Annotated in this window: 48 protein-coding genes and 5 pseudogenes (1 of these 53 running past the window's edge); 19 read left to right on the top strand and 34 right to left on the bottom strand. The window is 44.6% G+C overall.

Going from position 1 to position 57,671, the window contains the following annotated elements; genetic code table 11:
* Positions 1 to 565: pseudogene (locus M1L23_RS05700) on the bottom strand (transposase); the annotation flags it as partial.
* Positions 566 to 1,143: 578 nt separating this feature from the next.
* On the opposite strand from M1L23_RS05700, the gene M1L23_RS05705 reads away from it, so the two are divergent.
* Positions 1,144 to 2,241 (top strand): DNA methyltransferase, encoded by a 1,098-nt coding sequence (locus M1L23_RS05705; protein ID WP_252626205.1) that lies wholly within the window; start codon positions 1,144 to 1,146, stop codon positions 2,239 to 2,241.
* Positions 2,242 to 2,254: 13 nt separating this feature from the next.
* Positions 2,255 to 3,076 (top strand): DNA-methyltransferase, encoded by an 822-nt coding sequence (locus M1L23_RS05710; RefSeq protein WP_252626207.1) that lies wholly within the window; start codon positions 2,255 to 2,257, stop codon positions 3,074 to 3,076.
* Between the two features lie 37 nt (positions 3,077 to 3,113).
* Here M1L23_RS05710 and M1L23_RS05715 read toward each other — a convergent pair whose 3' ends face one another.
* The 7 genes and pseudogenes from M1L23_RS05715 to M1L23_RS05745 all read right to left on the bottom strand — a co-directional run bounded on the left by M1L23_RS05715 (position 3,114) and on the right by M1L23_RS05745 (position 9,674).
* Positions 3,114 to 3,755 (bottom strand): hypothetical protein, encoded by a 642-nt coding sequence (locus M1L23_RS05715; RefSeq protein WP_252626208.1) that lies wholly within the window; start codon positions 3,753 to 3,755, stop codon positions 3,114 to 3,116.
* Entirely contained in the window at positions 3,752 to 5,440 is a 1,689-nt protein-coding gene (locus M1L23_RS05720) for a hypothetical protein (protein WP_252626210.1), read from the bottom strand. The genes M1L23_RS05715 and M1L23_RS05720 overlap by 4 nt, the downstream gene beginning before the upstream one ends.
* 137 nt (positions 5,441 to 5,577) lie before the next feature.
* Positions 5,578 to 6,518: pseudogene (locus M1L23_RS05725) on the bottom strand (IS3 family transposase); the annotation flags it as partial.
* A 142-nt stretch (positions 6,519 to 6,660) separates the two neighbouring features.
* Positions 6,661 to 7,518: pseudogene (locus M1L23_RS05730) on the bottom strand (DUF927 domain-containing protein); the annotation flags it as partial.
* The gene (locus M1L23_RS05735) at positions 7,505 to 7,762 is read right to left on the bottom strand and encodes a helix-turn-helix transcriptional regulator (protein ID WP_252626213.1); all 258 of its coding nucleotides are present in this window, start codon (positions 7,760 to 7,762) and stop codon (positions 7,505 to 7,507) included. The pseudogene M1L23_RS05730 and the gene M1L23_RS05735, both read right to left, overlap by 14 nt.
* Positions 7,763 to 8,121: 359 nt before the next feature.
* Entirely contained in the window at positions 8,122 to 9,372 is a 1,251-nt protein-coding gene (locus tag M1L23_RS05740; RefSeq protein WP_252626215.1) for a type II toxin-antitoxin system HipA family toxin, read from the bottom strand.
* Positions 9,369 to 9,674: a helix-turn-helix domain-containing protein gene (locus M1L23_RS05745; protein WP_039422731.1), complete on the bottom strand. Its 306-nt coding sequence runs from the start codon at positions 9,672 to 9,674 to the stop codon at positions 9,369 to 9,371. Before M1L23_RS05745 ends, M1L23_RS05740 begins: the two co-directional genes overlap by 4 nt.
* 318 nt (positions 9,675 to 9,992) lie before the next feature.
* Here M1L23_RS05745 and M1L23_RS05750 point away from each other — a divergent pair, with 318 nt between their 5' ends.
* Complete coding sequence (locus M1L23_RS05750; protein WP_252626217.1) at positions 9,993 to 11,306, top strand: ATP-binding protein; 1,314 nt, start codon at positions 9,993 to 9,995, stop codon at positions 11,304 to 11,306.
* Positions 11,307 to 11,449: 143 nt separating this feature from the next.
* Here M1L23_RS05750 and M1L23_RS05755 read toward each other — a convergent pair whose 3' ends face one another.
* The 11 genes and pseudogenes from M1L23_RS05755 to M1L23_RS05805 all read right to left on the bottom strand — a co-directional run bounded on the left by M1L23_RS05755 (position 11,450) and on the right by M1L23_RS05805 (position 25,427).
* Positions 11,450 to 12,568: a hypothetical protein gene (locus M1L23_RS05755; protein ID WP_252626219.1), complete on the bottom strand. Its 1,119-nt coding sequence runs from the start codon at positions 12,566 to 12,568 to the stop codon at positions 11,450 to 11,452.
* Between the two features lie 10 nt (positions 12,569 to 12,578).
* Positions 12,579 to 13,583 carry a YecA family protein gene (locus M1L23_RS05760; protein ID WP_252626220.1) on the bottom strand — a complete coding sequence of 335 codons (1,005 nt, stop codon included), beginning with the start codon at positions 13,581 to 13,583 and terminating at the stop codon, positions 12,579 to 12,581.
* A 12-nt stretch (positions 13,584 to 13,595) separates the two neighbouring features.
* Entirely contained in the window at positions 13,596 to 14,951 is a 1,356-nt protein-coding gene (locus M1L23_RS05765) for a type II toxin-antitoxin system HipA family toxin (RefSeq protein WP_252626222.1), read from the bottom strand.
* The gene (locus M1L23_RS05770; RefSeq protein WP_000673265.1) at positions 14,941 to 15,231 is read right to left on the bottom strand and encodes a helix-turn-helix domain-containing protein; all 291 of its coding nucleotides are present in this window, start codon (positions 15,229 to 15,231) and stop codon (positions 14,941 to 14,943) included. The genes M1L23_RS05765 and M1L23_RS05770 overlap by 11 nt, the downstream gene beginning before the upstream one ends.
* 294 nt (positions 15,232 to 15,525) lie before the next feature.
* Complete coding sequence (locus tag M1L23_RS05775) at positions 15,526 to 15,984, bottom strand: YgjP-like metallopeptidase domain-containing protein (protein WP_252626223.1); 459 nt, start codon at positions 15,982 to 15,984, stop codon at positions 15,526 to 15,528.
* 88 nt (positions 15,985 to 16,072) lie between these two features.
* Positions 16,073 to 16,255, bottom strand: coding sequence for a hypothetical protein (locus M1L23_RS05780; protein ID WP_252626225.1), 183 nt, complete (start codon positions 16,253 to 16,255; stop codon positions 16,073 to 16,075).
* A 45-nt stretch (positions 16,256 to 16,300) separates the two neighbouring features.
* Positions 16,301 to 19,117 (bottom strand): annotated as a pseudogene (locus M1L23_RS05785) (type I restriction endonuclease subunit R).
* A gap of 52 nt (positions 19,118 to 19,169) precedes the next feature.
* Positions 19,170 to 20,084, bottom strand: coding sequence for a nucleotidyl transferase AbiEii/AbiGii toxin family protein (locus M1L23_RS05790; protein ID WP_252626227.1), 915 nt, complete (start codon positions 20,082 to 20,084; stop codon positions 19,170 to 19,172).
* Positions 20,077 to 20,835 carry a type IV toxin-antitoxin system AbiEi family antitoxin domain-containing protein gene (locus M1L23_RS05795; protein WP_252626229.1) on the bottom strand — a complete coding sequence of 253 codons (759 nt, stop codon included), beginning with the start codon at positions 20,833 to 20,835 and terminating at the stop codon, positions 20,077 to 20,079. The genes M1L23_RS05790 and M1L23_RS05795 overlap by 8 nt, the downstream gene beginning before the upstream one ends.
* A gap of 472 nt (positions 20,836 to 21,307) precedes the next feature.
* Complete coding sequence (locus M1L23_RS05800; RefSeq protein ID WP_252626230.1) at positions 21,308 to 21,952, bottom strand: restriction endonuclease subunit S; 645 nt, start codon at positions 21,950 to 21,952, stop codon at positions 21,308 to 21,310.
* A gap of 37 nt (positions 21,953 to 21,989) precedes the next feature.
* Entirely contained in the window at positions 21,990 to 25,427 is a 3,438-nt protein-coding gene (locus M1L23_RS05805; RefSeq protein ID WP_252626231.1) for a DEAD/DEAH box helicase, read from the bottom strand.
* Between the two features lie 293 nt (positions 25,428 to 25,720).
* Between M1L23_RS05805 and M1L23_RS05810 the strand changes: the two genes are divergently transcribed.
* Positions 25,721 to 26,554, top strand: a complete 834-nt coding sequence (locus tag M1L23_RS05810; RefSeq protein WP_252626232.1) for a Fic family protein — start codon at positions 25,721 to 25,723, stop codon at positions 26,552 to 26,554.
* On the opposite strand, the gene M1L23_RS05815 is transcribed toward M1L23_RS05810, so the two are convergent.
* Positions 26,551 to 26,829: a peptidylprolyl isomerase gene (locus M1L23_RS05815; protein WP_274707209.1), complete on the bottom strand. Its 279-nt coding sequence runs from the start codon at positions 26,827 to 26,829 to the stop codon at positions 26,551 to 26,553. The genes M1L23_RS05810 and M1L23_RS05815 overlap by 4 nt on opposite strands.
* Positions 26,830 to 26,988: 159 nt before the next feature.
* Here M1L23_RS05815 and M1L23_RS05820 point away from each other — a divergent pair, with 159 nt between their 5' ends.
* Both M1L23_RS05820 and M1L23_RS05825 read left to right on the top strand, forming a co-directional pair.
* Positions 26,989 to 28,029 carry a GGDEF domain-containing protein gene (locus tag M1L23_RS05820; RefSeq protein WP_252626234.1) on the top strand — a complete coding sequence of 347 codons (1,041 nt, stop codon included), beginning with the start codon at positions 26,989 to 26,991 and terminating at the stop codon, positions 28,027 to 28,029.
* Between the two features lie 61 nt (positions 28,030 to 28,090).
* Positions 28,091 to 29,758 (top strand): DUF885 domain-containing protein, encoded by a 1,668-nt coding sequence (locus tag M1L23_RS05825; RefSeq protein ID WP_420840630.1) that lies wholly within the window; start codon positions 28,091 to 28,093, stop codon positions 29,756 to 29,758.
* Positions 29,759 to 29,838: 80 nt separating this feature from the next.
* On the opposite strand, the gene M1L23_RS05830 is transcribed toward M1L23_RS05825, so the two are convergent.
* A complete protein-coding gene (locus tag M1L23_RS05830; protein WP_252626235.1) occupies positions 29,839 to 30,804 on the bottom strand; it encodes an arsenic resistance protein in 966 nt (321 codons plus the stop codon).
* Between the two features lie 96 nt (positions 30,805 to 30,900).
* On the opposite strand from M1L23_RS05830, the gene M1L23_RS05835 reads away from it, so the two are divergent.
* From M1L23_RS05835 to M1L23_RS05850, 4 genes are all read left to right on the top strand, one after another.
* A complete protein-coding gene (locus M1L23_RS05835; RefSeq protein WP_252626237.1) occupies positions 30,901 to 34,083 on the top strand; it encodes a DUF3427 domain-containing protein in 3,183 nt (1,060 codons plus the stop codon).
* A 92-nt stretch (positions 34,084 to 34,175) separates the two neighbouring features.
* On the top strand, positions 34,176 to 34,598 hold the full coding sequence (locus M1L23_RS05840) for a hypothetical protein (RefSeq protein ID WP_252626240.1): 423 nt from the start codon (positions 34,176 to 34,178) through the stop codon (positions 34,596 to 34,598).
* Positions 34,599 to 34,612: 14 nt separating this feature from the next.
* Entirely contained in the window at positions 34,613 to 35,197 is a 585-nt protein-coding gene (locus M1L23_RS05845; RefSeq protein ID WP_252626242.1) for a type II toxin-antitoxin system MqsA family antitoxin, read from the top strand.
* On the top strand, positions 35,191 to 35,667 hold the full coding sequence (locus M1L23_RS05850; protein ID WP_252626243.1) for a hypothetical protein: 477 nt from the start codon (positions 35,191 to 35,193) through the stop codon (positions 35,665 to 35,667). Before M1L23_RS05845 ends, M1L23_RS05850 begins: the two co-directional genes overlap by 7 nt.
* 109 nt (positions 35,668 to 35,776) lie before the next feature.
* On the opposite strand, the gene M1L23_RS05855 is transcribed toward M1L23_RS05850, so the two are convergent.
* Positions 35,777 to 36,268 carry a magnetosome magnetite crystal formation protein family gene (locus M1L23_RS05855; RefSeq protein WP_252626245.1) on the bottom strand — a complete coding sequence of 164 codons (492 nt, stop codon included), beginning with the start codon at positions 36,266 to 36,268 and terminating at the stop codon, positions 35,777 to 35,779.
* A gap of 94 nt (positions 36,269 to 36,362) precedes the next feature.
* Between M1L23_RS05855 and M1L23_RS05860 the strand changes: the two genes are divergently transcribed.
* Positions 36,363 to 37,871 carry a glycerol-3-phosphate dehydrogenase/oxidase gene (locus tag M1L23_RS05860; protein ID WP_252626246.1) on the top strand — a complete coding sequence of 503 codons (1,509 nt, stop codon included), beginning with the start codon at positions 36,363 to 36,365 and terminating at the stop codon, positions 37,869 to 37,871.
* Here M1L23_RS05860 and M1L23_RS05865 read toward each other — a convergent pair.
* Together M1L23_RS05865 and M1L23_RS05870 are read right to left on the bottom strand one after the other, a co-directional pair.
* A complete protein-coding gene (locus M1L23_RS05865; protein ID WP_252626248.1) occupies positions 37,861 to 38,061 on the bottom strand; it encodes a hypothetical protein in 201 nt (66 codons plus the stop codon). The two genes, M1L23_RS05860 and M1L23_RS05865, sit on opposite strands and share 11 nt — an antisense overlap.
* Positions 38,048 to 38,242 (bottom strand): hypothetical protein, encoded by a 195-nt coding sequence (locus M1L23_RS05870; RefSeq protein ID WP_252626249.1) that lies wholly within the window; start codon positions 38,240 to 38,242, stop codon positions 38,048 to 38,050. Before M1L23_RS05870 ends, M1L23_RS05865 begins: the two co-directional genes overlap by 14 nt.
* Positions 38,243 to 38,367: 125 nt before the next feature.
* Between M1L23_RS05870 and M1L23_RS14990 the strand changes: the two are divergent.
* A pseudogene (locus M1L23_RS14990) lies at positions 38,368 to 39,233 on the top strand (DUF4143 domain-containing protein).
* A gap of 1 nt (position 39,234) precedes the next feature.
* On the opposite strand, the gene M1L23_RS05880 reads toward M1L23_RS14990, so the two are convergent.
* From M1L23_RS05880 to M1L23_RS05890, 3 genes are all read right to left on the bottom strand, one after another.
* On the bottom strand, positions 39,235 to 40,290 hold the full coding sequence (locus tag M1L23_RS05880) for a c-type cytochrome (protein ID WP_252626253.1): 1,056 nt from the start codon (positions 40,288 to 40,290) through the stop codon (positions 39,235 to 39,237).
* A 13-nt stretch (positions 40,291 to 40,303) separates the two neighbouring features.
* Entirely contained in the window at positions 40,304 to 40,969 is a 666-nt protein-coding gene (locus M1L23_RS05885; protein ID WP_252626254.1) for a c-type cytochrome, read from the bottom strand.
* 209 nt (positions 40,970 to 41,178) lie between these two features.
* Complete coding sequence (locus M1L23_RS05890) at positions 41,179 to 42,783, bottom strand: cryptochrome/photolyase family protein (protein ID WP_252626255.1); 1,605 nt, start codon at positions 42,781 to 42,783, stop codon at positions 41,179 to 41,181.
* 110 nt (positions 42,784 to 42,893) lie between these two features.
* On the opposite strand from M1L23_RS05890, the gene M1L23_RS05895 reads away from it, so the two are divergent.
* From M1L23_RS05895 to M1L23_RS05910, 4 genes are all read left to right on the top strand, one after another.
* On the top strand, positions 42,894 to 43,610 hold the full coding sequence (locus M1L23_RS05895) for an SDR family NAD(P)-dependent oxidoreductase (RefSeq protein WP_252626256.1): 717 nt from the start codon (positions 42,894 to 42,896) through the stop codon (positions 43,608 to 43,610).
* A 248-nt stretch (positions 43,611 to 43,858) separates the two neighbouring features.
* Positions 43,859 to 45,499, top strand: a complete 1,641-nt coding sequence (locus tag M1L23_RS05900; RefSeq protein WP_252626257.1) for a hypothetical protein — start codon at positions 43,859 to 43,861, stop codon at positions 45,497 to 45,499.
* Between the two features lie 5 nt (positions 45,500 to 45,504).
* Positions 45,505 to 46,626 carry an ATP-binding protein gene (locus M1L23_RS05905; protein ID WP_252626259.1) on the top strand — a complete coding sequence of 374 codons (1,122 nt, stop codon included), beginning with the start codon at positions 45,505 to 45,507 and terminating at the stop codon, positions 46,624 to 46,626.
* Between the two features lie 9 nt (positions 46,627 to 46,635).
* Positions 46,636 to 47,790: a vWA domain-containing protein gene (locus M1L23_RS05910; RefSeq protein WP_252626260.1), complete on the top strand. Its 1,155-nt coding sequence runs from the start codon at positions 46,636 to 46,638 to the stop codon at positions 47,788 to 47,790.
* Here the strand turns inward: M1L23_RS05910 and M1L23_RS05915 are convergent.
* From M1L23_RS05915 to M1L23_RS05925, 3 genes are read right to left on the bottom strand one after another with little or no spacing between them, the layout of a single operon-like run.
* Positions 47,744 to 49,009 (bottom strand): amidohydrolase family protein, encoded by a 1,266-nt coding sequence (locus M1L23_RS05915; RefSeq protein ID WP_252626262.1) that lies wholly within the window; start codon positions 49,007 to 49,009, stop codon positions 47,744 to 47,746. The two genes, M1L23_RS05910 and M1L23_RS05915, sit on opposite strands and share 47 nt — an antisense overlap.
* Before the next feature lie 30 nt (positions 49,010 to 49,039).
* A complete protein-coding gene (locus M1L23_RS05920) occupies positions 49,040 to 49,777 on the bottom strand; it encodes an ABC transporter permease (protein ID WP_252626264.1) in 738 nt (245 codons plus the stop codon).
* Entirely contained in the window at positions 49,770 to 50,534 is a 765-nt protein-coding gene (locus M1L23_RS05925; protein WP_252626265.1) for an ABC transporter ATP-binding protein, read from the bottom strand. The genes M1L23_RS05920 and M1L23_RS05925 overlap by 8 nt, the downstream gene beginning before the upstream one ends.
* Positions 50,535 to 50,695: 161 nt before the next feature.
* Here M1L23_RS05925 and M1L23_RS05930 point away from each other — a divergent pair, with 161 nt between their 5' ends.
* From M1L23_RS05930 to M1L23_RS05940, 3 genes are all read left to right on the top strand, one after another.
* Complete coding sequence (locus tag M1L23_RS05930; protein WP_252626267.1) at positions 50,696 to 51,781, top strand: sensor histidine kinase; 1,086 nt, start codon at positions 50,696 to 50,698, stop codon at positions 51,779 to 51,781.
* On the top strand, positions 51,778 to 52,374 hold the full coding sequence (locus tag M1L23_RS05935; RefSeq protein ID WP_252626268.1) for a response regulator transcription factor: 597 nt from the start codon (positions 51,778 to 51,780) through the stop codon (positions 52,372 to 52,374). Before M1L23_RS05930 ends, M1L23_RS05935 begins: the two co-directional genes overlap by 4 nt.
* Positions 52,375 to 52,473: 99 nt before the next feature.
* Positions 52,474 to 54,018 carry an acetyl-CoA hydrolase/transferase family protein gene (locus M1L23_RS05940; protein WP_252626269.1) on the top strand — a complete coding sequence of 515 codons (1,545 nt, stop codon included), beginning with the start codon at positions 52,474 to 52,476 and terminating at the stop codon, positions 54,016 to 54,018.
* 2 nt (positions 54,019 to 54,020) lie between these two features.
* Here the strand turns inward: M1L23_RS05940 and M1L23_RS05945 are convergent, their stop codons facing one another.
* The 4 genes from M1L23_RS05945 to M1L23_RS05960 all read right to left on the bottom strand — a co-directional run.
* Entirely contained in the window at positions 54,021 to 54,365 is a 345-nt protein-coding gene (locus M1L23_RS05945; protein ID WP_252626270.1) for a DMT family transporter, read from the bottom strand.
* On the bottom strand, positions 54,362 to 55,750 hold the full coding sequence (locus M1L23_RS05950; protein ID WP_252626271.1) for a diguanylate cyclase: 1,389 nt from the start codon (positions 55,748 to 55,750) through the stop codon (positions 54,362 to 54,364). Before M1L23_RS05950 ends, M1L23_RS05945 begins: the two co-directional genes overlap by 4 nt.
* 183 nt (positions 55,751 to 55,933) lie before the next feature.
* Positions 55,934 to 56,575 carry a hypothetical protein gene (locus M1L23_RS05955; RefSeq protein ID WP_252626272.1) on the bottom strand — a complete coding sequence of 214 codons (642 nt, stop codon included), beginning with the start codon at positions 56,573 to 56,575 and terminating at the stop codon, positions 55,934 to 55,936.
* A 144-nt stretch (positions 56,576 to 56,719) separates the two neighbouring features.
* A protein-coding gene (locus tag M1L23_RS05960) for an MFS transporter (RefSeq protein ID WP_252626274.1) crosses the window boundary here: on the bottom strand, positions 56,720 to 57,671 show its 3' portion. 236 nt of this gene lie beyond the right edge of the window; the window shows 952 of its 1,188 coding nt (coding positions 237-1,188); its start codon lies beyond the right edge, outside the window — the gene reads right to left on this strand; its stop codon occupies positions 56,720 to 56,722.

The raw sequence follows: 57,671 nt of genomic DNA on the forward strand, positions 1-57,671 counted from the left end.
AAGTCCACATCAATGCATAAGCCTTCGCGATTGTAGTCATCAATCACGTTAAACGTTCGGATGCCTCGACCATCCTGTAATGCGTCGGACATAAAATCCATTGACCAGACCTGGTTGATGGCCATCGATACGCTGAGTGCATCAGGTTTATCGCGTTTAATCCGGCGCTTGGGCTTAATCCTTAAGTTAAGCTCTAACTCTCGGTAAATCCGATAGACACGTTTGTGGTTCCATTCAAACTGTTTCACATTGCACAGGAAGTCAAAGCACAGGCCGAATCCCCAGCCTTTTTGTTCGACGACCTTCTGCGCCATCTCTTTGCGTAAAGATGGCTTTACCACTTTCCCTCAAGTGCCTCCTGACGTATCTGGGACTTTAGGCATTCTTCGGCATACATCTTTTTGAGCCGACGGTTTTCATCTTCGAGTTCTTTTAGACGCTTGATCATCGCAGTATCCATGCCACCATATTTTGCACGCCATTTGTAAAATGTGGCGCTGCTAATGCCGTGTTCTCGGCACAGGTCAGGCACTNGTACAGTCGATTTAAATAAAGTCTCAAGCAGCCTAGCACGAAAGAAATTGACTGTGTACGAGTGCCCGTAGGAAGTTTTATGAGCCACTCTAAGCAAATGAGCGCGACATCATTTGCTTAGAGTGGCTCAGATACAGTAAAAGCACTGGATCACAGCCTTAGCGCTAGGATGCGCTGATGCGCTACTTAGAGGGTGATCGTGTACTCATTGATAATAACTATATCGAATGACAGATCAGACCACTGGCCCTAGAGCGTAAGGACTGGCTGTTCGTTGGTTCAGTAGGTGCTTGCAAAGGGCTTATACGCCAATCTACCAAACTCAATGCAATCCCCCACTGGTGCTACCTCAGAGACGTACTGAAACTGTTACCTGCCCAGCCTAACAATCGTTTTAATGAGCCCTTATCTTACTGCAAGCAGCCGTCACAATAAGAAAGAGTAAAAGTAAAACAATGGAGCCTACAAAAAGAGGGCGTTAAGGTATGTTCACAGTAATCTTACTCTTTTTAAATTGAGAGGTTAAAAGCTATTTTCAGGAAGATAGATTGAGTAGTGTTGATAACTTTTGAATAGTATTGTACACTACAGAAAACATGAGGAAGAGTAATGAAAAACAAAGAGTTATTGAGTACGAGAGAAGCTGCTAATTATATAGGTGTTAGCATGTCAACTGTTTATAGAATGGTAGAAAATAAAACTTTAAATCCCTCAAAGACACCTGGTGGTCACAGAAGATTTTCAATAAAAATGTTGGATGAGTTTAAAAAAAATAGTAAAGAAATCAAAGCGCCACAAGATCCATCATCTTATAAAAATCCTGAAAATTTAGGTAGAGAAAATAGAGTGGAAAGTAAAAAGGAAGTTGATAAAAGAAATAAACTAAATGACTTAACAGGAACTGAATGGCTACCAGCTACAAAAAGTTATTTTTATCAGAAGGGTTTGGGTGCAAGCCATCCTCATGCCAAAATAGAAAGACAGCATCCAGCGCCATTTTCGTTTCAAGATATAGAAAGTTTGATTTTATTTTTCACAAAAAAAGGTATGCAGGTTTTAGACCCCTTTGGAGGGGTAGGTTCTACAGCTAAAGCTTGTGCTTTAAATGAAAGAGTTTGTACTAGTATCGAGTTACAACAAAAATGGAGTGATTTAGCGATTGAGAGATTAGAAACAGAAGTAGGACCAAGTTCTTCCTCGAATCATAAATTTATTGTTGGGGACTCTAGAGAGGTATTGAAAACTTTGGATACGAACTCGATGGATTTTATGGTTACTAGTCCGCCTTACTGGATGATTCTAAATAAAAAGGCTGACCATAAAGTAAAGAAAGAAAGAGTTGAAAACAATTTGGCAACTAACTATTCAGAGGATGATGAGTCTGATATAGCAAATATAACGAGCTATGAAGATTTTCTAGGTATCTTAGTTGATGATTTTTTTATGGAATGTGCAAGAATAATTAAAGAAAAAAAATACATGTGTTTAGTCGTTTCTGATTTCAGGCATAAGTCTGATTATTTTAGTTTTCATAGCGATCTTATTCATATGCTTAACAAAAGAAAAATAGTTGGCGGCGGCACTTTGAAATTACAAGGAACGAAAATTCTAATACAGAATCATAAAAGCTTATTGCCGTACGGTTATCCTTTTGCTTATGTGGAAAATATACATCATCAATACGTTTTGATTTTTAGAAAAGATTAAATGAGGATTTATAGTGTTTGATTTTAATAAAAGCTATGTGGGTGATAGCGATAAAATTCTAGAGGAAATGACTAAATCAGGATTGAAATTTGATTTAATTCTTACTGATCCTCCTTATAATTTAAATAAAGATTTCGGAAATGATTCTGATTCTTTAAGCAAGGAAGAGTTTTTATTTATAAATGAAGATAGAATAAAAAAATGTCGAGATTTACTGTCTCCTCATGGCAGTCTTATTTGGTTTGGTATTCATAAGTATATAGGATATTTACAAGTAATGATGTATGAGTCAGGGTTATTCTATAGACAAATGAATATTTGGCATTATGAAAATGGGTTTTCTAGAAGTAAAAAAAACCCAGCAACTCAATATGAGCCTTTCCTATGGTTTTCAAAGTCGAACAAAAAGTGGACATATAATGCTGATGATGTAAGAGTTCCGTATAAAAGTACAGAGAGATTAAAAAGCCCAGTTTATTATAAGGATAGACATGGAAATAGGAGGGTTTGGGAGCCAAATCCGAATGGAGCCTTAAGAGGAGATATATGGAGTTACCCAACTTTGTCAGGAAAGGCTTTCGAAAAAGAAAGAACTAGTCACCCAACTCAAAAACCTGAAAGCTTAATAACAGAAATTATTAAAGCTTTTTGTCCTAAAAATATAGATGGAAAATATGAGGGAACAATCTTAGATCCTTTTCATGGATCTGGTACGGTTGGTGTTTGTTGTGAAAAGTTAAATAAAGAAGGTAACTTGATTAAATGGATAGGAATTGAGCTAGAGGATAAATGGGTCAATATAGCGAATGAAAGAATAGAGAAGTTAAAAGTATAAGAAACAGGGTCAATGTAGATTGACCCTGTTTATATAGCTATTTAATAGGCTCTAAATAACCTAAGCCGTGCTCAGCAGAAATGTTGTTTTTATTAAAAATACTGATAGCAGTTTCCATTTTTTGGTTATCACTATCTAAATAATAATCATTAATCAAGTCTAAAGGAGTTTTACTCCAGTAGTGCAAAGCTATTGCTGAGAGACTAATAGTTTTAATTTCAATCCCTAAAACATTTTTAATATCGTATATAACGTTCCAGTAGTCTGTTCTTTTATTGGGTATATCCCAGAATATAACTAGAGGAATTATTGGTTTATCTGCTAATTGCCGTCTTGAAATAGCTACCGCATAGTTATCTAGAAGATTTCTTGGAGCGTCAAGTATAGAAATTGAAGGGATTTCTATTTCTGCTAGGGCATAATACTTATCAAAATTTAAAAAAGCGTCAAATCTTTCATTATTATCACCAACTCTAGGAAATCTAATCTTCCCACCAAGTTCTTGAAATAATTTATCTATTAGAAGGTTTTCAGCTCCAGAGGTTAGTTTAATCTCGGAGTATGAATTTATAAGATTATTAAATTTTTTAAGTATTGGCTTTTTATTATTTAAAAGATTATTAACAATGTTTTCAGAGCTGTCAATTATTTGAATTTCTGACGGTTTATATATTTTCAATTGAATTCAACCTTTCCTTTGTAATTGTCAAAATCTAAGATATCAAGGCTTTCATTGTTTTCATAACAGCGTATTACTGCAAGAGTCAGATCTTTCATATCAGCAATAGCAATATTAATCTTATAAGTATGATAAATATCATTTATAAGATGATATACATCAGATCTTTTGTTTGGTACTGTAAAACCTATAGCTATACTACATAAGCTATATGTAGTTGGATATGGTTTCCTAGAAAGTAATATTATTTTATTTTCAAGTGCTTGACGTATTGCTTTTACAGACAGCATAATTTCTTCAGTAGGAGATTTTACTTCTACAGGTATTGAATAATGATCGTCTTGTATTATTACATCGTATCTTAGATTGTTATTACCTGCGGGTGATGTAGTGGCTTTTCTATTAAAAATAAAGCTAAGCATATCTGCAACTAATGGATAAAAATCCGCTTGTTTCATGCTGGCAACATCTTTTAAAAAGTTATTAATAGATTTGTTTATATTCTTGGATTTTTCAAAGTGAGTCTTGTAAATTTTTTCTATAGTTGAAGTAGTATTTTTTTCTGATTTTAAATAGCTAATGGTTTTATTCGATTCATAGTATATAATTTCAATTTCCTCAATCTCAATGCTGCTCTCGATTTTTATTTCATTTGTTTTTATTATTTTATCTGGCATATATTTTAAAATTTCTTTACTTGAAAAGTATTGAAATGGTGAAAATAATATTTGATTCTTGTTACATTTTTCTTGAAGAATTGACTTTAATGAATCATATTTTTTAAGATCATCCTGAATATCAAAATCTGCATATTTAAGCATTAGTAATAATGAATAGTTTGATATTTCACTTATTAATGATTTATCATTTGGTAAATCACAGCCATATAAATTAATAGAGTTTTTTATTAGTTGATATTTTTTTTCCCCTTTATCTGTTAAAATAAGAAAGTCCGTTTTTTTTCCATAAATATTTATACTATCTTTCTTGAACCATTTGGAATAAACTAAAGATGAAATGACAAAGCGAGTTAGATTTCTAACTGAGTTGGTTTTCATTGATAACTCTTCGCTCAAATCTTGAATGGCATCATTTAATTTTTTTATATTTTTTGTTTTTCTTAATGATTTAATTAAATTCAATTTTTCGTTAATTTGTTTCTTAGATGATCCGTCTATTATATTCATTGGTCCTAAAAGAATTTCATCGCGATTAATTTTTCCATCTAAATCATAAGCAAATTTTAAAATGCTAACAAATGGTTTATTCTTATTCTTGAACTTTACATCTAAAATTAAGTTTGGATATGTGATTCCTAGTAAACACTGTTCAAATATGTCTTTTGCAGCCTCACCAGACATTGCTACATGCACGCCTAGATAAGAAAATGTAAAATTAAGAGCTACATCTTCTTTTGATTGTATCCAGCCGAGTAGTCTATATATTTCCGTATAGCTTTTTGCCTGCATTTTCATTGATTTTCTAGAATCATCCTTAATTTGATAAGATCTTCTTAAAGCTTCATCTCCAGTATACCCAGATGAACTTGCGAGTTTTTCTCTAGCGAAAAACTCAGCAATATTATCTAAATCAAAAAAATCAACATTAGAAAAATCAGAATACAAGCTTTTGAATACATTAATAATTACATCAATATTTGAGACAGGGTTTCTAATGCGAATCATTTATAATAAATCCTTACGTTTTTGTATTGTTTTCATAATATTAAGTAAAAAATCAATTTAAATAAGTAAAAATGATCGTAACCTTCCATTGGTAGTGTAATCCCCCCTTTTTAGCCAGTACTTATTCATAGAATAAATTAAAGGGAACAGATTAGTTGTGTTGGCGGAATACCGCCAATCGCTGTATTGGGTCTTTCATTGTTATAAAGCCATAACCATTCGGTGGCAAGGTGTTGAGCTTGCTCAACACTTTCAAACAGATGTAAATCCAACCATTCGTGGCGTGCGGTACGATTAAATCGTTCAATGTACGCATTCTGCGTGGGCTTGCCAGGTTGAATATATAGCATCGTAATATGGTGTTTTTCTGCCCATTGAACGAGCTCCTTTGAGATATTTTCAGGCCCATTATCACATCGAATCGCTGCAGGCTTTCCACGCCACTCAAATACTTGTTCGAGTACGCGAATGATACGCGCAGAGGGTAAAGAAACATCCACTTCGATGGCTAACGCCTCTCGGTTGTAATCATCCAGCACATTAAATGTGCGTAATTTCATGCCATCTTCTAAGCTATCAGACATAAAATCCATCGACCACACTTGATTTATCTTGCTTGGCACACTTAATGCATCCGGCTTATCGCGTGTTAAGCGACGACGCGGTTTAATGCGTAAATTGAGCTCTAGCTCACGGTAAATACGATACACACGCTTGTGATTCCAACGATAGCCTTTCACGTTGCGTAAATATAAAAAGCACAGTCCAAACCCCCAGCGTCGATGTGTTGTGGTCAAACGCAATAGCCAATCCGCAATCTGCGCATTAGCATCGCTGAGTTTAGGGCGGTAATAGTAACTGCTTTCGCTAATCCCCATCACCACACACGCAAAACGAATGCTGATGCCATAACGACTAATCGCTGCTTGCGCCATCTCCTTGCGTTGAGATGGCTTTACAACTTTCCCTCGAGTGCCTCCTGGCGGATTTCCGCCTTCAGTCGCTCTTCGGCATACATCTTTTTTAGACGCCTGTTTTCTTCCTCTAAGGCCTTTAAACGCTGCATTAATGAAGCATCCGGTGTCTTTCTCGCCACTCGCCGGCTCAATCTGTGTTATCACCGTGCTGCCCGCACGATAGTGATGCTCTACCGCACCATCGGGTAACGCCACGGCTCATAACCCGGGAATTGCCAACGGGTCGTCACTTGACCCTGTNACATCTCCCGCCTCTTTTGGATCAACTTCGCCCATTTCATCGAGCGCCAGCAAGGCATCGTTATGCGCTAATGCTGTGCCTTCTAAACCGTTGGACGTGGCACGCCAACTGTGGCGCAGCTGATTAGGTTCGCCCCACACCGATAACGCCGGATACAGCGCCGCGGTTTTACCGGTGCTGCTGGCACCGTAAAGGTGTAAACCAAAACCATCCACCCCGCATAAGTGCAACAAAGGCGCAGTCAGTGCAGCGCAGACACCAACAATTAATAACGGGTTATCCAGACAATAACGGCCTACGTGCTGCCGCCAACTGTCGCTACTGCCTTGTTGAATAAAGCCTTCTATCGGGTGCATGGTTTGCAGCACCATGCGCGGGTTGTTGCTGTGTTCGCTTGGGTAAAAGGTGAGGCGCGGATGCACATAAGCGTGATGATGCCAGCCAATGCAGTTCACGCTGATGGCCTTTTGCGTGGCCAGTTCGCCCATTTGTTGAATAAACAGCGAGAGCAACTGCCGCGCTTTGACACTGTTACTTAGCCGCATGCCTCGGCTGAGTAATATCCGGCGGTACTCGCTGCCGTCTCCGGCCAATAGTTCTGCTGGCATGGCCCAATAGCGATGGCGATTGTCATCGTCTAACCAGTGCAATAAATAGCCGTAGTTGTCCCCTTGCGGATCGCGGGTGCGTGCCGCTACTTGCAGCCAAGAGCAGATTTTAACAGGGCTATCTTGCCCTGCCGGTTGCATCACCAGCCAGTTTTGCGCGTTATAGGCAAAACCAGCCGGTAATGTTGGCACTTTGCTATCCATATCACTGGAAGGTAGTTGGTTTGATGCTGATGGTTTATCCACGGCCATAAGCAGCACCGATACGGCGGGTTTCAATCCACTGGTCGATATCGCTTTCTAACCAGCCCACTGCACGCGCACCAATACGAATGGATCGCGGAAATTCACCGTTGGCCCCTCTCTTTATATAAGAAGGGGCATAAATGGTGCTGCGGCCAAAGCCTGTTTTGGCCTTTACCTCGGGCAAGCGCAAAATCCGTTGCTGACGTGCTGGGTGTGTTGATGTGGTGGATAATTGTGTGGTTGGGTTCATTGTTTCTATCTTTTCCAAGATAAGCCTCACTGATCTGTTAAGTTCTCTTAGGAGTTTGTCCCCACTAGTATTAAAGAGTTAATCGGACGCAGTAGGCAGATAAATGCCCAGATCGTGCAGCTTTCTGAGGGTATAAGTAGCTAGCGGCCCCAGTTTGTAGATAGTGCCCAAAACAATAAATGCTCTGTGGGCAGGGTTAGAGTTTGGCTAAGTGGCGTGAATTAAGGCTTTGCCCGAACTGCCCCAGTTGCCCAACGGATGAGCGAAGTGTTAAAACACATGGAGTATGAGGCAAAGCATAAAGTGAAAATAAAACTTCTTTATCTGATTAAAAATAAAAATATAGTTTCACTGACTCATTAAACGTTAAACGCTGATTGTTTCATGGCTTGCTCGGCTCGGCTGATTCCTAGCCGCTTAGCAACGATTTGCCATTGCTTAACCGCCATTAATACTTCATCGTAAATTTGCGTGGCTTGGGTTTGCGAAAGTCGGAAGAAGTCTTTTACGTCAAAGGCTAATTGGTAGTCTAAAGTGTTGTCTGCATCGGTTATATTCAGATGCAGGCCATGCTTACCCACTATCGGGTTTAAATCATAAGCGGGTGATAACTTCCAGCCATTCTTTGTTAATAAAAACCCATGGTTACGCAGGTGATCATCCGTGTTGGACACCGCAATATTAAACACGATACGTCGCCATAACTGAGCTAAATCGGCTGTGGTTTGTGCACCAGAATTGGAAATAAATTCAGCAATCTCTAAGTAGCTGGCACCTTGAGATTGTTCACCATCATAGTATTGAAGCTGTGTCATAGCCGATGAAAAATGCAGCCGCTTTTCACCGTCGCGGTCAAACCGTTTGGTTAAAAAGGTATGGTGCTGTGACGAAAATTGCCTGATCTCACTTGGAAACATGTCAACACCTGCTGCCAACGCCAATTCATAACAGACCATCTCCCACGCCCCCACGTCATGGGTATCGTTTAAATTGGGAAACTTAGCAATCCACAAGTGGCCTTGTTCATCTGTGACACAAGCCTTGGGCCTTGCACCACCTAATGATGAACCTGGAGAAATCAACATTTTCAACCAGCGATAATACTCGTCACTGTCGATATTATCGTCTTTTTCAATCTGCATTGCTGCGTGCTCTAGCTCTCGCAAAGAAGCCATTGGCGGCGCAGCAAATTCAGAATTGACGTCCAAAAAAGCATTCGAGCCTGCTCGCTTAAATCGAATGCCACCCATCCGGTAAGAGTCGTGCACGCCCAACAAGTAATCCAATTCGTTTAATCGACTTGTTGCTCGAATGCCTTTGCGCGCTTCAATGGCTGCACGCCGCTGCATTAAAATACGTCCCCACCTATCAGGCGATGAATCGAGAAATGCACGAAAGTTTTTATCGGCTTCATCGTTGTAGAGTTCACCGGAGTGAAGCGTTAGGATTGGATCAATTTGCAAGCGATAGGCTGAGGTTAAAAATGCTTTATCGTAGGCAAAACTAAATACGCCACCTCGGCTTGAATCACTGTAAGCAAGCTGCCCAATTAGCAAAGGCGCCTCAATTGGCTGCCAGTCGGCATAGACTTCGACGATTTCACGGCTCATTTTGAACCTTCCAGCAATTTTATGTTTTGCAGCTTGATACCCACTTCATCATGAGCGGCCATTTCTGCAAAGTTGCTTTCCATACCAAGAACGGCCATCACTTTTAAGTAAGTGCCTATGGCAACGCCCGGATCACCGGCGAAGACTTTATTCACGGTTTTATGATCAAAACCAGTACGTTCACACAGTAGCTTTTTTGTAAAACCACGTCGTTTCATCGCCAACAGCAAGTCTTCACCAAACTGCGTCAGGATTTTGCGCTGCTTCGGAAACAGTACATTGTGTAAGTCACGCTTAGCCATATCACCAACCAAAGGGACTATATTCCCACTATTTAACCGTTAATGGGAATATAGTCCAACTTGGAATCCCAAGCAACTCCAACAGTTTACACATGGGACTATATTCCCACTTTACTCAATATAATTGGATTTATATCCCACCTTTAGGTTTAGCTTGCGCGTTGGCCAAGGCGATGATGTGGATCCCTGAATGCCAAAGGCCACCAAGCTACACTTTTCGGCGCATAAAAATGTAAAATATCACACTTTTCTGCGCATAAAAATGTGAACTAAGTTATACTACAGGCAGTTAACAGTCTTAATTGGCGGGAAATGACAATGCAGCGCAACTTACTCAACGCCCTAATAGCATGGAAAAATCAACCTGTGCGCAAGCCATTATTGATCGATGGCGCAAGACAAACAGGTAAAACCTATCTACTGCAAGAGTTGTTTGGGAATACCTTTGCCAACATCCTTCGTATCGACTTCCTTGAAAACCCAGCTTACAAAGAAGCGTTCGATGGCTCGTTGTCACCTGACGAGCTAGTAATGAACATTGAGTTGTTAACCAACCAAGCGTTTAATCCAGACACCGACTTGCTGATATTAGATGAAATTGGCGAATGTGAACGAGCCGTTACTTCGCTGAAGTATTTTGCCGAAAAAGCGCCGTCCTATTTTGTCGCAGCCAGCGGTTCTAACATTGGTTTGCTCAATACCTTCCCTGTGGGCAAGGTAGAACAATACAATTTACGACCACTGACCTTCCAAGAATTTATTTACGCATCCAACGAGCAAGCACTGATCAAAGCATTTGATAGTCAAGCAAGCACACCGGCGGTGCACACTAAATTGATGGATAAACTAACCGACTATTTTTTTACCGGTGGTATGCCGGAAGCCGTTTCTGCTTGGTATCAGTTTAAGGATTCAAGCATTCTAGAGCGTGTTGAAAAAGTCACAAAAATTCATGCCGATTTAGTTGAAGGTTATCGCCGCGATTTCGGTAAGTACGCGGGCAAGGTCGATGCCACACTGATTGAATCGGTGTTTAATAGCATTCCAGCCCAGCTATCACTTGTCAGCGATGAGTCAGTTAAACGCTTTAAATTTAAGCATGTGCATCAGCGTAAATCTCGTTATAGCGATTTTGAAACCGCGATCCATTGGCTTAACTGCTGCCGCTTAGCTTTGCCAAACTACCCTATTGAAGGATTACCGAAATCTCCGTTGGCGGCCTATAAAAAAGACAATATGGTTAAACTATTTCTGTTTGATGTGGGCCTGCTCAATCATATGCTGGGCAGCAGTTATAAAGAGATTAAGCAACAAAACTATGAATACAAAGGCTATGTGGCTGAAAACTTTGTGCAACAAGAGCTCACAGCTATTGGCGTTGACCCAAACTATTCATGGAATGACGCCCGCGCCGAAATCGAATTTATTTTGGCGACCGATGAAGGCGATATCATCCCTGTGGAAGTCAAAAGTGGTAAACGTACAAGAGCAAAATCGTTGGCATCCTACGTTGAAAAATGTACTCCAAATAAAACCTTTAAGTTAACGGGTACACAAGGCTCTTCAGCGTTAGAACAAACCAATATCGTGATGCCTTTGTATTTCACGCAGTATTTACCAGAGAGATGGTAAAGGCGCGTTGCTTAGACCCCGAGGACTACACAAAGTGACTTCATAGGTAACAATTTGTAGACCTTTGGTGGGCTTACAACCTTTCAACCAACCCTCAATCGGTTTTTTGCTAACGTCATTTGGCCAGCCTATCGCCTCATCGTTTAAAGCAAATCACTCAAGCGATTTAACAATGCTTTCCGGCTATTATTCGCTACTACAAAGCGCTTAAAGCGTTGTTCAAACGCCGCTTCATCCGCTTTGAACTGATAGGCCTCAAACAGCTGATGCAAATAGCGTGATGCCGCATCATAACCACTGGCGCAAGTTCGATCCGCTTGCTCTTGTGCTTGCTGCCAATAGTGCTCACGCTGATTGTAGATATCCATCAACGCTTTTTCTTTTTCCGCTTTTTCGATGGCTAGTTTTTTTGCGAGCGCTGCGGCTTGCTCTTGCTGTAATTGACTTTGCGCTTGCTCGATAAAAGGGGAAATCAGGTCGGGAGTTAACCAGTATTGATAGATTTCGTCTGTGTTGGCAGGTTCTTTTCGCGTCAGCGCTAAGGCTTGGTGTCGGGTTAGCTGGCCTTGCTCAAACAGCGTGCGTAAAAGCGTGTCTTTCTCTGCTTGCGAGAGATTATGGAGCCACGAATCAAACTGAAATTGGGTTTGTTTGGCTAGGTGACTGGGTTGCTCCTTCAGCACCATGGCCAGAGCCTTAACTAATGCTAAGGGAATATCATACAGCGCTGCAAACGCCTGCTCCTCTTCACTGAGGTGCTCAAAATCGAATTGAATTAACGGCACTCGCTCAACGTCATCATTAAAATCAAACATTTTGAGCCACATAAAGTACACAAGGCGCCAATCCCATTGCATTAACCCGCTGCGTAACCCAGCTAAATGCTGGAAAAATTCGTCGGCATGCTCATCGTCAAAATATTCGTCATACTCCTCAAGGGAAAAAATCAGCAACTGCCACTCATCGTTTTCGTGAATATGAAGCCCATCACTTGAAAAGCCAAGTAAAGCGTCAGGGAGCGTTCCTGCTGGTAGTTTAATGTAGGCATCGATTGAGCCCCAATCGGCATAGTAAAAACCGATATCAAAGTATTTTAACATCAGCTCAGAAGGTTCTGCCTTTAAGTCACTGTAGGTGTAATACACCTGAAAGGACGTAGCGCTGATCTCGGCACGGCTTGAAATGGCCCTGAGTGCTTGACGTGCTTTAGCATCTAAATACCCATCCAGACGCTCAAATTTATAGTATTGATATTCGCTCACGATGACCTTGCTATGTATTTATTGTGAATTGAAAAGTTTGTTTCAATAAAGGCAGTACCTGTACCGTCCTACCAACAGATTCCGTGTTTAAAAAACTTCTTGGATCAAGGGTCACAAATCCCCAAAACTGTAAAAATCGCTCAATAAACCGTGATTCGATGAGTATGCTTAAGTTTCTTTCCGGCGAGAAGTAATCATCTACTGGGAAACCCTGTAGTAAATCTGGGAAAGCCACTTTCACCTCTTCAACCAGCAGATCTACACTACTGTGGCTTTGAATACGCCACAGCATAAACAGCCAAAAGGTTCGCAAGTCGGCATCAAACTCAAAACCGTCCAAATAGCCCCAGTTATATTTGCTGATGGCGGCCTCTAACATAGGTTTAAAAAATGCTTGTATACCTAACACCTGATACTGCTTTTGCGCTGATTTTTTCACATGGTAGCGGCCGCTACGTCGATAAATAATACCGCTAATTTCGGCAAGCACTCGGGTGTAGTGCAAAGCATTAAACTTGTCTTCGTTGCTGCCCGCAAACTCGCTGATACTAATGTTACGTTCGAATTGAGCAACGGCAAATTCGGGCAATAACTCACTGGCCTGTTTGACTAATTTAGTCGGTAAGTTGCCTTTAGTTGTGGCTTTGAAGGAGCCTTCTTGCGCCATGGCATCATCAAGAATGAGCGCTAGATAACGCATCACAGGGCTGGCAGAAAGAGAGTCGGGAGTGCTGATTGTCACCCACTGTAATTGATCAAAAGGCGCATAAAGCCAATTGGCCATTTGCGTTGGCGTCACACCACAAAAATCGGGATGAGGCTGATTATTGCGATCTTGCACTTTGTGTTGCAATGCGGCATTGAGTTCATCAAGGCTCAAATTTGGGTTCATTGCCAGCATGGTTTCAACATCATCGAAAACTTGGGCATGTTGCTTGGAAACGCTGCTCATACAACAACGTTTAAATTTTTTACCACTGCCACAATGGCAAGGATCGTTTCGGCCGAGCTTCATTGTTGTCCCTTCTTATTGTTGTAGAAAAAGCGCTGCATTTTCCTGTTTGCGCTGATCCAATGTCTTAGCAATCGCAGACACGGTTGTTTTACTGATCCCTTGCTGCTGTGCCAGATACGTAAATTGGCTGATGGCTTCTGCGACTTCTTCAATGACTTGCCTTGCATCATGCCAATTCGCAAAGCCAGCACTGGTAGCAAGTTTTTGCATCACCTTAAGCGGTGGCGCTTTACCATAACCTCCGAACGCAGTGGCGTGTTCGTTGAATGGATGTGGGCTGTAGGTAACATCGTAAAAAGGGGCAGGATCCCATTGACCGTCATCCGCTTGCAAAAACGCCCAGTTTTTACTGTGGTCGTCTTGATTAGACGACAGCAGATTAAAAATGGCGCGGCGAAATTGCAGCTGTCCAGCCGCTGGCGATTTACACAACTGACGGCTGGCTTTAATTAAATCAATGTAATCTAAACTTGGCGTTCGAAAGTCTGCATCCAGCAGCCCGCAAGCGCTGTGCATATGCAATCGACCTGCACTGCGCTTTCTGCCTAAGTCGGCCTGTTCAGTGACATAATCAAAACGCTTAAGCGCCAACCAAGCAGACGCACCGCTTGTAGGTGGTGCTTCAATGAGTTGCCATTGCGGCGGTTGACACTTAGCAAGTTCTGCCATTTGTAAATAAACTGCCTCGCACAAACCTTCTTCATGCCCGAGCGCGAGATTTTTAGAAGTAAATTTAATCAGCCAAGCCTCATCTCCAAGCTGAGCGAAGGTTCGACAATACTGAGTTTCCCCAGCAGGCATATAAATTTGTGCCTTAGGCCTTGCCCCACCCGAACTACCTCCGGCGACTAATGCGGCCAACACCTGTTGAGTATGCCCATCTAACTCATCGTGATTATCATCCATATAATCTGACATCGAAGAATCGAACAGCGTTTGTGCTTCTAAGCCTAACGTCGCTAAATCAATATCCGCGTGCGTGGTGGCTGAAAACTCAGACACCGGAGAAAAAGACAATGCTCCCATGCCTTTATCACCGACAAAGGCCAGTCTATCCATCGCCGTTAATTGATTAGGTAGGATGCCCTTTTGCCGAAAAATACGATCTTGTAACAGCATGCCCCAGCCATCGGGTAAACAATCTCCAAATACGCCATGTACACCTTGGTGCGGCGCTTTAGGAGCGACTTGAACTTGCGCGTTCGCATGCAAGGTAAAAGGTGATAAGTTGCCAAACTGCTGCAAATAGCTGTCTGCATACTGGAAAAAAACGCCTTGCCGATTCTGCGCCAAGACCCCTACTGCAACCTGCTCACCTGAACTTAAGGTGCGAGTCACGGCGAGTTTTTGAATGGGTTTAAAACTCATCTTTTAGCACCTCATCAATACTAGAGGGCATAGTGACCCGTTCTTTGCTAGGTTGTGTGAGTTGATAGAGCCTCTCTAGCGAATCAAGGGTCTGCCATAGCAACAGCAATTGGCGAAATGAAATTTGCCCGGTCAGCTCAAATTTCTTAATGGTGGCCGCAGGTACGCAGCTTCGCTCAGCAAGCGCCGCTCGTGACAGCTTTGCCTGCTTTCGTAACTCACGTAAATAAGCCGCATAGGCGTGGCTTACATCGGTATCATCAAGTAAGGTAAATTTCATCCGCAAAGGCCAAATGGATACAGTCATATCCATTATAGCGAAATAAAACAGAAAGTGGATATTATTGTATCCATTATTAAATAAAGTGTTGAAAAAATTACTCGATAAAGCCCTTCAAAACTGCTATGTTTTAACTCTAACAGCAGCAAAAAAACGGCACTGTTTTTCCATTGCTAACCACTAAGATTTAGTAAAAGCCACAGGCAAGTGGTGGGCAGTTTGGTGGGCAAACAGGCATTTTTGAAAGATTTATTTTCGATAAACCATTGATTTTGTTAGTGTCTAACCCGCTACTCAATAAGCAGATCCCGAATATCGAGTAGGGCAGGCATGGCCTGCCACGCACCGAACGCCATGCAATGCATAGCCTACGTGAAATTTAACCCTGCTGAATTTTCTCGCAGCCACTCGCGCCACTAAGCGGCCATGTCGCAACTTCACCGGAGCGAATGGGCCGATTTCTACTTTTAAGCGGTAGTTCCTACCTAAGTATGGAAACGCTTCTCCTGACACGAACTCTTTGCTGCTAGGCGGTGCCATATCACGCTGTAGCGCTATTTTCTCACGAATCCATCGGCGTTTATTCAGCAGTAGTTGGTCAATTTTTTCAACGCTGGTGCTTACTGGTACCACAATAGATACGGCACCTTCTTCCACGCGTATATCTGCAGACTTGCGCCGATTGGTACGAATGACCTCGGCTATAAAACCATTACCATCGCGATACTCTGGGGTTTTGCCAACGGCCATCATGTTATGACCTCTTACCAAAGCGTGTTTGCGCCAGCTCCATAAAGCGGTCTTGCACCACGTTCACAATCGACTTATCGCTATAGGAACACTATAAAATGGCACGTTTAATTTCTTTCTTCATACGCTTTACTTCATCTGGTTTGTCAAAGAAGTCGATAATTTGAGTGGCTTCATCGAACATGCCTACTAAGTTTTGGCTGGTGGTTTTAACTTCGTCATGCACAGTGTAACCCACCGCGTCTTCTCCCGTATGCAGCGTTACCTCCGCCATAAGAATATTATAAAACGCCAACTCCGTGTCGGTTAAGCCTAAGTCCTAGGCTGCCTGTTTGCGTTCAGTTTCAATGTTACGACGAAACTCAAACAGCATTTCTACTTGCTGCTCCCACTTGCCATTGGTTTTTTCAATAATATCGCGTAGGCGCAAGCTCAGCGATTTGTAGTACTCAGGGTCGTCATCAAGGTTCACGGTAATGTGGTGTTTAATCGCGCTTTCAATTTCCGATGCACGGGATTCGGGGGATTTGATCTTGTCTACTGACTGCTTGAAGTTGGCCGCCATTAAATCAATGGGTGGGATCTTGGGATCGACCCCGGTACTGATGATGTGTTCTTCAACCAGTTGTCGCACTTTGGCACCGACATCGTTGATATTTAGGCCGGGATCGCGGTAACGGTTACGTGCAGCATTTTGCACCTTGCCCCACAGCCTCAGGTCGGCAACAAAGGGTCGAGCAGCTACATCGGGCAGCACCACATCTATTTGCTTGGCAAAGCGCTTAAACGCCAGTTCAAACTGCTGCCGAATGTCTTCATTTTTTAGAAAGGTCACGTAGTCGTCAATGTCATCACTCTTAAGCGAATCAAACACTCTGGCAACACGGGTATGGGCAGCCTGAAGGCGTGGTATTTCATCTTTCAGTGTGTGGTAGGTGCCTTCTACATCTTCACTGCTAAACATCTGCAGTGCTTCCGTCAGGTAGTCAGACAAACCATAGTAATCAACAATGTAACCTACATCTTTACCCGGGTAGGTACGATTAACTCGCGCAATGGCTTGCATCAGCGTGTGCTCTTTAAGGCTGCGGTCGATGTACATTACTTGTGCGATAGGGGCGTCAAAGCCGGTCAGCAGCATGTCTTTAACGATTAAAAAAGCTGTTGGGTCTTCCTTTTCTTTATCGGTACCAAAAGGCTTGGTGTAGTTTTTAATGACCTGCTTTTGCTGGGCCGCATTGGTATAGGGCGTGTAGATGGCTTCGTCATTGTGACTACCCGAGATAATCACTTCTGAAGGCGGTGCGCCTAATTCATCAAGGGTTTTTTTAAACAGAATGGCCGCATAACGGCTACCCACCACAATCATGCCTTTGAAGCCATCGGGCTGAACTTTATCCCGATAGTGCTTAAGAATATCCAAACATACCCAGCGAATACGCGCTGGCGCTTCACGCACGGCACGCTCAACGCCGTATGTCTTCTTAATCTCAGCTTGCTCTTCTTTGCTGTAATCTTTGAAGTACTCATTAAATAGCGCATCGAGAGATTTACCCACCACTTCACTTTGTACTTGGCGGCCTTCGTAAATAATGCGTACTGTAGCGCCGTCTTCCACCGCCTCGTTAATCTTGTACTGGTCAATGTAGCCACCAAAGGCTTGGTCCATTTTTTGCGATTTCAGCAGGGGTGTACCGGTAAAACCTATCTTTGGTGCATTAGGTAAAGCGGCGTTAATGGTTGCCGCTAAATTACCAAACTGGGTACGGTGCGCCTCATCCGCCAACACAATAATATTGTCGCTAACGTTTAAATCTTGAAAGTCGTCTTCCGCTTCGGCTTCCTGAAACTTTTGCACCATGGCGGTGACAATGTCTGAAGAGTCACGTTGCAGCAGCTCTTTCAACTCAGCCACCGAATCAGCGTTATAAATCGTTTCGTTTTGTGCGGCGCGAAAGGTGCTAGACAGCTGTGAATCAAGCTGGGTGCGGTCCGTTATAAACACCAGCTTATATTTTTGAAGCTCTGGGTCGCGGCGCATTTTCACCGCCAGCATCACCATGGTTAGTGATTTACCCGAGCCTTGGGTGTGCCAGATAATTCCTGACTTTTCTCTACGGTCTGCACCTGACTTAAGCTGCTCTATTACTTTGTTCACCGCTCGGTATTGCTGGTAACGAGCTATTTTCTTAACCAGACGGCCTTCAACGGGTTCGTAAATAATAAAGTTACGGATTAAGTCTAAGAAACTGGCGGGATGGAACATACCGGCCAGCAAACGCTGCTGCGCGTTGATTTCAGGCTGTTGACTGCTACCGCTGGCAATCAGCTCAGCTTTCGCTAAATACGCTGCTGAGGGCACATCAGACAGTTCTACGGGTTGACCACTGTCAGAGACGAAAGGCTTTGCCAATAGCGCGTGGATATCATCATCAGTGTATGGATAAGCATCTTTCCAATCACTGTAATACTGAGCGCTGGAACTGATGGTACCAACCCTCGCTTGGTCACGGCAGGTACTGACCATCAATTGGTTGTACCAGAACAACCTTTGCGCACCTTCCTCACTGATCGGGTCACGAAGATTGGCGTAACGGGGCAATTGGTTAATGCCTTCAGCAACAGCGTCAGCCACATAAGGTGATTTACACTCAATCACTGCCAATGGCAGGCCGTTAACGAAGCAAATAATGTCAGGCGTGATGCTTTTCGTTACGCCTTCAATATTGAACTAATTGGTGCACAAAAATTCGTTATTAGCGGGGTTATCAAAGTCGATAATTTTAACCGTTTGCCCCCTGCGGCCACTGCCTAAATCTTGCTCCACCGAAAGGTAGTTAATCAGCATCTCGTGCATGGCTTGGTTGTATTCCATCAGAGCAGCGTGATTAGGGTGGGTCAGCTCCCGCATCACCTTGCCTAGATTTTCCTCACTGATCCAAGGGTTCAAGCGACGCAGTGCCGTTTCAAGACGCTGCACCAGAACGACATCACGGTAGTATTCTCGCTCAGCGTTATTCTGTTCGCCGGTGCTAGCAGCCGGTGCAAGACTGGCACCCGGCACATAAGTCCAGCCTTGCTTAATAAGTTGGGCAATGGCGGGTTGCTCTACCTTTAACTCTTCATCCTGAAACATCTTACTGCTCGCTTGTTAATTTTTTTGCCAGTCATGGATAGCTCGTTATGCCTTACAGGCTTAATATTTTCTTTAACGCTTGCTGCGACGCTTTGCGTTTTTCTTTGGGCATCTTAGCTATATTGATTAGCTTCCAGTTTACAGCAGGTAAATTCTGAATATAGCCAATGGGTGAGTTATCCCACTGCGGCTCATTAGTATAAATACTGACAATCAGCTCTTTTTCAGCGTCTGTGAACCCGCTTAAGATTAATTGATGTGCAGAAATTGCGGCTTGCTTTAGTTCATCAACAGTAACATCTCGTCTGGTCATGCCAGAAAACTCACCTAGATACTGGTTTTTAATATTTTTCCATCTTGGGGCAAGCAGCTCCTCTAAAGGTCTTGGGTGGCTAAACAAATAGGCAAGAAAAGCTTGCCGCACTTGTTTTGTTATACCTTCATTTTCAAGCAGTAATAACACATCAAAAAAATCACGCGGATGCTGCCTGTCAAAGGCTGCACAGAGCTTTCCTGCGTATAAATCTGCCAGCGAAACAACCTGAATTTCAGCATAACCAAACTCATCTTCTACAGACTCACAAACACCTAACAGCTGCACAGGAAAAACCGTCCCGCGTAAAACTGGAGATAACTCGACCTGAATAGAAACACCGCTTTGCTGCACCGTTAGCCTTAATGCATCAGCCTTGCCCTGATAACTTTTAGTGATCTTTGTCCCCACGAGGCTTTGCGATATATTTAAGCTGATTCTGTCTAAGGCTTGCTTAATGCTTGCAAGGGCCCGCTGCATGGTTGTGCTGGGTAAAAAAACCAAATCAATGTCTACAGATAATCGCGGAAAATCACGTACAAACAGATTGATGGCCGTGCCGCCTTTAAGAGCAAAGCAAGGCTCTTGAGCGACAAATGGCAGCACGCGAAGTAGCAGCTGTACTTGCGCATAAAACGGACTATTTCTATCCACTAAACACCTCGGGTACGGTGATCTGATAGGTTTGGTTTAGGCTACCGCCCTTTACGACAGAGCGTTTTCCTGCACCCAAGTTATAGCTTTTCGCGTCGAGCTTACTACGCCAAGCATGCTGATAACGATCAGCAAAAAAGAAAAACAACCGCTTAGCCAGTATATGTTTGCAGGCGTGCAAGAGAACATCCAGTCGCCGTGGTGACAGGTTGACCAAGCTTTGCATGATATTGTCTGCTTGCTCAAAACTGGTAACGCTAGGCACTTTAGCTAACAGCTCTAGGTAGGCTTGCTCAGGCGAAGCCAATAGCCAGCTACCCTGATGCACTGGTATCGGTTTTAGGCTGTTTGCTGCTAGCAGTTTCTCTGCATCCCATATTTGCATTGTTCTATGCCAACGAAACACTACACCGCAAGAAAGCTTGTCGAGCCAGCTGGGTGCAGGTTGCGAAGCATAGACATCGAGTATTGTTTGCAGCTGGATATAGTGTGCCAGCCCGTGCTGAGCCAAAGCGCTGGCACCGCCCACATAGACAGGAAACGCAAATATACGATTAAAAGAAGCCATCACGCCTTGCCACTGCACAGGCACACCGGGCCTTGCCACTACGCCACGCGCCAAGCCTTCGAGCTTTTTAGTTTTCAGTGCATTATCGATTTGATACACCTCAACCCCTTGCGCGAGCAACCACTGCCGAGTTGCCAGCTGGCCGAAGGGTAAAAGTACTGTATTTTCACTGATAGGGAGCATTCGGTTTACCAAATTGCGTATTTACGTCATTTATAGCCGTAAAACAAACATTCTGCAAACCAAGAACCTGTCTGGCAGAATATTCTATGCTTTATGTTCATAAACATACGCTGTACGGCTATGTCATCTGCTGGGTAAAGTCAGCAAAACAACTGATAGCAGCAGCCCGCTGTTAACGTTTTCGTAAGAACAGCCTGTTTTATTAACGTTTTAGCGGCTGAAGCAAAGGATTTAACCGGCGAATGAAAAACCACTGACTGCCTGATTGCCAACGTATGTCTATCTGCATAAACTTGATCGCAATATGACCGACGCCTCTGCATTTATGTACGCGTCGGTTCTCATTTCTGCCCTCGCAATAACTACTCTTCTCAATCGTTACCCATTCTGTACAGCAGGGTTGTTACCCGCCCGCAGTTCGCGTTTTTTTAGAATAACGAACTGTTCTGTAATGGACTTTCGAGGTTTGGGGTTAGGCATTTTCTATGGTTGCTGATTCATTGAGTTTGACGCGCACCTTGCCGGTGAGCAGGTCTTGCATAAGGGCTTTTTTTATTTGGTCCAAATGAGTTAATTTTTTTTGTTTACTATCAAGCACTACATCTTGCGAATCTAGGATTTTAGCTATATCGGCTTGCTCTTCCAAAGAAGGTACTGCAACGATAGGCTCTAGAATTTCAGTTTTAGATAAATGAGGGATATCCATTCCTTTTTCTTGATTCTTCAACGCTTTAGTAAAGTTCGGCGAGCGAACCAATTGCCACAGAAATTCCTTAGTGCACTTCTTAGGTAGAAACTTTCCAACACGCTGAACTAATAATGCTGGAGCATCGGACTCCCTAAGTTTTGTAACCTTGACGCCACTCTTCGTGAACGTGCGATCCATACCAATAATTACATCGCCAGCAGCCAAAAGATATTTCGAATAAGTTTTTGACTGTTCTTCAGGAAGGTAGTGAATACGCTCCCATGTTGGTTGTCCGTACCCAACATTATCTCCGCGAAGCAGTCTCACACCAGAATCACTAAACCACGAGCTTTTAAAAGCATAACCAACCTCTAAGTCACAAATAGAGCCTAGAGGCATAACCTTCCACGCTGTCGGTATCCGTCCCACAGGCGAATCTTTAAACTCAGTATGCCCAATTGTAACCTTAGTCGCCCCACAAATCACTAAAGCTTGACGAACTAGCAGTGTGTAATAGCTGCTTTGCTAGCGGCAGCGGTGTGTTAGCTTTAATTTCATCGATGCTGTTATACACGGTCATGCCGTCTGAAATGAGTTGATTAGAAAAGGCTTCATGCCGCCAGTCGCTATAATTACCAACAATAAATAAATGGTGTTTGGCACGGGTAACGGCAACGTTAATTAAGTTTGGTTTGCTATTCACCCATTTAATACCGCCAGTGGTTGACCGAACCTGCGAAGCGGCTAAGCAAAAAATAACCACTGAGGCTTCTTTACCTTGAAAGGTGTGCACAGTGCCAATATTGTCGTTGGCGAAACTAGCTACTGTGGCCGAGTCTTTATTGTTTAGCTGTGCTGCTTGAGTCATCCAGCCTTTGTTTTCTGCTTGCTGGTATAAACTATTCCAATGCTTCTTTAACTCGCTTCTCATGTGGGTAAAGGGGGTAATAATATAAATTCCACCTTTGGCCATGTGGGGCTGGTGCTCAACTAAAAAACGTAGCAGCTCGAAAGCCGCGTTTGCCTCGGTGTGGTTATTATAACGAACGCTTTTAATTGACTCTTTCGGCTCTACTATATTCAACCAACCCGACGACACAGCTTTCCAATTATAGGGGGCTGTGGCCAGGACCATTTTATCGTCGTAAGCAATGCTGTTGGCTATAGAAAACATAGGCTCATTGCAACGGCGATGCACTAACAAGGGTAGCCCTACTTCGCGATCACCAATAACCGCCTTTATGGGGCCAGCACGGTCGGCTAGTAACTGGGCAGAAGACTGGCTTACTAAAAACCGGTCTCCCCATTGGCATTGGTCGTCTGTTGTCGAAACGGCAATAAAGTCGGCGGCAATGCCCCGGTCAATTTCCCCTTGCAGAGGCACAACAGGCTCAAGTTGAATAGGGTCGCCCACAATTAATGCTTGTTGGCTACGTTGAAGTAAGCCAACGGCATGGAAATTAACCGCTTGGCCCGCTTCGTCTAAAATAGCTAAGCCAATAGTCGCTTTCTTTTGCATTAATCTAAATTGGCTTTCAACCGAAGAAAGCGATGTTGAAACAACAGGAAAAATTAGAAATAGCAAAGACCATAACTTTTCATGGCTAGGGGTGTTTTCTTTGCTTTGATAATGGCCATTAATTAAATTAGGCAAGTGCTCGAAGTCTGCTAATAGTGCCGTTGCATTTAGTTTAATTAAACTTTCATTTACCGCGAGAGCGGCCATAAATAGTTCGCTTCTTAACTGGTTAATGGCTGAACTGCCAAGCGGCGACAGCTTTTGCAGGCGGGCTTCAGCGGTAAGCTCGTCTTCGTCGGCCTGTACATTAAAGGCTTCCTTGGTCATTAAGTGTTCGTGGGTATTTAAGCCCCATTGTTCAAAATGGCCTTCGTTTATATCGCGAACAGCATTTTGGTGGCGTGCCAGCAACTCATTAAAGTTAGCTTTAGAATCTTTATAGTTCGTTTGCAGCTCTTCTTTCCACAGGCCTGCCTTCCACCATACTTGCGAAAGGTGAGTTAAGGCTTCAAGAGACTCATTCCAAGAGACTTCATCTAGTGCGCACCATTTATCAACGAAGTTACTAAGCGGCAGATGGCCAGAGCATACTTTTTCAAGAGCGACCTTAAACGCGGTCAAAAACTCTTTATGCTTGCTTACAATAAATTTTTCATTGGCAGCTATAGCAGAAGTAAAAGCAGCGAGCTTGTTTTTAGACTGCAAGCTACTGAAATAATTTAATAAAATGCCATTACATGCTGCTTGAGGCTTTTTCTTTAACTGAAAGTTAACTAAAGGCGACAAGCCCATGTAGTTGCTCAAACCTTTAAAATATCGAATAACGGTATTTAATCGCTGGTCACAAAAAGCTTTGCGATTACTGCTATTACCCAATACGGCGCAGAACAAACCCCATTCATCGGGTTGGGCTTGTTCTTTAAAATAGCCAATTTCAGCGTGGTATTGTTCATATATCTTGGCAAGAGAAGGCAGCTCCATGGAAATGTTTTCAACGGCTTTGTTATTACTCGAAGCAATAACAATGGCAGCGTTTAAAATGGTTTTGCGAGCTTTATCGCTAACAAGCCAGCGGTTATCTGTCGACTCAGCTGCCAATAATTGAATGGTGCGCTCAACAAATCGCTCTGCTATCACGTCTTTTAAAAGAGTAGTTTTGCCAGTGCCCGGTGGGCCATTAACAGCAACGACTGGGTGCTTTTCTTTGTCGTTAACAATATTTACTGCGCAAGTTTGCAATAGGCTTAGGCCGTACTGAGGGTTTTCAGGCCAGCGGCCTTTAAAAAGCGTACGGGTTTTTGCATGGTACTTATTGCCATGCGTGGTAGCCGAGCCAAGCAGCTCTTGGTTTTTATTGCCAAGTAAGTATTGGTACAAAGCAGGTGAAAGAGCATTTTTGGCAGAATCTTTATGTATATGATCAGCAATAGTACTTAAATCGTTAGCAAAAAACGGGCCTAACTGGTTTTGGGTATTGCCGCTTGGGTAGTAACAAAAACGCCAGCGAAAGGTGGTTATGGTTTTTGTTTCGTCATTGTTGTCGGGAACACGGTGGGCCAAATCGAATTTGTTTTGTGTGTGCACTTCAACTGCTTTAGCGTGCTGGCGCATGAAGTTTTGCGCGTGTTCAGTAGACCAAAACTCTTTGGCAATAGAACGGTTCAGTTCAACAATGGCTTGCTTTAATTCTTGTGTGGAAAGGGCTTTAGGCTCGTCAGTGGTCGAATCTTGAGTGTCTACAAAATGCTTGTGAACTAAATTATCAATGGCCTTAAAACTAACTTCAACCCATTCTTTTAAGCTCATGTTGGCGGGAACTGAAGAGCGGCAACGGCGATATATGGTTCTAATGGTTGCTAAGTTTATTACGCGGTCGGTGTCGTCAAGCTGCCAAGTTAACTGCTTTTCTTCGCTTTCGTCGCTAGCAGTTAATGTGGGAATAAAAGAAACACCTAAAAGATAAGTGTTGGGTGTAACCGTATTCGGATGTGCAGGTTTGTTTGCCCCCTCGTCATCAACAAACAAATAGCCCGCACGATGACACTGAAACATAACAAAAAGAGCACTGTTATCTTTAATTGTAGGAGTGGGCTGTTTTTCGTTCAGCCACTTTTTGTCAAAGCTTTCAGGCGGCTCGCTTACAATGCCTTTTTTAGAATCATAGGGGCATTCAGGAATGTCGAAAAGCTCGAAGTCTAACCAATAATTAAAAATAGAAAGCAGTTGATTGTCAGCAAGTGATGCGCCCTCGCCGCCATGCTCAGTAGTAGATTGAGGTTCAGTGGCTGAGTTAATCGTTGGGTTAGTTATTGCAGGCGCTTGTTCAGCCAAGCTCGTTTGACGATTAAATAGTAAATTTACTAAAGGCTTAAGTAAAAAACGCATCCCTGCTCCTGATTTATAAAATTGTACACGGTAGCTATAAAAACAGCCTTAACATTTATATCAGATTCAATAGGTTATTTCATATTTTGCACAGTTATATTTACACCAAGAGCCGAACGTTCAACCCCGCGACAAGGTTTTAATTAAGTGCCAACCAAATGCAGCATTGGTTGTAAGGTGAGCCGAAAAACCCTACTATTCAGCTCATGTATTGAGCCGAATGGGTGTGGTTTCGGCTCAGGGCGCTGAAGCATGCAAGGCAGTTAGGTATAAATGAACAGCAGCCAATAAAAGTGTCTGAACAAAGCGAAAGCCTTGCTCAATTAATAACTGACGCGGTAACGGGTTGGCAGCAACCACTAACGTTAGCAACATTGTTGCAGTGGCATAATTGGCTATTCCAAGGGCACGAATCTGTCATGCAAAAGGTTGCGCCTGGCGAACTCCGCGGCGAAGCCCCTATGCAGATTGTGAGTGGCCCGTTGTTAAAACCCAAAGTGCACTTTCAAGCGCCACCTAAACAGGCCGTTGCAAATGAGCTTGAACTCTTTATGCAATGGTTTAATGGCAGTGTTTCAAACGCGCTAGACCCGCTAGTTCGGGCCGGAATTGCTCATCTTTGGTTTGTAACCATTCACCCATTTGAAGACGGTAATGGTCGTGTTGCTCGTGCCTTAACCGACCGAGCACTTGCGCAATCAGATCAGCATAGCATTCGTTTATTTGCCATGTCGGAAGCTATTCTTGAACATAAAAAAGCATACTACGATATTTTGGAATACACCCAAAAGCACGGCACTGAAATAACACCGTGGTTAACGTGGTTTGTTGAAACGCTCATACTTTCAGTGGAAGGTGCCTTGGCAAAAATCGGGCGTACTGTATTTAAAACCAAGTTTTGGGCGAAGCATTCAGACAAGTCTTTTTCGGAGCCCCAGCGTAAAGTAATAAACCGGTTACTAGATGGTGATTTCGAGCATGGCATAAACGCTACACAATATCAGCGCGTGGCGAAGGTCAGTAAAGCCACGGCAACTCGTCATTTAACCGACTTGCTTGCGCATGAGGTACTTAAAAAGTTGCCAGGTGGTGGGCGCAGTACGCGTTATCATATTGCAAATGTTTAACCCCGCGACAAGGTTTTAATTAAGTGCCAACCAAACTTGGTTTTTACTGGGCCATGCACATCGATGGTGGGTTTGCCAAACACTACTTTGTCGAAGGCGGGTACCATTTGGCCGCGGCGAAATTCACCTAAGTCGCCGCCTTTTTTACCGGAAGGGCAAAGTGAATGTTTGCGGACTAAGTCGCCAAACTTCTTACCAGCGGCAATTTCTTGTTTCAGCGCCTCGGCCTCTTCGCGGGTTTTTACCAAAATGCGTAAAGCATGTGCGCGTGACATCATTAACTCCTATCGCTAACAAAAGGTTTCTGGGCCAATTATGCCTTAAAAAGTGGGTGTTAGTTTATTTCTTGGCGGGCTGCAACAACACATGGCCATTGCTAATGCTTAGTTAACCCATATAGTATAAACACTAACGCAACAAACCAGTGGCTATGTATGAAGTTTTGGCGTCGGTTCCACCCGAATATTGCTGAGGATGATCCTCGCTACCACCAAGTTTCTCTGCTTTACAGCGTTTTGCTGATCATGCTGGTTTACTTCAGCGGATTATCTATTCTAAACGTTACCTTATTCGACGGTGCGGCTATTGCGGCCTTTGATTTTGCCGGTTTTGTATTAGCAGCGGGTATTTTTGTATTTGTTAGTCGCGGCGGAAACTTTTATGTCGCCCGTTGGTTGGTGGTGTTTACCCTTATTTTTGTGTTGCTAGGGTTTATTCAATTGTCGCAAGGGCGAAACTATTCATTTCTTTGGGTTACGTTAATTCCGCCGCTGGTTTTCTTTTTACAAGGTATAAAAGTAGGCACATGGGTTACGGCTGCTGTGTTTGGGTATTGTGCTTGGCTTCTGAATGGCTTTTTGAATACAGGAGTAACGGCTAACTTAACCTTAGGCGCTTTATTTAACTTTGTTGAGGTGTCTATTGCGCAGCTGTTCATATTCCGCCACTACGAACGTTCGCGGCGGGCGGCATATCGGCAGCTACAAAAAACCTCGGTAACCGACCCACTTACAAAACTTTATAATCGGTTGTATTTAGACGAAAAATTGAATGAAGCCTTTACAGAAACGCCTAATAGGAAGGGCGACTTGAGTACAGCCATTTTATTAATCGACATTGACCATTTTAAGGTTATTAACGACAAATACGGGCACCTAATCGGCGACAAGGTGCTAAAGGCTATTGCGCAATTGTTAAAGCGAACTGCGCGGGGCACCGACGTTGTTGGCCGCTGGGGCGGTGAAGAGTTTTTAATAATTTGTACAGAAACGAGCATAGAAGAAGCGACTATTTTAGCCAATAGAATAGTTTATGAGCTTAATGAAAGTCCGCTAATGAACGACATTACAGTAACAGCAAGTATTGGTATTGCCGACGCCCACCCGGGCCAGCTTAGTAGTGAAGCGGTACTTCAAGCCGCCGACGAAAAGTTGTATCAAGCTAAAAAAGAAGGTCGTAATAAGGCGGTATTTTAACGCAAACCACACACCGCCGAACGAATAGATATTGAACACCATACCTTGCATGGCCTACGTTATGCGTAGCCCAACCTACCAGTCGTACCTTGGCATAAAACAAGACCAAGACAAGTGGGACGACCTTTCCGATGCGCGTGCGGCGGAAGATCTTGAATTGCGAAAAAGCTTCCTTACCAAAGTAATGGCGATAGACCCAAGCAAACTCGACAGCCAAACCAAACTTAGCTGGCAGTTACTTACACAGCAGTTAGAGCGCGAAATTTCAGACTATAAATGGCGCCATTACAGCTACCCTGTGAACCAAATGTTTGGCCTGCATTCCAGTGTGGCGTCGTTGCTTATTAACCAACACCGCATTACCGATGTGGCCGACGCAGAAGCCTACATTACTCGGCTAAACGGTTTGCCGGAATTGTTCAAGCAGCTAGCTGAAAACTTAAATGCCCGTGCTGAAATGGGCATTATTGCCCCGCAGTTTGTGTACCCCTACGTAATTAGCGACAGCCAAAATATAATTACCGGTGCGCCCTTTGATAACGGCGAAGCAAGTACCTTATGGGCCGACTTTAATAACAAGCTTACGGCTTTAAATTTAGGCGCAGAGCAACATAAGGCACTGAGCGACGCCGCCCAGCAAGCCATGCTGGAATCGGTGAAACCAGCTTACGAACAGTTAATTAGTGCGGTTGAAGGCATTGCCGCCCAAGCCGACAGCATAGACGGTGCTTGGAAGTTCCCCGACGGTGAAGCCTTCTATAACAATGCGTTACAACGAACTACCACCACCGACTTAACCGCCAAAGAAATTCATGACATTGGTTTAAGTGAAGTAGCACGTATTCATAATGAAATGCGTGAAATTATGGTAAAAGTAGGCTTTGCTGGCACCTTGCAAGAATTCTTCGTGCACATGCGTAACAACCAAGACTTCATTTACCCTGCTACCGACGAAGGTCGCCAGCGCTATCTCGACGAGGCCACAGCGTTTATCGACAACATGCGTGAACGGCTCGACGAGTTGTTTATTACCAAACCCAAAGCCGATTTAGTGGTGAAGCGGGTTGAAGCCTTTCGTGAACAGTCGGCGGGTAAAGCGTTTTACCAGCAACCTTCGTTAGACGGCAGCCGGCCAGGCACTTACTACGCCAACCTGTACGACATGCCTTCAATGCCTAGCTACCAAATGGAAGCCTTGGCCTACCACGAAGGTATTCCAGGCCACCACATGCAAATAGCTATTTCGCAAGAGCTAGAAGGCATTCCAATGTTCCGTAAATTTGGTCGTTACACGGCCTACACGGAAGGCTGGGGCTTATACACAGAGCTATTACCCAAAGAAATTGGCCTATATAAAGACCCATATTCAGACTTTGGCCGCCTAGCCATGGAATTGTGGCGTGCTGTGCGCTTAGTAGTCGACACGGGTATTCACGCCAAGCAGTGGACCCGCCAGCAAGGTATCGACTTCTACGTAACTAACACCCCCAATGCTGAAGCCGACGCAGTAAAAATGGTTGAACGGCATATTGTTATGCCAAGCCAGGCTACCGCGTATAAAATTGGCATGATAAAAATTGTCGAGCTAAGGGAAAAAGCCAAAACCGAACTAGGCGACGCTTTCGACATTCGTAAGTTCCACGATGTGGTGTTGCGCAATGGCCCAGTACCGCTAGACGTGCTCGAACAGTTTGTGAACACTTACATTAGCGAAACCAAAGCGATGTAGGCATGTATTGCATAACGTATGTTTAAAAATAGAAAAAGGGGCTTATAGCCCCTTTTTTATTGCACCCAATACTTCGTAGCTTATTTTTTTTGTTGCGGAAAGAGCTTTTCTGAAAACTTCACGTACCAAGCGGCTGACTGCACTTGAATAATATAGGCCAAGGCAATTAATAACGCTGCTTCGGCGCCGGCTTCGCCGAACGCCGTCATCGACAAAGCCAAGGCTATCGACAAGTTACGCATAACAGTACCGTACACCAAGGCAATGCCGTCACCGCGGTTTAACCGCTGCCTGGCTACAAAGGTACTTACCACATAGTTCACGCCATAGAGCAGCAGTAGCGGAATAAACAACCACACAATTAAGCTAGGCGACTCTATTAGGCTAGGCCCTTTCAATGCCATAGCTACAAAAACGATGCCCAATACGCCTAAGCTTGAGAAAGGCGGAAATTTAGGCGCATATTGTTTCTGAAAAACCTCGGCGCCATGCTTACGTACCAAGAAGTTACGAGTTATTTGGCCGGCAATTAAGGGCACGGCAATAAACAGCAAAATTTGTTGGAACACCATGCCTAATTGCATTGGAATTTTAGAGCCAAGCAAAAACTGCACATAAAAAGGCGTAAGCACAGAGCCTAAAAACAAACCGATAACGGTAATTTTAATTGCCGCTGGCACATTACCTTTGGCAAAGCCTGTCCAAGAAATAGTCATGCCGCTGGTAGGCAGCAGTGCCGCTAACAACAAACCTAGCGCAAGGGCAGGCTGGTTAGCAAAAAACACCCGGCCCAACATAAAAGCGACAAAAGGAATAAACAAAAAGTTAAGCACCAGCGCCCAAAGCTGCACCGCATTACCACCCGGTGCGACCAACTGCTGGGGTTTAACCCCCACCATCATCGGGTACACCATAAGTAATGTAAAAGGCGCTATAAGCACGGCCAAACTAGCTGTTGGCAGAGTAAGCCCAACAACCAAACCCAGCAGCATAAATAGCGGAATACTTAAACTTAAGTGTTTACTTAGCCAGCCAACGAATGCCATTCAAGCCCCCAAAGTGCAATGCCGCACCTGCTGTGTAGATGAAATGAAATATTAGTATATCGTTATGTTTAAGGGCAGTGCAATGAGGTAAGCTTATTGCCGAACCCTAACAAACCTGGCACCTTAGCTCATGCCAATGCACTTAAGGGATATCAGCCAATGAAGGAAGGGTTTTACGAACTGTTAAAAAGCAATGCGTTACAAAAACGCATTGACGAGTCTGGCTTAGCGGAAGTTAGCGAACAACTAGACCTGGCAACGAGTAGTCGGCATTTAGCAGAGGTGCTGGCAGCAAATATTTCTCAAGCGTTAGCAGAGCTAAACCATGACGATAGCAGTCAAGACGGGCGGTTAAAGCGTCAAATTGAAATATTAAATGAACTCATAGTTTATTCCCGCCAGCTGGCAAACATAGATACTGAACACAGCAATTACAGCGTGCCGCCACAAGTGTTACGTGCACTCCATCATCCATCGTCCTCAATAAGCTTGCCCCAAGTAGGCATGGCTCAGCCTTGGTTATTCACTTCAGGTAAAGATTCACCTGCATTGTTTCATGAACTCCAGGCAGAGCTTTCGAGTTGTCAGCATGTAGATATTTTGATGAGTTTTATTACGGTTTCTGGCGTTCGCAAAATTATTAACTTGTTGCGCGATATTACCGCAACCGATGCTAACCAAGCTTCTAGAACTAGCCTACGCATTATCACGACGACCTATACTGGTGCCACGAATCAAAAAGCAGTCGATATGTTGGCCGAACTGCCAAACTGCGAAGTAAAAATATCACTCGATGGGCGTCGCAATCGTCTGCATGCCAAAGCGTGGATCTTTGAACGTGATACCGGCTTTGGCTCTGCGTATGTAGGTAGTGCAAACTTATCTGGTGCGGCCTTAATGGGTGGTTTGGAATGGACGGTAAAATTCACTGAAAAGGGCCAAACCTTACTTTATCAGCGTGCTCGCGCTCATTTTGAAACTCTCTGGCAAGACGAGGAGTTTCAGCTTTATAACCCGAATGATGAAGGGCATCGTAAAGAACTTCAGCAGGCGCTGCAGCGAGAGCGTGGTGGTTTCGTTGATGGCACAAATGTAATTACCACTTTTTTAGACATTCAAGCCAAACCTTTTCAACAAATTATTTTAGATCAGCTGGATAACGAGCGGGCTCATGGGCGTTATCGAAACCTACTGGTAGCGGCTACAGGTACCGGAAAAACCGTGATGGCCGCATTAGATTACAAACGCCTGTGCCAGCAAGAAGGTGGGAGGCCACGACTGTTATTTGTGGCACATCGCAGTGAAATTTTACGGCAATCACTAGCAACCTACCAGCATGTATTAAGAGATAATAATTTTGGCGACTATCTTGATGGGCGACATGATCCCGAATCGCACACGCATTTATTTGCCACCATCCAAAGTGTGCACTCGCGCGCACTCATTGAAAAATTTGGCACTGACTATTGGAATGTTTTGGTGATTGACGAATGTCATCATATTGAAGCCCGCACATTTGTAGCCTTAGTTGAGCAAGCAACGCCTAAGTATTTGTTAGGGTTAACAGCAACACCTGAGCGGGCAGACGGGCAAAATATTTTTCGCCACTTTGACGCTCGGCCAGACGGCACGCCAGCTGCGCAACTACGCCTTTGGCATGCGCTGGAGCAACATCTACTCGCGCCGTTTGAATACTACGCCTGTGCCGACGGTGTGGACTACAGTGGTGTAAATTGGCGTGCTGCCAATGAAGCTTCACAGCTCGACAATATTCTTACCGGTGAAACCAGCAGGGCGAAAGCAATTGTGCGCGCTTGGCAGGAGCATGTAAGCGCCATTGAAGACTGCAAAGCCTTAGCATTTTGTGTGTCGGTTGCACACGCAGAGTTTATGACTCAATTCTTTAATAACTGTGGCATTAAAGCGGGTTTAGTAACTGGAACTACTCCGCAGGCCGAGCGAGAGCAATTACCAAAAATGCTAGAGCGAGGCGAAATCAACGTAATTGTGACAGTCGATTTATACAACGAGGGGGTTGATTTACCTTTTGTAGATACCTTGCTGTTATTAAGGCCAACGCAAAGTGCAACGTTATTTCAGCAGCAAATTGGGCGGGGCTTACGCCTGCATGAAGGGAAAGACAGTTGTTTAATTTTAGACTTCGTCGGCCAATACTCGCAAGACTTTCGCTTTGATGTGCTTTATAGCTCAATTACAGGGCTTTCACGACGTCAAGTTATGGATGGAATTGAGCATGGTTTTGGCTCCTTGCCACCTGGGTGTTACTTACAATTTCAGCGCCAGGCTCGTGAACAGGTTTTAGCTAATTTAAGACAAGCCGTAAGCTTGAATTGGCTTCGGCTACAGACTGAACTAACAACGTATGCGTTACGGCATGAAGGGCAAGACGTGCAGTTAGCAGAGTTTGTTCGTGAGCAAGCTTTGGAGCTGAGTGATATTTATAGAAAGTCGGGCGCTTCAGGGTGGACTCGACTTAAACGAGATGCCAACTTAATCGATAACGAATTGAGCGATGAGGAAACAAAACTAAATCGCCGGTTTAAAGACATGCTGCATATTGATGATCCAGACTATATTGCAGTAATTCGTAAAGTTGGGCTGAATAAGCTCAGCGACGAGCCCTTGTTTCGTTTACGCATGCTAATGCTAGCTTACCAAGTTCAGGGAGGACGAGGCGCGCAAAGTGCCGCTGACTTCGTTGAAGGGCTGCAAAGCAATCCAGCATTTCAAGCTGAGCTGGTGGAATTAGCAAACGCACTGGATGTTCGCACCAATGAAAACTACAAGCCCTTGTTAGGACTAGAACACACAGGCTTAAAGTTACACGCCGCTTACAAAATTCGAGAAATACTAACAGCTGTGGGTTTTTATACTGAAACAAGCTATACCCCACACCAAGCGGGAGTATGGCGAAATAGGGATGAAAAGCTGGAGCTTCTTTTTGTAACCTTAGACAAAAAAAGCGCCTTACACGAAGGTGTGGCTTATGACGACTATGCGATTAGCAGGGAGCTATTTCATTGGCAATCGCAAAACACAGCAGCTCCAGCAACACCAACCGGCCGCCAATACCTTGAAAGTGGCAGCAATGGCTGGCGCTATCAATTATTTATTCGTACCAATACCGACTCACCTTACCGAGCATGTGGACCGGTTACTTTGGTGAAAAGTGAAGGTGCCCGGCCAATGAATATTACTTGGCGCCTGCAACGGCCACTTTCGGCACAGTTGTTCCATAAGTATTCAGTGGTGAGGTAGAGCTATCTGTTTTGCTTCTGGATTTCTTGTTGCATACATTTAAGTCATTGCCGAGTCGTTTAAAACTTGAAATATGGAGTGGACTTACCATAATGGTAACTGTTAGAGTTCTTAGCCGGTTTAAAGATGAACCGCCAACGGATTGGATAGACGATAAGGATCGAATAATTCCTTTTGGTCCGCTTTATCCGGCAGAGGAAGTTGCAAAGCTAGTTGCAGATAGCCATGCGATAAGGGCAGTCACAAAAAAATGCCGTAATGATATGCAAAACCTCGAAATCGATAATGAAGCGTTAGCTCAATTGATTATTAAAGCGATAAAAACTGGACGTTACCGAAACTCAGTCTGGTGTCGGATAAAGAATAAAACTATAGCAGCTTGTGATTCTTACGTAGTGTTTGAAAAAGCGTGGGTTGAGGCAGCTGCAAAAGAGTTAGAAAGTGAGTATTACCTGAAGTTTGCACTTAATGATGCCGGTAAACTTCTTCTGGTGGTTTCGTGCCACCTGTCTTAATAGGAGAAATAAACATGAGTAAACACCGATTGATGTGTGACTTGTGCGGGGAAGGAACCCTAGAGCAACAACAAGGGGTGAACACTGTCACCTACAAGAAAAACTCACGGCAACTGATTACAGATTTTTCTGAATGTGATGTTTGTGGCGTTGAAATGATGCAGCCGCAGCAAGCGCGAGACAATAAACGTCGAATGACTGCGTTTAAAAAAGAAGTGGATGGTTTGCTTACTGGTGCCGAAGTACGTGTGTTGCGGGAGCGATTAGGGTTAAAGCAATCTGAAGCTGCTCAAGTATTTGGTGGTGGGGCTGTCGCTTTTTCTAAGTATGAAAACGATGACGTAAGTCAATCTGAAGCTATGGATAAACTAATGCGTCTTGCAGATAGCTTGCCGGAAGCTTTTACTTATTTGCATAAGAGAAGTGGGTTAGTTCCAGATTCAAAGGTTATTAGTCCAGCAAAATGGCATGTGATTGCCAAAGACTCAGCGAATGAAGAAAATGTGGATGATAGTTATTTTCAAGTTGCAGAGACTTCTGCTGTATATCAGGTACCGAAGTCGAAGCCAGTAGAATGGAGAGAATGCGAAGGATGCTAAGTGTTGAGCTACAAGGTGCCATCAATAATCTACGGATCAGCGATGTTTATTTTGATAAAGTTGATGCCGAAGTTTTCAATCGAACCTTTAGCCTCGGTGAGCATAAATTTATCGTTGAGCATAAGTTCGGCGTGAATTCATTTGAAGTGAGAGAAGTAGATAAGCAAACGTATGTGTACTTCAAGTTTGAGGCAGGCGTTCGTTGGATTGATAAAGACGACACTGTCGGTGAAGACAAAAAAAGCACAGAAAATGAAAAGGTATTGGCGCACATTGAATGTCTTCTAGTAGGTCGGTATTTAATGAATAAAGAGCAAGACGAAAATACACTGCGTGAATTCGCTGTTAAAAACTGTGGTATTCATATTTGGCCTTACTGGCGAGAATTCTTAACATCAAGCTGTGAGCGATTAAGGCTCCCAAAAGTTATGTTGCCTATGACTCAATTTCAAATAAACCTTCCAGAATAAGAAAGCATCACGGGTTTTATCAATCAAGTATCTTGCAGTTCCAGCTTTTAGTACTTGGTTGGTGCTTACTGCAACCATTACCAGTAACTTGGTAGTGGCTGCATAACTTTTAATCTAACGAAGCTTTAAAAAACTTGATACTCAACGGGTAGTGCCAAAGCACGCCGTCTTTCGCTTTCAAACCTCCCAAAATGGCAAAGATAACGTGGCACACGGCAAGCGCGATTAGCATGGGTACGCCTATGAGGACAAAGGCTAATAAAAACGACACAAATGCGTAAATAGAATAGCTAATAAGCCAATTGGCTACGGTGCGTCCGTGCTGGTCGATATAGTGGTTGTCTTTTTTGCTCAACCAAAGTACCAATGGCACAATTAAACCAACAATAGGAAAAACCAAGCCGAGCAATAGCGACAGGTGAATAAACATGGCGTATTGCTGTTGGTCTAACGAGCCGCTAGCAACGGCTTCAGTTGCCGTTTTTGGGTTGGTAGCGCTAGGTTCGTCGAGTAACCTTTGTTTTTGTTGTTGAAACTCTTCTTCACTGAGAACACCTTCTTCTTTTAGTTGGTGCAAGTGGCGTAACTTATCGATGTCCATTTTTCTTCCTTGTTGTTATTAATTATTAAGAACTACAATGGAATACTTTAGCCCGCTTTAAAATAATAACAAGCCATTAACATAAGGCCCCACCATGCTGCCAACTCGTACAAAATTAAAAAACTTACCCCAACATGTAGACATGCTGGTGATCGGCGGTGGTATTACCGGCGCGGGGGTGGCGTTGCTTGCGGCACAGCAGGGGTTGCGGGTGCTGTTGGTGGAGCAAAAAGACTACGCTTGGGGTACGTCTAGTCGGTCGTCGAAAATGGTGCATGGTGGTTTGCGTTACTTAGCGCAAGGGGCGGTGGGGCTTACGCGTGAATCGTTGCGTGAGCGCGAGATACTGATTAACGAGCTGCCGGGTTTGGTGCAGCGTCATTCTTACTTGTTTCCGGTGTATAAAAAGCAGTTTCCTGGTCGCTGGGCCATGGGGGCGGCGTTAATGTTGTACGACTGGTTTGCTGGGGTGCGTGATCACCAATGGTTGCCGTTAAAAAAACTACAGCAGCAACTGCCCTTTATGGCGGTGCATAAAATTAACGGTGCTATGCGCTATACCGACGCTGCTACCGACGATAGCCGCTTGGTATTACGGGTGCTGCAAGAAGCCTGCGCAGAAGGCGCAGAGGTAATTAATTATGTGCAGGCACGAAGCATTGAAGCTATTAATAGCAGCGACGGCAGCCCAGCACATAGCGAAGTCACTTTAGTCGACGCCTTAACCCAAGAAGAGCGCGTTATTACCGCTAACCATGTGGTAAACGCTACGGGTACTTGGGCCGATGAACTTTCGGCAGCAGCGCCTAAAATACGCCCATTGCGGGGCAGCCACTTAATTTTTGCTGCGCATAAATTACCGGTGAACTATGCGCTGGCACTGTTGCACCCTGTGGATAAACGGCTGATTTTTGTGTTTCCTTGGTATGGGCATACGGTGGTTGGCACCACAGACTTAGACCACACCCAACCTAAGTTTGAAGAAGCCTACGCCGAGCAGGAAGAAATTGACTACTTATTGCAGCTTATTAAGGCAAGGTTTCCCCATTGTAATATTGACTACAAAGACATTATTTCTACCCAAGCTGGGGTGCGGCCTATTATTCGTTCGGGCAAAGACATTAAGCCCAGTGAAGAAGATCGCGGGCATTTGGTATGGCAAGCGCCCGGCAGAATAACGGTAAGTGGCGGTAAGCTGACTACGTTTCGTATTATGGGGCTCGACGTGCTGTTAGCCGCAGGGCTGATTGATAAACGTGAATATAAACGGCGCTACCGACAAAAAACCTTGTTTCGCCATGAAATAAACTGGCCAACCGGTTTAGGCCATTTAGACGCTGCGCAACCTATTACCACGGCCGACACTGCCACCTTGCAGGCTTGGTGGCATTGGGCCATACATAAGGAGCAGGTGGTGCATTTAGACGACCTGATGTTGCGCCGCACTCATATTGGCAACCTAACACCCGATGGTGGGCAGGCCTTGCTAACAGCTAACCAGGCTTGGCTACAACAACAGCTTGGTTGGGATAATGAGCGTTGGGCAAGCGAGCTAGCACGTTATTTGCAGATTTGGCAAGGTTATTATCAACCTAAAAGGTAATTACCGTTAACGACACGCTGTCGACGGTTTCGGTGCGGCTATAAAAATAGGCGCCGGTTGGTCCTACTATCCATGAATAGCGGGTGCCAAAAATGTCGCCAGGTATTGTTAAGGTTTCTTCACCCGTGGTGGCTCGGTGCCATAAGCCTTGGTTCGAGCCTTTGGTAAAATATAGGCTACCGTCGGCCATCACCAAAATTCCAGTTCCAGGTGTCGGTAATAATATTGTTCTTGATCAGCAGCTCAAGAAACACGCCAAACTGATCATGAATGTCAGACACGGCGGCTGGTAAGTTCTGCTGTCCAAAACACGCCGACAACAAACCAGCACTCGCCATAACTAATAAGGTATTACGGAGTTTTATCAACATACTACTTCTCTCTAATTATTTAGACGTTAATGCACTCCTTCACCATTACAATATTCTTCAGGCATGACCATAGGCCAGCTATCGCTTTAGTCTCGTTTTAATGTCTATTGGCTAAATGAAGGTAAATACCGCAGCGCAAGCCGTTGTTGATTGACGGCACTCGGCAAACAGGAAAAACATATTTGCTACAGGAGTTACTGGGAGCTAGGTTTCCACAGGTGCTACGCATTGACTTTCTTGAGTCTCCCGCAATGGCAGATGCCTTTGCAGGTGCATTAACGCCCACGTGCGGTTACAGCACTTAAGTATTTTGCAGAAAAAGCGCCACAAATGTACGTGGCTACACTGGTGGTATGTCCGAGGTGGTGCGCACGTGGTATGAAATGGCGGGTTACAGCCTATTAGAGCGTGTGAATACCATTCAGCGAAGCGCTTTAAGTTTAAAGACGTACATGAACGAAAGTCTCGTTACAGTGAGTTTGCTAATGCTATAAATTGGTTAGAAAAATGCCGTTTGGTATTAAAAAATCATTTAATTGGCGGCACGCCCCGTAACCCACTTGCGGCCTATAAAAAAGAAAATATGGTTAAATTGTTTTTATTCGACACTGGGTTGCTTAATCACATGCTTGGCGTTAGCTACCAAGAAATAAAGCAACAGGGATATGAATATAAGGGCTTTGTAGCAGAAAACTTTGTCCAGCAAGAATTGGTAGCGCAGGGGCTTGATCCGACCTTCTCATGGGGCGATGCCCGCGCGGAAATAGAATTCACTATTGCCGATTACCAAGGGCGAGTAGTGCCGATAGAAGTAAAAAGCAGCAAGCGTACCCAAGCGAAGTCTTTGCAGTCGTATATTAATAAATGTACGCCTGATAAAACTATTAAGCTTACGGGTACGCAAGGCTCATCGGTTTTAGAACAGGTAAATCTTGTTATGCCGCTTTATTATGCTGAGTATGTGGTAAGCAAGCAAATCAACAGCATTTAAATTACGGCTTCTTACCACTAAAGTCGCGGGGGCGAATACTGTCGGGCATGAGAAAGTCTTTATGCCCTAGGTTGTCATGCTGGCCCAATACTTTACCGTCCACTTCCACGCCATAAAGCGTGTGTTTATGGAAAGTGTCGAGGTATTTAGCCCGAGTTTCCTGCGCATTGCCCGTGTAACGAGGATCTTGTGGCCGCTCTTGGCTATTTATATATTGCGCAATGTCCCATGCTTCTTGCGCCGTTACACTATTGGGTTGGCCTAATGGCATGTTGTGCATGGTAAACGAAGCTAAGGTAAATAAACGAGAAATACCTGCACCCCAGTTGTAGGAATCATCACCCCATACTGCTGGGTAGATAACTTCTCCATTAGCAACCACACCAGCACCATTTTCCTGATGGCAAATGGCACAATTTTCCGTGTAAGCCAGTTTACCGCGCTCTGCGCTTGCCGCTTTCTCAGGATCAGGTAAACGAGGGTAGCCGCGACCGTATATTTTATTTTTCGGGAACATGGGTACGTCTGTTGCTAGCCACTGGTGGTACAGCGATAAAGCCAACATATCGTCACTGCCATACTCTAATGGCTTGCCGTTCATAGAATAGGTAAAGCAGCCGGCAATACGCTCTTCAAGGTTGTTCACGTGGTTATTTTTGCCACGAAAGCCGGGCAGAGTAACTGCTGCGGGCCAAACAGGGCCAGCAAAAGGCAGGCGGCCTTCACCCATATGGCAACTAGCGCAGTTCATGTTATTAAATACGTACTCGCCACGTAACTGCTGAGTGTTCATAAATAAGTCGTAGCCGCGACGAATTGCCTCTTTCATTTTTGGATGTAAGTCAGACGCATCTAGGTCATCCATGGTGGGCGGAATATGTACCAATTCGTCGTCTTTCGGCGGTGGCGAACCAGGCGCCATTTGGCTTAACTGAACTCGCTCTTGGGGGGTTAAGTCTTTACCCAGTTTGGTGGTTTGGGCTTGGGCATTAAAAGTGCTGAATACCAAGGCGCTGAGTGCGGCCGCAGGTAAAATATATTTTTTCATCATGTTCATTTGAATTCTCCTCTTACTGTGCTGGCTGTGCAGCAAGCCAGGCAGAAACAGCAGCAATATCATGGCTGTTTAAACGCTCGGCAATGGCGCCCATTAAGTTCTGTGGGTCATTTTTACGCACACCTTTTTGCCAAGCCTCAAGTTGCTGCGCAATATAACTAGGCTGTTGCCCTGCAATACCTGGGAATTCAACACCCACACCTTGGTTGTTAGGACCATGGCAGCTGCTGCACGAAACAATGTAACGGTCCCAGTCGCCTTCCAGAGCTAGTTTTTTGCCGTGCTCCATAACCGCAGGGTCTGTATTCGGCACCGTAATAGGTTTGGTAGGCAAACTAGCGTAATAGCTCGACACGTCGAGTAGCTGCTGGGGATTCAGCATGCCAGCAAAAGGTGTCATGGTGGGGCTGCTGCGAGAACCTTCCTTAAAGGCATTCACTTGAGCAACAAGGTAGTCGCGGTTTAAACCCGCTAAACGCGGCCACGATTCGCCACCCGGAATGTTCATACCACTGCCATCGGCTTGGTGGCAACTAGCGCAAATTGCTGCCGACGCTTTGCCCCGCTTTACAGCTTCAGCATCAAGCTCTGCTGCCAGTGCGGAATAAGAAGAAATGGACAGGCTAAGTATAGCCAACATCCAACCGAGGGTTTTTCTAGGAAATGAAACAAAGCTCATGATAGATACTCTCAAGTTGATTAAAACACACCGCAAGACACGTCCCCGTACTCTTAAAAGCCTAGGTAGTGATTGAGTAAATACCAAGTTTAACTTTGTATTTGTGGGGCAAGCTCAAGTCTAAGCAGAATTAATAAACAATCTAACCCATTGGGGTTAGATGAATTACACCAACTTTGGGTGTTTAAGGGTTGTTCTAGATCATAAAATCATAGCTCATTTAAATGTGCTAATAGATAATTAGAACGGTTGATAATGTTTGCTTGTTGAGCAGTGGTTTTCTTCTCCCAGTTCACATAAACCAATGAGTTTCTTGGGTTTGAACCTAAAAGGTTCTGGTGTTGCTGAATGAAGTTCCAATATAAGGAATTTAGTGGGCATGCATTACTTTCAGTGGTTTTGCTTACGTTATAGTGGCAAGAGCTACAGTAATCACTCATTTTGTTGATGTAATTTCCACTTGCAGCGTAGGCTTTTGAGCCGACAATTCCGCCGTCAGCAAATTGACTCATGCCACGCGTATTCGGCATTTCTACCCACTCAATTGCATCGATATAGATACCCAAATACCATTGATCTACTTCAGTTGGTGAAATACCTGTGAGTAAGCAAAAATTTCCCGTTACCATAAGTCGTTGAATATGATGAGCATAAGCATAGTCGAGAGACTGATGAATAGCATGCGACATACAATTCATTTTAGTTTTACCATGCCAAAACCAATGTGGTAGTGGGCGTGTTGCTGATAAGTAGTTAAGCTGACCATAGCTGGGCATATTAGCCCAATAAATACCACGAACGAACTCGCGCCAACCTAGAATTTGCCGAACAAACCCTTCTATTTGAGAAACCGTGATAGCACCTTGTGCTTGTTTGTATTGCAGCAGCGCCGCTTGAATAACCTCATGAGGACTTATCATTTTAGTATTTAGGGCAAACGACAAACGAGAGTGAAACAGGCTCCATTGTTTGTTGGCGCTGTCCTCACCTAGTAATCTTTGTTTATCCAGTTGGCTTGTCATGGCGTCTTGAAAGTGGCCAAAGTTAGGCAAACAAAATCGACAAAAGTAATTAAGTAATTCGCGGGCTTGTGTGCGGTTAATAGGCCATAAAAGTAACTCGTTAGTTTTGCCTATGGTTTTAATGTTGTGTGCGTTTAAGCGACTTAAAATTACACTAATATTATTTGCAAATAACAACGGCTGAGGCACATTTATAAAGTGTTCAGGTTTTATTTTTTTTCTATTGTTGGCATCAAAGTTCCATTGCCCGCCTGCTGGTAAATCGCCGTTCATCAATACTTGAAAACGATGGCGCATTTTGCGGTAAAAAGCTTCCATGCGATGTCGTTTACCCTTGCTGAAATAGTTAGGTAATTCTTTGTCGGTTAGATAAAAATGCTCTGTTTCGTAAATAAAAGTTGGAATGGCTGTCTGTTGGACAAAACTGTTAAGTTGTTCACGCAGGCGAAATTCGTCGGGTAATTGGTATTCAAATTTTTGTATTGAATAGACAGATATCAAGTGCTTGAGTAATTCAGGTAAATCAGAGTAGCCCACGGTGTCGTTTAAAGTGAGGTGTAGTACTTGATGGTTAGCTCGGGCTAAGGCGCTTGCGAACTGCTCCATAGCAGCAAAAAAGGCACACACTTTCTGTACATGGTGCACAACATAGCGCGTTTCCTGATGTAGCTCTGCAATAACATATAAGGTGTTGCTGTTTTTTTCTTTATACCAAGAGTGCTTGGCATTGAGTTGGTCGCCAAGAATAAGGCGTAAGCAAGTAAATGTTTGCTGGCTGGGCTTTATATTCATAAGTAATTGAACCTATTTGCTAGTTGGCGACGTAAGAAAGCAAAAAGCGCCGTAAATATCTATGCAGCAATACGCGAAGTGTAATTATTAAGTTCATTAACGAGGTACTCATGGCTGGTAATTCAATTCTTATTATTGGTGGTAGCAGTGCGATAGGTCAGGCAATTGCCAAGCAATGTAGTGCAACAGGAGCCACGGTAAGTGTTATTAGCCGTCGGCCGCGACTGCAACAGGCAAACCCTGAATGGCATTGGTTCCAAGACGAAACCCCAACTGAAAAAAATAGCGAGCAGCACATAAGAGCAGCTTTAAAATATAAACCAAGTACTATTTTTATTTGTAATGGCGTACTGCATGACAGCTTAGGTATGCCAGAGAAAACTATCCGACAACTAGATACTGCTATATTGGCGCAACGACTAGAGTCTAATTTAATCGTTCCAGCCCTTTATTTGAAGCTGTTGTTCCGTTACATAACCACCACTAAAAACATAAAGGTATTGGTGTTAAGCGCGAAAATAGGCAGCATTAGTGATAACGGTTTAGGTGGTTGGTATAGTTACCGAATGAGCAAAGCAGCACTAAACATGCTGGTGAAAAACCTAAGTATTGAAGTGGCGCGCTTAAATAATAGTGCCTGTATTGTTGCTATACACCCAGGAACAACAGACACACCGCTTTCCATTCCTTTTCAAAAAAATCTACCCGACGGCCAGCTGCAAACTGCTAGCAACACAGCTACACGCATGCTAATGGTTCGAGAACAGTTGCTCGTTTCGAAAAGCGGAGCGTTGTTAAACTGGGACGGCAGCATAATTGAACATTGAGTTTAATTATGCATGAAGATCAGTGTTGTATAGCCAAGCTAAACACTTTAAGCATAACTTCCTTGCATTAATTAAAGCATTAACAACATAGCACGACACATACTGTCACACTGGCGCTTTATAGTACCTGCACATGGACACCACAAGGACTGTGGGGCGAGCAAGGATGCTCAACCACTACAATCGAAAAGCGGCCGACATTGAATGTCGCACCCCTATGGGATACTCGCTTTTCAATTGGGGAGCAAATGATGCAGGACAGAACTCAGGGTATTTTTCTTCAAAACGACACTAGCAGCCAAATTGCTGTAGCCGATAACGCCTTTGTTTGGCTCGACGCCATAAAACTACCTAACGCAACAAGCTTAGCGTTACGGTCTGACAGTAACCACACCCGCTATATAAGCCTTCGTGAAGTACCGCACCTAGAACGTATTACTAATGCAAATGCGCTGCCATTAGTGGTGCATGTAGACGCTAGCGACAAACTAACAGCACTGCATATTGAAGGGCCTATAGAGCATGTGGATATTTGTTGGCACGGTGGCGGCTATACCCATTCTTGCGCTTCGGCCAGTTCGCAGGTGTTGTTGCTGCCGGTTCATGAAGTAGATAGCCACAGGGAATTAATTGGTCGTTTTGATGCTCAGGCTTTAATTATTCTGTTTGCAATTGACGGCTACCCTGGGCCTACGGAATTGAGTTTATCTACTCATGCGCAGGTGGTGGTTTACCAGCTTGCGGAGTTAAAACAGTTGTCGTTTACGGGTGAGCGTACGGCGCTTGTTGAAATAAAAAACTGCCAGGCGTTAGCCGTTGTTACTGGTGCAGGCGAATGTATTCAGTTGTATGCCAGTGGCGGCCAAGAGCTGTTAATAAGCGGTAATTGGCGTGAAGTAGCCTTAACAAGTTGTCGGTCGAAGGCGCTAACCATTGAAGCGGCTGCAACCTTATATATTCGCGGGCACTGTGCAATTGCAAGTGTGCATTTGCCCGAGTTATTAATGGTTGTGAATGAATCGCCGGGTTGGTTTATTGAAGGTGGGTTGCCTGAGGTGAATGAGTCGACTTTGCTGGGGTTACAAAACAGCCTTACCAGCTTAACCGCAAACGATAAAGCAGCCGAGGCTAGCTTGGTAGAAAAGCTATTAGGTGCGGTACGGCAGTGCTCTCGGCCGAAGTCGCTGTACCACGCACTATGCTTGTTAAGTTTAATGGCAGAGAAGCTACCGCATTACCACGAAGAAATATTGCAGGCGCGGCGTGATCTTGCCAAGCAAGCCAACCGTTGGCAGTTTGAGCGTGATCGCGAAACTGACGCCTGGGTTGCAGACCTTGAACTATGGCACTGGTTTATTGCACACAATCAGCAGAGCGCCAATACTTTCTATTTAAACTTACTCACCCAGCACAAATTAGCCCAGCCGGCTCAGTATGCGTTGGTAACAGTAAGTTTGAAATTTCAGAACGAGTTGATTTTGCAGCGTGTAATTCGAACTTATAACAAAGCACTGATTACCGAGAGTAAGTTATTGTTGCCAGCGATGAAGGGTGTGCAAGAACGTTTATGGCTGGCTTTTTCGAGCCTTAGTAAGAAAACACAGCTGCTGTTGTGTAAGTACTTCTTAATTAGCGTGGCCAAGGAAGAGTTGCACTTAGCTGGGGCGAAACTATTGCAAATTGCTCCTCATGAAACCCGAATTACCGCAATGCACTTGGCTAACCTAATACCCGAGCGAAAGGCGTTGTATTTGGCGGTGGCATTTTCTGCAGTGGCCCCATCGGCTTCGGAAGCCGCGCTAACCTGGGTGACGAAACCGACAGTTAAAAAGCCAGAAAAATGCCAACACCTTGAGAACAACTGGCTAGAAAATTTACAGTGGAGTTAAAGGCAATGTCTGATATTCAATACCCAAGCACGGCCACGGATGTAAAAAACATTATTGAGTCGCAGTTAAAACTCATTTGGAATAAGCCCGATCATGTGCATAAAGTTGCTCCCTTAATGCTATGGGGCGCACCAGGAGTGGGGAAAAGTACCATTATTCGTGAGCTGTGCGAGCAACACGACATCGACTTTATCGATATACGCTTGTCGCAGCGCGAACCGGTTGACTTACGCGGTTTGCCCGTGCCTAAAGGCGATCATGTGGACTGGCTGTTGGCAGGTGAATGGCCGCGTGACCCTAATAGCCGCGGCATTATATTGTTTGATGAACTTAGTGCGGCTGATCGTACCCTGCAGGCGGCCGCGTATGAAATTATTCTCGACCGTCGGTTAGGCGACTTATATAGCTTGCCCGCGGGTTGGCTGGTGATGGGGGCGGGAAATCGCATTGGCGATAACGCCGTTTCTTATACTTTTTCTAGTGCTTTGGCGAACCGGTTTTGTCACTTAGAGCTTATGCCCGACGTTGAACAATGGTGCCGGTGGGCCCAAGACATGGGGCTAAACCTCACGGTAATAGGTTTTTTACGCTTTGCTCCGGAACACTTTTTCAATATGGAAGGGAATGTTGAGCGTGGCTGGCCAAGCCCACGGTCGTGGGAGCGAGTTTCTCATGTGCTAAAAGACGCTGGAGAAATAGGGCTAAGCGAAGCGCATATACGCTTAATGGTAAGTGGTTTAATTGGCCCTGGGGCAACCATGGCACTGTTTGCTTATCGTGAGTCGGAAAATAAATTACCTGACGTGAATGCCATGTTAGCGGGCAAAATTGCGGTTAGTATTCCTGAGCAATATGACGCTATTTATGCATTTTGCTTGGCGGTGGCGCACTTTTTATGGCGTAGCGATAAAAAACACTATAACCAACGGCTGAATGTTTTTTATGAAATAAGCAGTCAACTTACCTCAGACTTTGCCACCTTGTTAATGGTGGACATACTAAGGGAAGGCAACCAACTAGACGAAACTAAAGTAAGCCACGCCTTTAGCCATCAGGGCTATCAAGCTTGGACCACACAGCATGGGCAACAATTTTCGGCGGCACTTTCAGCGGGCCAACTGGCCTAAGGTGATGGCGTGAATAATCAGTTGGAACAACAGCAATTAGCCAAGCAGCAAGCCAAGCTGGTGAAGCAGCTGCATGAGGATCGCAGCTACTTACTGCTTACCCAGCCATTTACCGCTGGGTTGGCGTTGCGGCTGGAAATTGAGGCTGTTACCGATTTGCAAATACCCACTGCAGCAACCGACGGCCAAAAAATTTATTTTAACGTAGACTTTGCTAACGCTATTAACGATCAAACGCGTCGGTTTGTTATGTGCCATGAGGTGTGGCATTGCGTGATGGGGCACTTAACGCGGCGTCAGGGGCGTAATCCACAGCTGTGGAATATTGCTGTGGACTATGAAGTAAATGCCATTTGCCAGCAGTTGCTTCACTATATTCCTAAAGGTGCGTTATTTGATGCAGCACTTAAAGGGAAAAGCGCTGAAGAGATTTACCACCTGCTGGCAGACGGCAGTTTAAAAGCAAGCTCTAGCCAGGGGGTGCTCGACAACCACATGGAAATGAGCGTAACCACTGTTTATAAGTGGCAAGAGCATATTAAAACTGCAATGGACACAAGCAACCATTATGGTTTACTGCCTAGTAATATTCGCCGCGCCATTCAGGCAGTATATAGCCCGCCACTACCTTGGAAACATTTATTACAACGGTTTGTTCAACGTCAGTTAACTGGCGAGCGGCAATGGTTTCCGCCTTCACGTCGACATATTTACCGGGGCTTATATTTACCTAGGCAGCGCGGCGAAAGCATAGAGCTAACCATTGCCTTAGACAATAGCGGCAGCTGCACAAGGGAAGCTAGCGTGTTTTTAGGCCAACTAAAGGTGTTATTAGGCGCTTTTGCCCATTATGAAGTAACCCTAATTCAGTGTGACACCGTTATTCAGTCGGTGAATATAATAACCCCGATGAACCCATTACAAGAAAAGCACTTTAATTTTAGCGGCGGCGGAGGCACCGACTTTCAAGCGGTATTCGATTATATTAAGCAGCACCCAACGCCCGGTTTGGTATTTTTTACCGACGGTTGTGTGCGGCTAAACAATACGCCTCCGGCCGTACCCGTGCTATGGGTACTAACGTCGAACGGCCAAACCAGTATGCCTTGGGGTGAAGTTACTCGGTTAGAGAAAAGCCGTTCTTCCACACCTTGGCAGGCGTAAGCAGGGTGGTTAGGTTTTCTAACGGCGACTGGTTGAGCAGAATAAAATCGGCCTTGTGGGCCAACGCAACCCGGCCCCGCTGGTCCAAGTGAAGTTTTTGTGCAGCATTGTGGGTAGCGCTGGTTAAAATACTACTTGGTGGTATGCCGGCTTCTGCCATTAGCATTAGTTCTAAAATAAGCGACCAACCATGCGCCGTATTTGGGTTCGGTGCGTCGCTTCCAGCCAGTAATGGTACCCCTGCTTCATACATGGCGTAAGTGGTCCAAAGTAAGTTGTGCCAAAACTCTTCCGGTAAGTTCAAGTTAAAACTTTGCTTAAGAGTGGCCCGAGCTGCCGAGCTCACTTTAAGGGCTTTATTGCCTAGTAGAACTTGCTCGTTAATCGTATTACGCAATATTCCTTCGTAAACCACCATGGTGGGAATAACAAACACCTTATTATCGACCATTGCCTGTAGCAGGCTGGCGCTTATGCGCTGATCAAAAAAGCTATGCACTAAACCGTCGGCTCCGGCCGCTACGGCATCAACCGCCGAAGCATGATCAGACACATGCACCAGCGCTAATTTTTGTTGGGCATGGGCCGCTGCAATGGTCGCTGTAAGTTCGGCTTTTGTAATGGAAGGTGCATGCTGGTAGTTAGCAGTGGCGATGGTATACACAATTTTAATAAAGTCGGAGCCACTAGCAATGCGCTGGGCTACTAATTCGGCAGCTTGATCAGGGTTGGTTATGGTCGATATTTCAATACCATATTGGGTGCCATGGCCGTTTGGGGCTGTCATTAGTAAGCCCGCGCCGTACAAGTCGGCTTCCTTGGTATAGTGCGTGGTGTAACGTTTGGTCTGGCGTTGTTGCAAAAATGCGGGGCTGCCAAACATGTCTACAGCGGTAGTAACACCGCGCTGCAGCTGCTGTTCAAGAGCGTCGCCCCAAGCATGCACATGAGAGTCGATTAAGCCCGGCATAAGCCATTTGTTTTCACCATTAATCCACGGTAGTTCGCTATTCGGCTGTTGTTCATATAGCTGGGTAATATAGCCATTATTCACTTCCACATACTGGGCTTCGATCACTGTTTCGCCGTCAAAAATATGCACCGGGCCTAACAAAAAGCTATTTGATTGCGAATTTGGTTGTGGGGCTGGGGTCGGCAGCAGGTATAAAATAACAGCCACCACAGCAACGATTGCAGCTAACACCAATGATTTCTTCATAACAATTCCTTAGTTTGGTTTGCGGCCAAACTATTTATACAGACGCTGATAACGCCAGCTTACAACGGCTAGCAGGCTGGCGCTGAACACTACTAAATAAACGATGTGACCTAGCAAACTGCTACTTTGCTGGGCGCCAATAACGGCATAACTTAATTGGGCAAAATGGTACGCAGGCAACCAAGGGGCAATGAACTGGATAGCTTCAGGCAAATACACAACCGGTACCCAAAGGCCCGACAGAAAAGCCATCGGCAAATACACTAAGTTAACTACGGCAGGGGCGGCTTTTTCAGAAAAACACAGGCCCATTAATAATCCGATTAAGGCAAAAGGTAAGGTTCCAACCAAGGCAATAACAAGCAAGCTAAGCCATTGCCAACTCTCTAAGCGAACCTCGGCAAACACGGCTGCGGTTACAAAAAGTACCAGTGCAATAATAAGCGAAAATACTAAACTGCTGAAATACTTGGCTCCCACATAAGCCATTAAAGGCATAGGCGACAGCTGTTTGAGGGTAAGCCAACCTTGCACCCGATCGCTGGCCACTGAAACGGAAAAGTTAAACAGTGACGGGCCCATAACGCCAAAGCACACGTACGACACCAGCATATAGCTACTTGAGTTGCCGCTGTAGTTCATGACAATGCCAAAGAACACATAAAACACCAGTGGGAACAGTAGTGCCGGCAAGAAGAACGACGGTGTGCGTATTAAGCTTAATAAGTCGTAATAGGCTTCTTTTTTATATATTTGTAATTTAGCCATGGGCGGCCTCCGGGCGAATAAGTTGTAGGTAAGCATGTTCAAGCGAGCTGTGATCGGCGGTAAAATCAGCCAGCGTGGCGTCGGCAATTATTTTTCCGTGGTGGAGCATAATAATTTGGTCGGCAAGCCGCTCTGCTTCTTCTATGTAATGAGTAGTAAGCACTACGGTGCAGCCGTTATCGCGTAAGGTACGAATGTGTTGCCACAGCAGCTGGCGCACTTCAATGTCCATGCCGGCACTGGGCTCGTCGAGGAAAAGTAGCTTTGGTTTTGGAATAAGCGCAATGGCAAACAGTACCAACTGGCGTTGGCCACCGGAAAGCTTTCCGAAGCGTTTGTGCCAAATAGGCTGCAAGCTTAATAACGCGTTAAGGTCGCTTGGGCTATAACCGCCCGTGTAGTAACTGCAGAATAAATCGAGCTGTTCAGCCACAGTGAGCAGTGCATTTAGGTTGCCCATTTGCATCATTACGCCAATTTGATTGCGTAATACCGCCGGGCGCTGCTGTTTTACCGCCTGTTGGCCAAGCTTATAGCCGAGCTTATAGCCGAGCTCATAGTCAAGCAGTGAAAGCTGCTCAGCTCGGCAGGCTTGCAAGCCAAGCAGGCAGTTAATGAGTGTGGTTTTCCCAGCGCCATTTTGGCCGAGAATGGCCACAATCTTATTCTTAGCTATAGAGAAGTTAATATTGTGCAACGCCACTTTAGAGCCGTAGCTTTTGCTAAGTGTTTTTATATCAACAGCGAGTGAAGTCATGCGAACTCCTTGGTTCACTACTAAACAATGAGAGCTGCAGCTTATAAACAAAGCTGAAGTGTGCGCAGTCCCATTTGTCAGCAATTACAGATGACAAATGTCACTGGTGTTAAAGCACTAGGGCTTCCATAATGGTTTTAGTGAATAAAAAAGGCCCAACAATGACTAGCGAAAACGACAATAAGTACGCATGGATTTATTTATTTAATCTTGGCTTTTATATATTGCCAATGATTATGTTCCCCTATGCGCTATGGGAGCTAGTAACCATGGTGGTGGTTATGTTGTTGTTTGTAGCGTTGTATTTTCACTGCTACCGAGTAGGCCCACAAAACATGGGTTGGCCGCTACTGGGTATGTTTGTGTTGGCGAGTGTTATCACCCCTATGAATAGCGGGTCGATCGCTTTGTTTAGTTACGTTGGCTTTTTTATTGCCTTTGCTTACACGTGGAAAAAAGCCGTGCCGCTTTTATTAGGGGTGCTGGCAACACTGGCAGCATTTCATTTTGGGCCTGGCACCCATTGGGATTTATTTTTGCATTATGGCGTAGTGATTGTGCTTACGGTGAGCTTGTTCGGCCGGGTGGAGCGTATTCGGCAGCGGCACAGTATTGCTGAGCAGCGCAGCCAAGAAGAAATAGAACGTTTAGCTCGTTCAGTGGAGCGCGAGCGCATAGCCCGCGACTTACACGATATTTTAGGCCATACCTTGTCGAGTATTATTTTGAAGTCGGACTTAGCCGAAAAGCAACTGCAAAATGAACATTACGACGCAGCGAAACAACAGCTACGCGAGTTAAGCCAAATCGCGCGCACTAGCTTAAGCCAAGTACGCCAAAGTGTTTCGGGTTACCGGCATGGCGGGTTAACCCTAGAGCTTGGCCGGCTCGAACAGCGCCTAACCGACGCAGGCTTTGCCACCAAAATACATGGCACACCGCCAGAGCTTGAAGGGCCGTTAGAAACGGCAATCGCATTAGTGCTGACCGAATTAGTAACTAACATTATTCGCCACAGCGCGGGCCAAACCTGCCATATAACCTTTAATGAGCATGAGCAAACTTATTCAGTGCAAGTGGTCGACGACGGCGAATGTACTGATTTTAAAGCCGGCAATGGCTTGCAAGGGGTGAAAGAGCGTATTCAATTATTGGGTGGGAAAGTGAGTATAGACACAGCTGCGGGCTACTTAGTGGAGTTAGAATTTCCAAAAGTATGGGCCATAGCAGAGGGTTACAGCGAATGAAGATATTACTCGCTGAAGACCAAGCCATGATACGCACTGCACTCGCTGGTTTGTTACGGCTGGAGTCGAATTATACCGTTGACGAAGCCGTAGATGGCGCCGACGCCAAACAAAAGCTGCAAGAAAACCATTACGATATTTTATTAACCGATATAGAAATGCCCCATATTTCGGGCCTTGAATTACTCCAATGGGCGAAGCAAGCACAGCCCCACTTGCTCACTGTAATCATTACCACCTTTAACCGTTCGGGCTATATTAAGCGCGCCGTAGCAGCGGGAGTAAATGGTTTCCTGTTAAAAGACGCGCCGATTGAAGTGCTGGTGCAGTCGCTGCAGAAAATTCAAACGGGCCAGCAGGTAATTAGTAACGAACTACTGCTACAAGCACTAGACGACCAAGACCCATTAACCGAAAAAGAACGTAAAGCACTACGTTTAGCAGGCGAGGGTATGAGCACTGCGGCTATAGCAAAAGCCTTGTTTATAGCTGAAGGCACCGCCCGCAACTACCTTTCTGAGGCTATTAGCAAACTGCATGCCAGCAACCGCACCGAAGCGGCGCGTATTGCCCACCAAAAAGGTTGGTTGTAGCTTTTTATATTTTCTTCTTGTGAATACAGAATTTATGTACTGGTTGATATAGAATGCCCCATTGAACATGTTTTGTTGTACTACTTAGTAGGTGGGAATATGTATTCAGAATCAAGAATTCTTTGTCCAAAATTGAAACAAAAAGTCATGTCGGCGGAAGATGCCGCCGCTATGATTCCAGCCGGCTCTAACGTAGGTATGAGTGGCTTTACTGGTGCTGGGTACCCAAAAGCAGTGCCCAATGCTTTAGCTGAACGTATTAAACAGCATAATGCTGGAATAAACCTAGAAAATGGCGAAAAGCCGTTTCGTATTAATGTGTGGACAGGTGCCTCTACGGCTCCTGAATTAGACGGCAAGCTGGCCGAAGTTGACGGCATTGAAATGCGCTTGCCCTTCCAAAGTGACCCTATTTGTCGTGAGCGTATAAATAACGGCGAAATGAATTACGTAGACATGCACCTTTCTGAAGTTGCCCAAAATGCTTGGTCTGGGTTTCTTGGTAAAATGAATATCGCCCTAATTGAAGTGGTGGGTATTCGTGAAGACGGCAGCCTTATTCCGTCATCGTCGCTAGGTAACAACAAGGTGTGGATAGAGCAAGCCGATAAAGTTATTTTAGAAGTAAACTATAAACAAAATGCCCGCCTTGAAGGTATGCATGACATTTACTATGGAGCTGCCTTACCACCTTATCGCAAACCTATTATGCTCACTGAGCCCGCACAGCGTATAGGCGAGGCCTATTTACGCTGCCCAAGCGAGAAGGTTATTGCCATTGTTGAAACCAACTCGCCTGATCGCAACAGCCCGTTTAAGCCAAGCGACGCCGTCTCTAAAAAAATTGCGGAGCATATTCTTGAGTTTCTAGATAAGGAAATAAAGGTTGGCCGCTTGCCGCCCGAACTACTGCCATTACAATCTGGAGTGGGTAATATTCCTAATGCGGTATTAGAAGCCTTAGACAGTGGCCCATATAAAAACCTCACTTCATACACCGAAGTAATTCAAGACGGTATGTTGCAAATGTTGAAGTCGGGTACCTTAGCAATGGCCTCGGCCACAGCGTTTTCTTTAAGCCCTAAAGGCATTGAAGAATTTGATAAAAACATTGAGTTTTATCGCAACAAAATCATTTTAAGACCGCAAGACATTAGTAACCATCCGGAAATTGCACGGCGCTTAGGCGTTATTGCCATGAACGGTTTAATTGAAGCCGACCTTTATGGCAACGTGAATTCAACCCATATTATGGGTACCCGTATGATGAATGGTATTGGCGGTTCAGGAGACTTTGCTCGTAATGGTTACTTGTCTATTTTTATGACCCCGAGCACGGCAAAAGAAGGCAGTATCTCGTCGATTGTGCCGATGGTGTCGCATGTGGATCACACCGAACATGACGTAAAAGTTATTGTAACGGAACAAGGGTTGGCTGATTTGCGTGGCTTAGCACCACGACAGCGGGCGCTAGAAATCATTAATAAATGTGCTCACCCCGACTTCCGCCCGCAGCTACTCGACTATTTTGAGCGCGCCTGTGCTAGTGGTCGAGGAATGCATACACCGCACCTGCTCAATGAAGCCTTAAGTTGGCATCAGCGTTATGAAGAAACAGGGCATATGCTCGCTAACAGTAAGTAGTATTAAGCACTACTTACTACTTGTAAGCCCACCACCGAAATAACTAAGGTGCTAAGAAAGAACATGCGCCAAAAAGTAACAGGTTCTTGAAACCAGATAATACCCGCAATAACGGTGCCGATGGCACCGATAGCTCCCCAAACGGCATAAGCGGTACCTACGGGTATCGCTTTTTCGCCGCCCATGGCTTTAAAAAGTAAGTACATACTAATGGCCACACAAATGGCAAACATGCTCAGCCAAAATGCTAACGGTTTTCCTGTTACCTGCTGCGCTTTGCCTAAACTTATAGCAAAGCCGGTTTCAAAAAAGCCACCAATAATAAGCAAAATCCAATTAATACTCATACGGTTGAATTGCTCTCACTTGTTCTGGTTGCGACGAGGTTACGGCCTTGGTGTTTGGCGTCGTATAAAGCTTGGTCGGCAAGCCGTAGTAACACTTCGTAGTCGGGGTGACCTTCATAAACAGCTAAGCCTAAGCTTGCAGTAATATTTATATTCGTTTTTGAAGGTAGTTCAAAAAGCTCGTTTGCTATTTTCTTGCGCATTTTTTCAGCAACTAATTTTGCTGCCTTTAATTCAATATCAACGAGTACAATAAGAAATTCTTCACCGCCCATACGAAAAACAAAGTCACCACTACGACAAGAGTTTATGAGCACACTGCTTAATTGTTTAAGCACTGCGTCGCCCGCTTCATGCCCATGGGTGTCGTTAATTAATTTAAAGTAATCAACGTCTAATAATATAATAGCAAAGGTACTGTCATGAACTCTGGCATGGCTTATCTGGCGGCTTAAAACCGTAGGTAAAAACTTCCGGTTTAATAAGCGAGTAAGAACATCGCGGCCGTGCTCCATTTCGCCACTACGACTAAAAATGTCGTCTAAATGAAACTTAATATTGTGCGAGGCGTCGCGAATACGGCGCAGAATGTGTAGTTTGTCGGCTGGTGTTACTTCACTGAACTGCGGCAATAACTCGTCGTCAATTTGCTGCATTGCGGACGCAATTGTTTTTGTTTCTGGATAGTCGCTAAAAGCGTGAGCACCTTTGTGATGAAACCAAAGACCAAAGTCAGAATAACGTAAAGCGGGTAGTTGCACACCTTCTGCGCCAAGTGTGAATTCAAACATTAACTTGTTTTCCCAGTCTAATAAGGCTGCTTTTTGTCGCTCCCGCTCGGTGGCTAAATTCTGGCTGATAGAAAACATGCGATACACTTCTTCAGAACGGGAACCTTTGTCTGAAGACACGGTATAAGCCTGGCTCATAAGCTCCATGGCAATATCAATCAGGTTACAATACAACTGGTAGCAAACATTGGCTTGCTGCTGTTCAAGTTGGCTATGCTGTAAAATAGATGCAAATCGTACCTTTAAAAAGCGTGCACCACGCAGCACCAAATGAATGGGAATTTTAATGCGTGCATGCACTTCGCCTACGGTAATTTGCTGTTGTAGCGTGGCTTTCAAGTCGTAGTTGGGGGTAATGTTATATAAATTAATTAGCCACTTTTGTAGCGATTGACTCAGCCTAGTTTTAACCTCTTCATGAGATAAAAATGAAGAGGCGTCTTCATCGTTAAGCATATTGTCATAAAAATAGTGGGCGAGATCGCCACTGTTTTCTTGTACCAAATTAAAAATAGTACTTAAACACTTTTGGTTAGCTGAAGAAATTAAAGCTTCCCATTCACTAACAATTCTTTCACCGGCCAAATGGTACATTGAACGACTTCCTACCCTGATAAAGTTAACGCTAACATAGTGCGCACTATAGCAAACATTTACAAACAATCAGCGGTGGAAAGCCTTAATGATGGGGTCAGAACCAACCCTCTGTAAGCCTTGCTATATATGCAATGAACTAGAGAAAAGCTGTTCTGACCCCAGAATTTACCAGAGTTTAGTTTATTCGTGGATTAACTCGAGGCTGGCGTTGCCAACGCCTACTTTAACGTTAAGTAGGTTATGACCTGGGCCGGTGGCCTGGGTTTTAGAGGTGACAATAGCGCGGGCGGTATGTTGCTGAAGAACTCCTGTAATGCCTGTTTCGCCCACGCCCGTGGCTAGGTTAATAGCACCTATGCTGGCAAGGTCAGTAGTTAGTTCGGCATTGCCCACACCAATTTTTATTTCGGTAGATGCTGCTGTTAAAGCGGCTACTAAGTTACCAACCCCAAGCTTTATACTAAGGCTTGCAACCGCTGGTATGGTTAAAACGTAGTCGGCTTCCGCGTTGTCGTGTTCAAACACAATATGTAATGTGTCGCCGCGGTTGGTAAGGTCGAGGTTGATATTGGTTATGTCTTCACTACCACGAAACCAACCTTTTTTACCGGCCTTTATAGTGCCGGTAAGCTGGCCCATTGCTACGCCGTTGCTAAGACTATCAGAACGTTCAATGCGAAGATTGCCTACCGAGTGTGACAGTTCAATGCGGCTAATGCCGTTTAGATCAAGCTGGTGACTTACGGATTTAGTGGTGGCAAAGGAAGGGCCAGCAACGAACAGTAAGCATGCTGCGGCGAAGGTTATTAAAGAATTTTTCATGCGAGCCTCGTTATTTACACATAAGATTAGCAGTAAATTAGCAAGGCTCGTGCCAAATCGTAAGCTGTTGATAATAAATGGGTATGTTAAAAGGCGAAAAGGCTAATAGTTAATAAACACTAACTGTTAGCCAATTACACTAACTTATATTTTAATTCGGCGGTTTGCCTGCCACCACCAGGTAACTATGCCCACCAATAATATTGCTGGCAGCATGGCTAAGTTTAGTTTTGCCCACCCGAGAGTGTGCAATAAGGTGCCAGCCATAAGCGAGCCAGCCGCAACAAAGCTAAAAATAACCAAGTCGTTCATGCCTTGAACCTTGCCGCGCTCTGATTCCGTATGGGTGGTTGCCACCAAGGCACTGCCGCTAATAAACAAAAAGTTCCAGCCAATGCCCAGTAGTACCAAGCTAAACCAGAAGTGGGTTAAGGTTTCACCCATCAGCGCGACCACTATAGAGCCAAGAAACACCAAGGTGCCGGTTAAAATAATGCGGTCGACACCAAAGCGACTAATTAACCCACCGGTTATAAACGAAGGTGCGAACATGCCAAGCACATGCCATTGAATAATAAAGGCCACTTCACCCATGTCGTAACCACGCGCTCGCAGGGCCAGCGGGGTGGCGGTCATAACTAACGCCATAACCGTGTAACCAACAGTGCCAGACAACAAGGCAACCAAGAGGGTGGGTTGGCGCACAATATATTTCATGGGCCGTTCCGTGTCGCCCGGTTGTGGTTCGCCGGTTGGTGGTACGCGTAATTGGCTGAGTAATAGAATAGCGAGCACGGCAAACACCGCAATCATTACGAAGGGGCCGGCATTCGGAATATTGGGTATTAAGTTGGTCATTTTGCTGGCATTCCATGGCCCTAGAAACGCAGCCACTAAGCCTGCAGCCATCACAAAAGAAATGGCGCGGCTACGAAACGCAGGACTGGCGACATCGGCCGCAGCAAAACGGTAATACATAGCAAAGCCTTGGTATAAACCAATCAACATATTGCCTAAACAGAACAGCAGAAACGACTCCTGAGTGATAGCAAATACACTTAAACTTGCACCGCCTATACCACCTAAACTAGCGCCG

The organism is Aliidiomarina quisquiliarum (assembly GCF_023922585.1).
GTDB classification, from domain to species: domain Bacteria; phylum Pseudomonadota; class Gammaproteobacteria; order Enterobacterales; family Alteromonadaceae; genus Aliidiomarina; species Aliidiomarina quisquiliarum.

Coding starts and splice junctions, on each gene's coding strand:
- M1L23_RS05920 (WP_252626264.1), bottom strand. CDS start 49,777: ATGGCTAAATTACAAATATATAAAAAAGAAGCCTATTACGACTTATTA.
- M1L23_RS05890 (WP_252626255.1), bottom strand. CDS start 42,783: ATGAATATAAAGCCCAGCCAGCAAACATTTACTTGCTTACGCCTTATT.
- M1L23_RS05780 (WP_252626225.1), bottom strand. CDS start 16,255: ATGGCGGAGGTAACGCTGCATACGGGAGAAGACGCGGTGGGTTACACT.
- M1L23_RS05945 (WP_252626270.1), bottom strand. CDS start 54,365: ATGAGTATTAATTGGATTTTGCTTATTATTGGTGGCTTTTTTGAAACC.
- M1L23_RS05895 (WP_252626256.1), top strand. CDS start 42,894: ATGGCTGGTAATTCAATTCTTATTATTGGTGGTAGCAGTGCGATAGGT.
- M1L23_RS05775 (WP_252626223.1), bottom strand. CDS start 15,984: ATGATGGCCGTTGGCAAAACCCCAGAGTATCGCGATGGTAATGGTTTT.
- M1L23_RS05885 (WP_252626254.1), bottom strand. CDS start 40,969: ATGAGCTTTGTTTCATTTCCTAGAAAAACCCTCGGTTGGATGTTGGCT.
- M1L23_RS05825 (WP_420840630.1), top strand. CDS start 28,091: ATGCGTAGCCCAACCTACCAGTCGTACCTTGGCATAAAACAAGACCAA.
- M1L23_RS05745 (WP_039422731.1), bottom strand. CDS start 9,674: ATGGCTAAGCGTGACTTACACAATGTACTGTTTCCGAAGCAGCGCAAA.
- M1L23_RS05845 (WP_252626242.1), top strand. CDS start 34,613: ATGAGTAAACACCGATTGATGTGTGACTTGTGCGGGGAAGGAACCCTA.
- M1L23_RS05915 (WP_252626262.1), bottom strand. CDS start 49,009: ATGAAGAAATCATTGGTGTTAGCTGCAATCGTTGCTGTGGTGGCTGTT.
- M1L23_RS05865 (WP_252626248.1), bottom strand. CDS start 38,061: ATGGCCGACGGTAGCCTATATTTTACCAAAGGCTCGAACCAAGGCTTA.
- M1L23_RS05760 (WP_252626220.1), bottom strand. CDS start 13,583: ATGAAGCTCGGCCGAAACGATCCTTGCCATTGTGGCAGTGGTAAAAAA.
- M1L23_RS05870 (WP_252626249.1), bottom strand. CDS start 38,242: ATGTTGATAAAACTCCGTAATACCTTATTAGTTATGGCGAGTGCTGGT.
- M1L23_RS05905 (WP_252626259.1), top strand. CDS start 45,505: ATGTCTGATATTCAATACCCAAGCACGGCCACGGATGTAAAAAACATT.
- M1L23_RS05950 (WP_252626271.1), bottom strand. CDS start 55,750: ATGTACCATTTGGCCGGTGAAAGAATTGTTAGTGAATGGGAAGCTTTA.
- M1L23_RS05740 (WP_252626215.1), bottom strand. CDS start 9,372: ATGAGCCGTGAAATCGTCGAAGTCTATGCCGACTGGCAGCCAATTGAG.
- M1L23_RS05765 (WP_252626222.1), bottom strand. CDS start 14,951: ATGAGTTTTAAACCCATTCAAAAACTCGCCGTGACTCGCACCTTAAGT.
- M1L23_RS05795 (WP_252626229.1), bottom strand. CDS start 20,835: ATGCTCCCTATCAGTGAAAATACAGTACTTTTACCCTTCGGCCAGCTG.
- M1L23_RS05880 (WP_252626253.1), bottom strand. CDS start 40,290: ATGAACATGATGAAAAAATATATTTTACCTGCGGCCGCACTCAGCGCC.
- M1L23_RS05840 (WP_252626240.1), top strand. CDS start 34,176: ATGGTAACTGTTAGAGTTCTTAGCCGGTTTAAAGATGAACCGCCAACG.
- M1L23_RS05805 (WP_252626231.1), bottom strand. CDS start 25,427: ATGCGTTTTTTACTTAAGCCTTTAGTAAATTTACTATTTAATCGTCAA.
- M1L23_RS05940 (WP_252626269.1), top strand. CDS start 52,474: ATGTATTCAGAATCAAGAATTCTTTGTCCAAAATTGAAACAAAAAGTC.
- M1L23_RS05860 (WP_252626246.1), top strand. CDS start 36,363: ATGCTGCCAACTCGTACAAAATTAAAAAACTTACCCCAACATGTAGAC.
- M1L23_RS05900 (WP_252626257.1), top strand. CDS start 43,859: ATGATGCAGGACAGAACTCAGGGTATTTTTCTTCAAAACGACACTAGC.
- M1L23_RS05770 (WP_000673265.1), bottom strand. CDS start 15,231: ATGAAATTTACCTTACTTGATGATACCGATGTAAGCCACGCCTATGCG.
- M1L23_RS05705 (WP_252626205.1), top strand. CDS start 1,144: ATGAAAAACAAAGAGTTATTGAGTACGAGAGAAGCTGCTAATTATATA.
- M1L23_RS05830 (WP_252626235.1), bottom strand. CDS start 30,804: ATGGCATTCGTTGGCTGGCTAAGTAAACACTTAAGTTTAAGTATTCCG.
- M1L23_RS05720 (WP_252626210.1), bottom strand. CDS start 5,440: ATGATTCGCATTAGAAACCCTGTCTCAAATATTGATGTAATTATTAAT.
- M1L23_RS05815 (WP_274707209.1), bottom strand. CDS start 26,829: ATGTCACGCGCACATGCTTTACGCATTTTGGTAAAAACCCGCGAAGAG.
- M1L23_RS05850 (WP_252626243.1), top strand. CDS start 35,191: ATGCTAAGTGTTGAGCTACAAGGTGCCATCAATAATCTACGGATCAGC.
- M1L23_RS05925 (WP_252626265.1), bottom strand. CDS start 50,534: ATGACTTCACTCGCTGTTGATATAAAAACACTTAGCAAAAGCTACGGC.
- M1L23_RS05855 (WP_252626245.1), bottom strand. CDS start 36,268: ATGGACATCGATAAGTTACGCCACTTGCACCAACTAAAAGAAGAAGGT.
- M1L23_RS05735 (WP_252626213.1), bottom strand. CDS start 7,762: ATGAACCCAACCACACAATTATCCACCACATCAACACACCCAGCACGT.
- M1L23_RS05930 (WP_252626267.1), top strand. CDS start 50,696: ATGACTAGCGAAAACGACAATAAGTACGCATGGATTTATTTATTTAAT.
- M1L23_RS05935 (WP_252626268.1), top strand. CDS start 51,778: ATGAAGATATTACTCGCTGAAGACCAAGCCATGATACGCACTGCACTC.
- M1L23_RS05820 (WP_252626234.1), top strand. CDS start 26,989: ATGAAGTTTTGGCGTCGGTTCCACCCGAATATTGCTGAGGATGATCCT.
- M1L23_RS05750 (WP_252626217.1), top strand. CDS start 9,993: ATGCAGCGCAACTTACTCAACGCCCTAATAGCATGGAAAAATCAACCT.
- M1L23_RS05955 (WP_252626272.1), bottom strand. CDS start 56,575: ATGAAAAATTCTTTAATAACCTTCGCCGCAGCATGCTTACTGTTCGTT.